The following is a 57109-nucleotide window of genomic DNA, read 5'->3' as shown; positions in this document are numbered from 1 at the left end:
CGGCGGCGCAGGCCTGCACCCGCCTGGTCTATCTCGGCGCCGGCGATCAGGTGATCACCGCGCGCTCGATGGACTGGGCGCGCGACATCGGCACCAATCTGTGGATCTTCCCGCGCGGCATCAAGCGCTCCGGCGAGGCCGGGCCGAATTCGGCGCAATGGACCGCGCGCTACGGCAGCGTGATCGCCTCGGCCTACGACATCGCGACCTCCGACGGCGTCAACGAGGCCGGCCTCGTGGCCAACGTGCTGTGGCTTGCGGAATCGACCTATCCGAAGCTCGACGGCGGCAGACCCGGCCTCGCGCTGTCGCTGTGGCCGCAATACGTGCTCGACAATTTCGCGACCGTGCAGGAGGCCGTCGCGGCGCTGGCGAAGGAGCCGTTCACCGTCGTCACCGCGCAACTCCCCGACGAGAACCGGCTGGCGACCGTGCACCTGTCGCTGTCGGACAAAAGCGGCGACAGCGCCATCATCGAATATATCGACGGCAAGCAGGTGATTCATCACGGCCGGCAGTATCAGGTGATGACCAATTCGCCGACCTTCGATCAGCAGCTCGCGCTCAACGCCTATTGGAAGCAGATCGGCGGAACCGTGATGCTGCCCGGCACCAACCGCGCCGCCGACCGCTTCGCCCGCGCCTCGTTCTATGTCGATGCGATCCCGAAAGCGGAGAATCCGGTCGAAGCCATCGCCAGCGTGTTCGGCGTGATCCGCAACGCCTCGGTGCCCTACGGCATCACCACGCCCGACCAGCCCAACATCTCCTCGACGCGCTGGCGCACCGTGGTCGACCACAAACGCAAATTGTACTTCTTCGAATCCGCGCTGACCCCGAACGTGTTCTGGGTCGACCTGACCAAAATCGATTTTTCCGCCGACAAGGGCGCGGTGCAAAAGCTCGACCTCGGCCCCGGCCAGAGCAACACCTTCTCGGGCGAAGTCCACGACCGCTTCAAACCGAGCGAGCCGTTCAAGTTTCTCGGGCTGTGAGGCGGGCGGGACGGTCATTGCAGCGGCGGCGCTCGCATCGCCGCGAATCGTCGCCGCGAACTAAGCCCCGGCCGGTTCGATAGGCTCGGCGACCAGCTTGACGCCGAGCGATCCCATCACCTTGCGCACTGTTTCGAACTCCGGCTTCGCCGTATCCTTGAATGTCCTGTAGAGGCTCTCGCGCGACAGGCCGGTGGCCTTGGCGATGCTGCCGATCCCTTTGGCGCGGGCAGCCGTGTCGAGCGCCGAGCAGATATAGGCCGCATCGTCGGTCTCGAATGCTTCCGTCAGATAAGCGGCGATGGCTTCCGGCGTCTTCAGATAGTCAGCCGCATCGAATTTGGAGACTTTCACCAGTTGGTTCCTTTCCTGCGAGCGGATACTCCATTGAAAGCTACTTGATCTTGTTGATCCGCCGCAGGTCCGCGTCGATGCGCGATTGCCAGCCGTCGCCGCCGGCCTTGTATTTGTCGATCACTTCGCGCGACAGCCGCAGCGACACCAGCTTCTTGGTCGGCGCCTTGTTCGGCCCGCGCCCGCGCCTGATCGAGGCCGCGAGGTCGGGCAGGACTTCGGCGAACGGACGCAACGCCGCAATCTGCTCGTCGGTCAGTTCGGGACTGTCGGCGTCGTCCCAATCCTGCTTGGTGTAACCCCGGCCAGGCTGGAAGGTTTTCAACGTCTTCTTAGCCATCGATCCCTCTCCTTTCCTTCCGGCTTGCGGGGCGCATGCTGATCACACTGACGGCTTCGGTGCCGAGCTCGACGAAAACGACGACGATGACGCCGCTTCGCAACCGTCCCACCGCAATCAATCTCCCCAGCTTCGCCGGAGCGATCGCCGATCGCTCGAAGAAAGTTTCATCCAGATCCGCGAAGTCCATCCCATGACGCTCGAGATTGACGACGCGCTTGTGCTCGTCCCACAGGATTTTCATGGCAATATATCGTATCTACAAAATAATCGCGAGAGGAAACGGCCGACAGCTCAGCATGGCCCGACCCGGTGCGGCCGCCAACATCAGCCCGGCACCTTTCCGCTCGCGCCTTTTCCGGCACGACCGATCCACGATGGCAAAGCGCTTGGTGAAGGCCCACGGCCGACCGGATGGGCGCGCGTGCGCGCGGATCGGTCGAGGCCAGACGGCGCCATGGGCTGACGCGCGTCATAATCAAAAATAAAAAGGCCCGGTCGCCGATCGGCGCCCGGGCCAAGTCTAGGGAGGAAACGCCCCAAGGAAGGGGACCGCGACGCAGCGCGCCGCGGATGCATTGTTTGTCTCACAATCCGCGCGGGTGTTCTATTTGGGATAGTCCCGAGCCGTAGTTTTACGGAGGCGAGTCCCCGACGAGCGCCGCGCCGGAGCCGATATGCGATCCCCCTGCCCGACGACCGTGCGCCACATCACAGTAGCGCAGTTCCAGCGCTGCGTCGGCGCGTGGTTCCGCGTCGCAGCTCGCGTCGTCCCGTTGGATCGGCCGCGGCGGCGCCCGACGTCATGGCGCGTCTTCGCCTTGAACGAGGCGATCGTCGGTCGCCGCTTGCGCGGCGCGTGGACCTGATTGTCGTTGCCCCCCGCGACAGGGTCGTCGACCGGACCGTACTAACAACCTCGATGTCGCGCAGCGCCGCTGCGGCGGCCGGAAAGCGAGCGCCGTCTGTTCTTGACGCGAACGTCGTCGATAGCGACGACGCGGCGCGTTCTTCACGGGTCGCGACCGTACGTCCAGATGCGGCCTCCTGGCACGTCCCAACCGAGGATGCAGGCCTTGACGCGTGGAGCGACAGCGGCGAACCTCGCCGACGAACCGCCACGAACACCCGCGTCACCTGGAAGCCAGCGCATCATGCAAGACGTCGTTCGATTAGTGACGAGAGCCGCCCTGCTAACAGCCGCGTTCGCCATCGCCTGTGTTCCGGGATCGGCAGCCGCGCAATCGGGCAGCGCCGGCGGCAGCATCGGCAACACCGAGAAGTCGCTGTCCGGAACGCGCGCGACGCCGCGGACCGTCGAGCCGGCCAAGCCGGCACGGCGCAGCAAGCCCGCCGCCGAGACGACACGCCCCGCCACACGCAAGAGCAGCGGCAGCGCCGGCGCGGGCGCCGGCGGCAGTTTCGACGGCGCATGGTCGGTGTCGAGCGTCGGCACGCCTTGCGGCGGCGCCACCGAGGCGATCGTCATCACCAGCGGCAGGATCATCGGGCAGTACACGTCCGGACGAGTCTCGCCGAACGGCTCGACCACCGGCGCCGGCTCGGCCAATGGCATCAGTTGGACCAGCTCCGGCCGTTTCTCGGCCCGCAGCGGCTCCGGCTCGTTCCGGCGCTCCGACGGATGCGTCGGCCGCTGGACCGCGTCGAAGCAGTAGCGACAGCCGCGCCGCCGGCGTCAGCGGCGTCAGCGGCCGGAGCCGTCGGCGCACACCGCGCCGATCACGCGGCACGGCTTGCCGGACTTGCCGCAGGCGCTGAGCGCGGCATCTTTCGCCGCCTGGACGCTGTCGCGGTCGACCAGCGACCACGACATCGCCGACACCGCGAAGGCGCCGCAGCGCTTGCCGTAGAAGCTGAGTTCGACCTTGCACGGCGCACCGCCGCATTTCCCGCTTGCATCCGACACCGCGGCTTTGCGCGACGCGTGGTTCCAGGAGATGCCCCACTTCTCGTTGTCGGGGTCGTACACGATCGATCCCCAGGGCCGCAGCTCGTCGCTCTGCCGCAGCCGCGCCAGCACGCCCTCGGTCGCCTCCCCGGTCTGCGGCATCGCCGCCTTCTCCTGGAACTTGGCGATCGCCGTGCGCAGGCCGGCCTTGCCGTCCGGCTCCTCCGGATCGAAATTGCGTTCGTACAGCCGGTCGCGGAGTTCGCGAAGTTCGTCGGCGTCGGTCAGCGGCGCGCGGCCATCGCTGCGGCGCGGGGTCTCGCTCAGTCGCGCCTCCTGCGTCGCAGGTGGCGGCGCGGACGGCAATGCGGGCGCGACGAAATAGAACGTGCCGTCGATCGGCGACGACGACACCCAGGGCTGTTGCGCGCCCGCGGTCGCGCGCATCACCGCGAGGCCGACCTGATTGAAGGTCTGGAACAGATCGAGCCCGGCGCGCTTCACGGTCGCGGCCAGCGCGCGCGTATATGGGCTGTGGCCGTCGCCGCCGTCGAGCGCGACGCTGCCGGGCTGCGTGGCGTAGGAGATCAGCGTGCCGTCGGGCGCGCGCATCTGCGCCAGCCCGCCCTCCGAGGTTCGCAGTCCTCGCGTGCCGAAAGGGTTGTTGCGGCAGGCGTCGAGGATGACGATCTTCAGCCGCGTTCCCGCCCCCTGCATCTGGCGCAGCACGACGTTGACGTCGACCATCTGGAAGTCGACGTCGGCCTCGCGGGTCGGATTGGCATTGACCGGAACCAGATAGTTGGCGCCGCTGATCTGCACGCCGTGGCCGGCATAATAGAACAGCGCGACGTCGGCGCCCTGGATCTGCCGGCCGAAATTCTGCACGGCGGCATCGAGCGACGGCTTGTCGAGATCGAGCTGGGCGCGGCCGCCGACCAGCTTGAAGCCGATGGCACTGAGCGTCCCGGCCATCAGCACCGCGTCGTTCTGCGGATTGTCGAGCCGCGACACGTTCTGATAGCCGGAATTGCCGATCACCAGCGCGACGCGCTTTTCGGCGCGCGCCGGCGACAGCCAGAGCGCGGCCACCACCGCCAGCGCAATTCCGATTGCCCAACGCCCCATGCCGTTTCCACTCAGACTCCCGTGCCGGGAGCCGCAGCTTACCCCGATTTGGTCGGCGCGAGAACAGTGCGTTTTCCAAGCGGCGGAATGCAACGGGGTCGGCGAACCGTCTCCGCTCCCGGCGCACTTCCAAAGTTCTGCGCCTGCGGCGGACCGCCATGCGCCAGCGGCACCTACAGGTCGCCCTTTCGTTTGAACGATTCAAAGACACCCGTCGCACCGGCACGCTCTCGTCTCAGTTCCGGCACGTCAGCAATACCAACACGATAGACGCCACACCGAAATGCACCGATGCCTGCGGCGCGGCTTTCGTTCGAGCAATTCCAAACTACATTCCCGCAGAAGCTTTGTGTTCACATTGATACACGTTGTTCCATTCGATTAGTTCGTCTCTCGCAACTGGGGGCGAATGATGAAAACCGTTAATGCCGGCGCGAATGCCGGTCGTAGACCTGTGCTCAACGCACTATGGCTGAGCAGCGCGTTGATCGTGCCGATCGTTTGGCTTCCGTCTTCCGCGGCCGCACAGGGGGCCAAGCCGGCGGCGACCGAGCTGCCCGCTGTCGAAATCACCGCGCCGCAGGCGGGCCGGCGGCAGGCGCAAGCGCCGCGTGAACGAAGCCGCTCCGCCACCGGGCGCTCGCGCAGGTCCGCGCAGCGTGCGGCGCCAGCGCCGCTGCCTGTGCAGCCGACGCAGCGCGCCGTGTTCGAGCGCGGCACCGATCCGGTGCCCGGCTTCGTGCCGAGCGTCAGCGCCAGCGGCACCAAGACCGACACCAGGCTGATCGAGACGCCGCAATCGATCTCCGTGATCAGCCGCGACAATCTCGATGCGCGCGGCATCGACACCGTCGCGCAGGCGCTGCAATACACCGCCGGCGTCGCGGTGCAGACGTTCGGCGGCGATCCCCGCTACGATCAGGCCCGCATTCGCGGCTTCGAAACCAACGGCTTCTCCAATTTCCGCGACGGCCTGCGCGACACCGCCAACGGCTCGGCCTATTTCTCGGTGTTCCGCAACGAGCCCTACGGCGTGCAGCGCATCGACGTCGTCAAGGGCCCGAGCTCGGTGATGTACGGCCAGAGCCCGCCCGGCGGTCTGATCGATCTGATCAGCAAGCGCCCGACCGACCAGGCGTTCGGCGAGGTGGTCGGCCTGGTCGGCAGCGCCGACCGGCTGCAGGGAGCGTTCGATGTCGGCGGCCCGGTCGACAAGGACAAGACCCTGCTCTATCGGCTGACCGGCGTGCTGCGGGATTCCGACGCGCAGGTCGCGAAGTTCTCCGACAAGATCAAGGACGACCGCGCCTATATCGCGCCGGCGGTGACCTGGCGGCCGACCAACGACACCACCCTGACGATCCTCAGCGACTATCAGCACGACGTCACCGGCATCGCCAGCCCGCTGTCGGTCGCAACCGTCCGCGGCGGCAAGGTCGTCGACATGCGCGCGCTGCCGCTGTTTGTCGGCGATCCATCTTACAACACCTTCGACCAGACCCAGTACCGGATCGGCTATCAGTTCGAGCACCGCTTCAGCGACGATCTGATCGTGCGCTCGCGGGCGCGCTACGGCCACGTCGATATGGAGTATCGTTCCATCACCCTGGCCGGCACCCCGCTCGACACCCAGACGGTGTTTCCACGCAACGCGCGCCGGGTGCTCGAGAACAGCGACAGCTTCGGCACCGACAACCACGTCATCGCCAAGACCTGGACCGGCCCGCTGCAGCACACCGTGCTGATCGGGACCGACTATCAGGCGTTCAAGCTCGAAGGCGAATCGTTCGGCGGCCTGGCGCCGTCGCTCGACGTGCTCAATCCGGTCTACGGCCAGACGGTGGCGATGCCGACGTTCCGGCTGCAGAGCTACAAGCAGAACCTGAACCAGGCCGGCGTCTATCTGCAGGACCAGATCAAGCTGCAGAACTGGATCCTGACGCTCGGCGGCCGCTACGACGCCGCCCAGCAGACCATCCTCAACCGCCTCACCGGCGTGCCGCAGCCCAACGACGACACCGCCTTCACCAAGCGCGCCGGCCTGACCTATCTGTTCGACAACGGCCTCGCGCCGTATGTCAGCTATTCCGAATCGTTCCTGCCGACAGGAGGCGTCGATTTCAACTCCAACGCCTTCAAGCCCACCAAGGGCAAGCAATACGAAGGCGGCATCAAGTTCCAGCCGAACCGCGATCTGCTGTTCACCGCGGCGGTGTTCGACCTCACCCAGGACAACGTGCTGACCGCCGATCCGAACCACCTGAACTACAACATCCAGACCGGCCAGGTGAATTCGCGCGGCCTGGAGCTGGAGATGCTGGCCAGGCCGGTGCCGGGCCTCAATCTTCTGGCGAGCTACACGCTGCAGAACCTGAAGAATACCCAGAGCAACAACGGCGACGTCGGCAAGATGCCGGTGCTGATCCCCCGCAACATGGCCTCGGCCTTCGCCGACTACACGCTGCAGAGCGGACCGCTGGCCGGCTGGGGCTTCGGCGCCGGCTTCCGCTATATCGGCGAGTCCTACATGGACATCCTCAACACGATCACCAACGACGCCTATACGGTGGTCGACGCCGGGCTGCATTATCGCCAGCCGAAGGGCATCAATCTGGCGCTCAACGTCAAGAACATCGCCGACAAGGACAACGCGATGTGCACCGCCACCGGCGGCTGCCAGTACATCGCCCCGCGGGTCATCACCGCGACCGCAAGCTATCGCTGGTGAGGGGAACGCGGGGTCTCGACATCTGGAGCGAGGTCCACACCTGGACCTCGCTCGTCTGCATGCTGTTCACGATGTCGCCGACGCCCAGGCCGATGCGCTGGCGGTGGTGTTATTGGCGCGTCGGCGCAAGGCGATCGGCGCGCGAGGACGGCCGGGTCGGGCCGGCCGCGAATTCCTGACCGCCCCGGAATCCGCTCAGAACTGCCGCCAGAACAGTCCCACCGTCAGCGCCACGCCCAGCACCACGACGCCGATCCGCAGCCATTTCTCGTTGACGCGGCGCAGCACCCAGACGCCGAGCAGATAGCCGACGGTGGACGACGCCGCCAGCACCGCGACCTCCAGCCATTTCACCTCGCTCGACAGCGCGAACAGCGCCACCGCGGAGGCGTTCATCGCGGCCGCGAGCGCGTTCTTGGTGGCGCCGGCGTTGCGCGCGCTCTGGCCCGCGATCGACAAGGCGGCCATCATCAGAAAGCCGATGCCGCCGCCGAAATAGCCGCCATAGACCGCGATCAGGAACTGCGCGGCGACCAGCAGCGGCAGGCTGATCTGCCGCCCCTCCGCGACCGGCTTGCGCAGGAAACTGCCCCAGGCGAACACCAGCGTCGCGAACAGCACCAGCCACGGCATCATCCGCGCGAACATCGTCGGCGGCGTGATCAGCAGCAGCACCGCGCCGAACATGCCGCCGATCAGGCTGATGGTCACCAGCCAGGGGAACGACAGCCGGCCGACGCCGCGCACCATGCTGCGGCCGGCGTAGCCCGAGGCCATCTGCCCGGGAAACAGCGCCACCGTCGAGGTGATGTTGGCCGACAGCGGCGTGAGCCCGGCAAGCAGCAACGCCGGCAGCGTGACGAACGACCCGCCCCCGGCGAGCGTGTTCTGCATGCCGGCCCACAGGCCGGCGAAAGCGAGGATGATCAGTGCGGTGGTCATGCTTTGTCTTCTGGAGGGGAGTCGAGCCGCGCAGGGCGGCCACCCGGCGCGACGCCGCGTCTCACGCCGGCCGCTTCTTCAGCCTGGCGCGCTTCGGCAGCAGCGCCGGCCAGGACACGATGTGATCCTCGAGGTCCTCGACCGAAACCTCGGTCTCCATCGCCTCGACCCGCCCGCGCACCGACACCCCGGCGTCGTGCACGCTGTTCGGATCGCCGGAGATCAAGGGATGCCACCAGTACAGATCGCGCCCCTCGGCGACCAGCCGATAGCCGCAGCTCGGCGGCAGCCAGCTCAGGTTGCGGACGTTCTCCGGCGTCAGCCGGACGCAGTCCGGCACCCGGTCCGAGCGATTCGCATAGTCCCGGCACGCGCAGGCGTCGCCGTCGAGCAGCCGGCAGCCGACATGGGTGAAATAGATCCGCCCCGAATCCTCGTCCTCGAGCTTCTCCAGGCAGCAGCGCGCGCAGCCGTCGCACAGACTCTCCCATTCGGCCCCGGACATCTCTTCCAAGGTTTTGGTTTTCCAGAAGAAACCGTCCTGGGGGGAAGCCTTCTTGGGAGCTGCGATCATGCCTTGGTCATGCGGTGGGCGCCGCGTCGATGCGGGCGGAAGCGCCGTTCTAGGAGGAGTTATGCCGCCGGCGCAAGCGGTTAGCCGCAGCGGCAGCCATTCGGGGCCGAAGCGGCGCCCCCGCGCGCTGGAAAATCCCTGCGCGGCCATTGGTTTATGGCCGATCCTCGGCTACAAGAATGGAGATTCCCGAAGCATCGCGCGAGGCTCGCCACGCGCGCCTTGGGTTTGCCGTAACGCTGCAGCAAGACGGATTGAGGCGCCCTGCCCGGCGCCGTTGACGCGATTGGTCGAAGCCGGTGCCGAAGATTTTCCCAGACAATTGGATGCAGCGGGTTCGGAACTGGTTTCTGGACCTCGACGCGCGGCTCGATTCGACGCTGTTCTCGTCGGCCGCCGGCATCCGCGAATTGTGGGAGCGCTTCTCCACCTTCATGGACCGCTTCTATGTCGGACACTGGAAGCGCTGGGTGTTCGTCGAGCCGCTGTCGGAGGCCGCCACGATGGGCGCCGGCGGCCTGCTGGTGCTGCTGGCGCTGGCGCAGCCGGCGTTTCGCGAGACCGGTGACGAGGACTGGCTGAAGAAATCCGACCTCGCCGTCAGCTTTCTGGATCGCTACGGCAATCCGATCGGCAATCGCGGCATCAAGCACAACGACTCGATTCCGCTGGAAGACTTCCCCGACAATCTGATCAAGGCGACGCTCGCCACCGAGGACCGCCGCTTCTACGATCATTTCGGCATCGACGTCGCCGGCACCGCGCGCGCGCTGGTGACCAATGCGCAGGCCGGCGGCGTGCGCCAGGGCGGCTCGTCGATCACCCAGCAGCTCGCCAAGAACCTGTTCCTGTCGAACGAGCGCACGCTGGAGCGCAAGGTCAACGAGGCGTTTCTGGCGATCTGGCTGGAGACGCGGCTGACCAAGAACGAGATCCTCAAGCTCTATCTCGACCGCGCCTATATGGGCGGCGGCACCTTCGGCGCCGACGGCGCGGCGCATTTCTACTTCAACAAATCGGTGCGCGACGTGAACCTCGCCGAGGCCGCGATGCTGGCCGGGCTGTTCAAGGCGCCGACCAAATTCGCCCCGCACATCAACCTGCCGGCGGCGCGCGCTCGCGCCAACGTCGTGCTCGACAATCTGGTCGACGCCGGCTTCATGACCGAGGGCCAGGTGTTCGGTGCGCGGCGCAATCCGGCCTCGGTGGTCGACCGCCGCGACGAGAATTCGCCGAACTACTATCTCGACTGGGCGTTCGAGGAAGTCCGCAAGATCGTCGAGACGTTCCCGAAATCCTACACCGAGCGCGTCTTCGTGGTGCGCACCACGATCGACATGAACGTGCAGCGCGCCGCCGAGGCGGCGGTCGAGAACCAGCTCCGCCAGTTCGGCCGCGACTATCATGCGACGCAGGCCGCCGCCGTGCTGTCGGATCTCGACGGCGGCGTCCGCGCCATGGTCGGCGGCCGCGACTACGGCGCCAGCCAGTTCAACCGCGCGGTCGACGCCTATCGCCAGCCCGGCTCGTCGTTCAAGCCCTATGTCTATACGACCGCGCTGCTCAACGGCTTCAAGCCGACCTCGATCGTGGTCGACGGCCCGGTCTGCATCGGCAATTGGTGCCCGCAGAATTACGGCCACTCCTACTCGGGTTCGGTGACGCTGACGCAGGCGATCACCCGCTCGATCAACGTCGTCCCGGTGAAGCTGTCGATCACGCTCGGCGGCAAGGCCGGGCCGAAGGCCGGCCGCGCCAAGATCGTCGAGGTCGCGCGCCGCTTCGGCATCAAGGCGCCGCTGATCGACACCCCGTCGCTGCCGATCGGCTCGACCGAAGTCACCGTGCTCGAACACGCGGTGGCCTATGCCACCTTCCCGAACAAGGGCAAGGCGCCGACGCCGCACGCGGTGCTCGAAGTGCGCACCGGCGCCGGCGATCTGGTGTGGCGGTTCGATCGCGACGGCCCGAAGCAGAAGCAGGCGATCCCCGCCTCGGTCGCCGCCGACATGGCCGGGATGATGAGCCACGTCGTCTCTGAGGGCACCGCGCGCCGCGCAGCGCTCGACGGCATTCCGACCGCGGGCAAGACCGGCACCACCAACGCCTATCGCGACGCCTGGTTCGTCGGCTACACCGGCAATTTCAGTTGCGCGGTGTGGTACGGCAACGACGACTACTCGCCGACCAACCGCATGACCGGCGGCTCGCTGCCGGCGCAGACCTGGCGCGACATCATGATCGCGGCGCATCAGGGCGTCGAGATCAAGGAGCTCGCCGGCGTCGGCATGGGCACAAGGCTGCCGGTGTCGCAGGCGCAGGCCGCGGCGCGCGCCGCCGACGACGACGGCAAGCCGGCGCCGCCGCCGGTGCTGACGCGGCGCGGCGCGGATATTCTGGTGCGCGTCGAAAAGATGCTGGACGACGCCGCCAAGGCCATGGACAAGGCGATGGACAAGACCCCGCCGGCCAAGCCGGTGTCGTCGACCGGCTTCGGATTCCCGGACAGCTTTGCCGCGGCGACGCCGAACGGGCCGCCGGCAACGGCGCCGCGCAAAAACTGACGGCGGCTTGTAGCGCAAGGACGGTTGCAACGTGCGCCTGATCTTCTTCACTTTGCTGGCGCTGATCATCGCCGCGGGCGTCGGCGTCGGCGCGACCTGGATGACGGCGACGCGCGGCACCGATTTCGGCACGCTGACGATCGGCGCCTGGACCGCGCGACCGCGCGCCGGCACCGCCGAGATCGACCCCTATGCCCGCGCCTCGATCGCGCGCAGCGGCGAACTGCCGATCGGCGCCGGCGACGGTATCGCCTTCATCGCCACCGCCGATGACAATAAGCGCCCGCTCGACGGCCGCTGCGACATCGAAGTCAGCGGCGTCACCCCGCCGGCGCGGTTCTGGACGCTGACGCTGTACGATCCGCGCGGCTATCTGGTCGCCAACAATCTCGAGCGCTACGGCTTCACCAGCCAGGAAATTCTGCGCGCCGCCGACGGCGCGTTCAGGATCCGCGTCGCGGCGCGGTCGCGCGCCGGCAACTGGCTGCCGACCGGCGGCGTCGAGCGCTACATGCTGGTGCTGCGGCTGTACGATACGCCGGTCGGCGTCGCCACCCGCACCCAGCGCGACGCGCCGATGCCGTCGATCGCCACCATGGGCTGCCCATGATCCGCTTCATCACCACCGTCATCGCCGGCATCGTGCTCGGCGGCATCGTGCATCTGGTCAGCGTGCTGGCGCTGCCGCAGATCGCCAGCCAGGACGCCTATGCGCGGCTGGCGCCGCTGACCAAGGTCAACGAGGTCTCGCAACTGCCGCAGGCCCTGCCCGACCAGGCGCCGCTGCCGTTCCTCGATCCGGCCTTCGCGGTCGCGATCTGCCGCTACGATCTGTCGAAGGGCCCGCTTAAGCTCACCGTGCCGGTCAGCCAGGCCTACACCGCGGTGTCGTTCTACACCCGCAACGAGGTCGCCTACTACGCGATCAACGACCGCTCCGCCGGCCGCAAGGTGATCGAACTCGATCTGATGACCGCCGAGCAGCACGGCGAACTGCCCGAAGACGAAGACGTCACCGCCGCCGACCGCCTGATCATCGACTCGCCCAGCACCACCGGCCTGATCGTGATGAAGGCGCTGGCGTCGGAGCCCGGCATGATGCCGCAAGCGAGAGCCGCGCTGGGCTCGGCGAGTTGCAAGCCGGAGCCGGGGGCGAAGTCGTAGTCGTTGCCGCCGTCTCCGTAGGGTGAGCAAAGCGCAACGTGCCCACCGACCACGTGGGCCTTCCGGGATGCCAGCCACAGGCACGACCTCATGGTGAGGAGGCGCGAAGCGCCGTCTCGAACCATGCGCCGTGGGCACTGCGTCGCCCCCATCCTTCGAGACGCCCGGCTTCGCCGGGCTCCTCAGGATGACGACTCTGCACTTGAGAGGGCCGCATGGCTTCAATCAGTTAATGAAGCGCTCCACGCTTGTTTGAACTGACAACGTGCTCATGCTTCGTCATGGCCGGGATCGTCCCGGCCATCCACGTTGCTCGCGCGTTGGAAGCAGCAAGACGTGGATGCCCGGCACGAGGCCGGGCATGACGGGTTGATAAATCATGACGATTGTCCGGACATCTCGCCAAGCGGAGTGGGCCTGCGTTCATCGAGCGCTCAGGCATGCGTCAGACCGACGACACCGCGTCGACCGCGCCCTCACCCCTTCGTCACCACCACATGCCCCTTCGCCGGCCCCGCCGGGATCGACAGATTGGCGGCCTGGACTTCGAGTTCGGCGATCAGGCGGTCGGCGTCGGCGGCGAGGGTGTCGGGGGCCATGATCACCAGCCGCTCCAGCGCCCAGCGATAGGAAGAGACGCGGCGGTTCAGGCACTGCTGCACCCACTGCACGATCAGCGCGTTCTCCTCCATCCGGCCGATCGCGTCGGCGCGCTCGCGCGGCGACAGGTCGGAGATGTATTTCAGCGCCGCGTTGCGCTTGCGGTCGAGTTCGATCACCCGCATCGCGGTGAATTTGAACGGCTCGAACCGGGTCAGGTCGTTGCGGACGTCTTCGCTGAGCGCGGAGTAGCGCGAGGTGTGCGAGCGATGCGGCTCGTCGACCAGCATCTTGCCATAGGCGGTGCGGTCGAACGGCGGCGCCTGCCGCCAGGGTGCGGCGACCGGCTGATAGTCGCCGAACACGGTCTTCCACGCCGGCCGCTGCCGTGGCGGCTCGATCAGCGGATAGGCCATGTCGCGCAGCGTGCGTTCTTCGTCGGTGAGCTGGAAGTCGGACGGCCGGGCGCCGACGCTGCCGGTGGCCTCGATGCCGATCCAGCGATGCATGTCGTCGTTGACGAAGTCGCCGCGGGTCCGGCCGAAATCGCCGCCGGCGCAGCCGCCCAGCGTCAGGCCGAGCAGCGCCAGGAACAGGAGCGTAAACCGGACGCGATCGCCCCGGATCAGGGCCGGAGAGCTGATCGCATGCATGGCAATGGCCGGTTTCAGGATCGAACGCGGCGACGGCGGCGGCGACGCGGGGCGTCGCCCTGCTCCGGGCCGTCGCCGTCACGCGTTTCGGCGTGGCGCTCGATCCGGATCGCCGGCAGGATCACGACCGTGGCTGGATGGTCCGGCGGCAGGACCATGGTTGAGCCCGACCTCCGCGACGCCGCGTCCGTCGGAAATTCAATGATGGTGCCCATTCTCGACCTCTCGGAGCCCTTCCTGATTTGGTATGATGCGGTGGTGATTAAGTCGGGTTATGGTTAACGCACTGTTAATGGCGCGGCGATCAGCGGTTGCAACCCTCGCTGGCGAAGTGCTATTTCATCCTTGTGGGTGGGGAACTTCACACGGACGCGAGGCTTGATCGTCCATGACCGTGATTCCTCCGTCGGACTTCCGATCGCGCGCGATGGCGACGATCGGCGCGCAGCCGATCGCGTTCGCGGCGGCGGCCCTGGTGCTGATCGTCTCCGGCATCGGCGCTATCTTCCTTTGGCGGGTGGCGACCGGCATGACGCCCGAAACCGAACGCGCCGCCGTGGTCGGCCGTCAGGTCCAGGCCCGGGTGGTGCAGACCTCCGAACAGATCATGGAGAAGACCAAGGGCCTGGCGATGTCGCAGCAGGAGTCGATCGACCAGCTCCAGGCAGTCCAGGATCAGTTGCACGCACTGCAGCAGATGGTCGCCGCGCAACGCACCGAAACCAGGAAACTGTCCGAGCAGGTCGGCGAGATCGGCAGCAATCTCGACGGGCTGCGCCAGTCGTTCGCCTCGGCCCGCACACCCGACGCTTCCGAGCGGCCGGCGGTGCGGCAGAAACCGGCGGTCCGCTCGCCGCGCGCCAAGGCGAAGAAGCCACTCCGCAAGCGGACGAAATCGCGACGCTAGAGCGTTTTCGAGCGAAGTGGAAACCGGTTCGCGTGAAGAAAACGCGTCAGAACTAGAATCTAGAGCTCCGGTTCTGATTCTATCAGAACCGGAATTGCTCTAGTCCGCGGCACGAACCCCGGCTTAACCATTTTCCGAGCAAGTTGATCGCGGTTGGCGGTGATCGGGTTCGGGAGTTGCGTGATGCGTAGAGTTGCAATGTTGACGGCCGGGTGCAGTGCCCTGGCGGTTCTGGTCGGCCTCGGCGCCGGGCGCGCCTATTTCTCCGCTCCGACCGCACCGACGGCCGCGGCCTCCTCCGAACTCACCACCGGCGCGATCGCGTCGCGCTGGCCGACGCCGACCGCCGAGACCTCGAAAGCTCCGGCGCCGACGGTCCAGCCCGTCGTCGCCCGCGAGCCCGCGGCGATGCCCGCGCCGGCTCCCGCGCCCGCCCCGGCTCCGATGCAGCAGGCCTGCAGCCAGCCGAACGCGCTCGGCGTCTCGCGCACCGTCGAGATCGACACCACCGGCGGCCCGGGGCTCGGGATGTCGCAATATCGCGACTATGATTTCCTGCAGCCGGGCGAAGTCGCGCTGACCTTCGACGACGGCCCGTGGCCGGTGAACACGCCCGCCGTGCTCAACGCCCTGGCGGCGGAGTGCGTCAAGGCGGTGTTCTTCCCGGTCGGCAAGCATGCGAGCTGGCATCCGGCGATCCTCAAGCAGGTCATCGCCGCCGGCCACACCGTCGGCTCGCACACCTGGTCGCACGTCAATCTCGCCAGCAAGCCCTTCGCCGACGCCAGGACCGAGATCGAAAAAGGCATCAGCGGCGTGACGCTCGCCGCCGGTCAGCCGATCTCGCCGTTCTTCCGCTTCCCGCAACTGCGGCAGACGGCCGAGCTCAAGGCCTATCTCGGCGAGCGCAACGTCGCGGCGTTCTCGATCGACGTCGACAGCGAGGATTTCCGCATCCACAAGGCGGATCAGTTGGTCACCGCGGTGATGACCAAGCTGAAGAAGACCGGCAAGGGCATCCTGTTGATGCACGACTTCCAGAAGAGCACCGCCGAAGCGCTCCCGGAGCTGCTGTCGCAGCTCAAGGCCGGCGGCTACAAGATCGTGTTCATCACCGCCAAGGACAAGCTCGCGACACTGCCGGAATACGACGCGCAGGTCGCTCCCGCGCAGCCGACCGCCGGCAGCAATGCGCGGCCGATCGCCAGCGTGATCCGCACCGTCAAGTAATCGCGCGCCCGACGAGGCCGAGCGTAGCGGGCGTCGCACCGCTGCGCTCTTTCATTTGTCCCGCGTCATCCGTCTTAACGAAGCCTTTTACTTAACGCGCCATTAAACCCGGCGCGCTAGTTTCGGCGGAGTTGTCCAGCTTCGCGACGCCATGACCCAACAAGCACCCTTTCCCGGTTTCGACGGCCTGATGGCGCTCTCGCATCGCGAGGGCGTCGACATTCGTCCGACGCTGCTGCGGGTGCTGACGGATCTGTATGTGCAGAGCGCCTCGCACACCCGCGAGGAGGAGCAGCAATTCGTCGAGCTGACGTCGCGGCTGATCGACGAGGTCGACGACGCGACCCGCGCGGCGGTGCGGGCGCGGCTGTCGATCTATCCGCATACGCCGCCGGCGATCGCGATGCGGCTGGGGCTGCGCAATTCGACCGAGCAGCGCGTGCCGAAGGCCGCGGAGATCGAGACCGCCCTGCCCGCTTCCCGGCCGTCGCGGCCGCCGACCGAGGCCGAGCAGCGCGCGTCGAGCCTGCCGATGCAGCCCGACGACGCCGCCAAGCTCGACCAGATGTTCTTCGCCGCCACGACGCGCGAGCGTGCGCTGATCCTGCACAATCTCGCCGACGCGCCGCTGCGCCCGGCAGCGCGCGTGTCGCCGCCGCGGGCCGCGCGGGCGATCGCGACGCTGCACATGGCGGCCTACGCCTCCGACGCCGAGAACTTCACCCGCGAGCTCGGCGACGCGCTGATCCTGTCGACCGGCGCCGCCGAGCGCGTGGTGTCGGACCAGGGCGGCGAAGCGCTGGCCTGCGCGATGAAGGCGGTGGGGATGCCCGGGCCGGTGTTCGAGCAGGTGCTGATGTTTCTCGATCCCGAGCTCGGCGCGTCGGTCGACCGGGTCTATCGCCTGTCGCGGCTGTACGATCGGCTCGAGGAGCGCACCGCGCTGATCATGCTGGCGGCCTGGCGCGGCGCCACGGTGGCGTCGGCGCGCGCCAAATATCGCGCGGTGCTGTACGACGACGAGCGCCACCGCGCCCGCGCCGCCACGCCGCAGAGCGGCCGCCCGACAGTGCAGCCCGGCTCGGCGCTGCCGTCCCGCACCGGCACGGATCGCTAGCGCGCTACATCGATTGGCTGAAGCGATACGGCCCTGGCCGAATGCACCGACTCCTCATCCTGAGGAGCCCGGCGAAGCCGGGCGTCTCGAAGGATGCGGCGACGCTGTGCCCACGGCGCATGGTTCGAGACGGCGCTGCGCGCCTCCTCACCATGAGGTTGTGCCTGTGGTGAGGGTCCCGGAACGCCAGTGCTGATTCCATCGGAACAGAACTGCTGGTCCGATCAGTTACGTTTGCTTGACGAGATCGAGGAAGTGCCGCCCGGCGCGGTCTTCGGTCTCGATGATCCAGACGTCGGGGTCGAACCGGATTTCCCTGGCGAGGCGCTCGTCCACCGCGGCTTCGGGCTGCGGCTCCGCCGACACCGGCGCGAACACCCGTTCGAACGGCCGGCTGTCGTCATAGGCGGTCTGCGGCGCCGGCGCGTACAGCATCGCGGTGCGGTCGGGCAGCACGACCTTGACGAACACCGCGCCCGCCTCCTCGGCGCCGCGCCGGCTCACCGCGCCGAACACGCCCTCGGACTGGCAGCGGCGCAGATAGGCCGACACCCAGATTGCACTCTTGAGTCTCATGGCGTGAGGTGTAGGCCGACGGCCGCCGCAAAGCCAGAACAAGCTACTCGATCGGGCGGCCCGTCACCACGGCGAGTTCGCGGATCAGCCGTTCCGAGATCTGCCCCGTCACCGGCAGGCGGCGGGCGCGTTCGAAGCGCTGGATCGCGGCCTGGGTGTCCGAGCCGACGGTACCGGTCGGCTTGAGCTGGCCGTAGCCGTATTCGGTCAGCGCGCGCTGCACCGAGGCGACGCGCCGCGACGAGGTGATCATGTCGCCCAGCGGATCGCGCGACGCGGTCGGGATTCCCGCCGGCGGACGCGGCACGCCGGGCGCGGCGGAGGACGTCGCAGCCATCGCCGGTGCCGTGCGGGACGGCGCGGTGGTGCGGACAAGACTGCCGAGCGGATCGTTCGGATCGGCATCGGCGACGCGAGCGCGCGGATGCGGCTCGGCGCGCCGGGTCTCCGTGGGGCGAGTCTCCGTGGGGCGCGTCTCCGTCGACCGCGTCTCCGTCGGCCTGATCTCGATGTGTTTCGGCTCCGCCGCTTTGGGCTCCGCCGCTTTCGGCTCGGCGGCCTTCAGGCCGGTGGCGGTCGGCTCCAGCAGCGCCGCGTCGAACGCCTTGCTCTCGGCGCGCGTATCGACCGGGCGCGGGCGCGGCAGCGTCACCACCGACACCGACGACGATGCGGCGACGCTGCGCCCGAACATCGGCGACGGGTGATGGCCGGCCTGCATGAACATCGCATTGGAGACGATGGCGATCACCGCGGCGGTCGCGAACATCGCGGCGATCACGTCCTTCGGGCTGCGCGTCAACAGGCGCATCGCAAAGGTCCGCTCGTCGCTGTCCGCGACGACGGCCGCTGCGGCGCCACGGCGTCGCCGCGGCGCGTCGTCGTCCTTCCGGGTCTTAGGCACTCTTCTTCACCTGATAGTCTGGCAGTTTCGGCTCGGGCGGCTGCGGCGGCGCCAGCGGCGTGACGTTGCTCGGCGCCGGCTGCGCCAGCGGCAGCGATACCGTGACGGTCGTGCCGAGATCAACCTCGCTCTTCACCTCGATGTCGCCGCCGTGCAATCCGACCAGGCTCTTGACGATCGACAGGCCGAGGCCGGTGCCTTCGTGACGGCGCTGATAGGTCTTGCCGGCCTGAAAGAACGGATCACCGATCCGCTTGAGATCCTCCGCGGCGATTCCGACGCCGGTGTCGCTGACGCGCAGCACCAGCCGCGCGCCTTCCACCGCGGCGTCGACCGACACGGTGCCGCCGCGCTCGGTGAACTTGATCGCGTTCGACACCAGGTTGAGCAGGATCTGCTTGAACGCGCGCGGATCGCCGACGATCTCCGGCAGATTTTCCGGCGCGCGCGTCACCAGGTCGATGCCGTTCTCGCGCGCCTTCAGCGCCAGCAGGTTGCAGCAATTCAGCAGCGCCGGCCGCGGCGCGAACGGCTCCGGCGCGATCTCGAAATGGCCGGACTCGATCTTCGACATGTCGAGGATGCCGTTGACGACCGACAGCAGATGCTGCCCGGAATCGTTGATGAGCTGCGCGTATTCCTTGCGCCGCTCGGGCGCGAGCATCAGCTCGTCCTCGTGCAGGATCATGTCGGAGAAGCCGATCACCGCATTGAGCGGCGTGCGCAGCTCGTGGCTCATGGTGGCGAGGAAGCGGCTCTTGGTGGCGTCGGCGCGGCTCGCCTCGGCGCGCGCCTCCTCCAGCGCCTGTTCCTGCTGCTTGCGGTCGGTGACGTCGCGCATCACCGCGACCACGTCGGCCTCGCCCGCCGCGTTTACGACCCCCGCCTCGAACGGGCGGCACCGCATCTCCAGCCAGATGAATTCCGGCGCGCTCGGCCGGCCGCGATCGTCGCGCGCCACCTCGCGGCGGACGCGGAACTCGACGCTGCGCGCTTCGCCGCCGCGGCCCGCGTCCGACAGCGCCTTCAGATAGGCCGGACGATCGGCGACATGGACGCGGTCGAACAGCCGGTGCCCGGACAGAGCCGACGCCGGCACGCCGATCAGCGCTTCCACCGCCGGCGAAATGAACTGCACATCGCCGTTGCGGCCGTGGCGCGAGATCACGTCGCTCATGTGGCGGGCGAGCAGCCGGTAGCGCTCTTCCTCGACGCTCAGCAGCGTGTCGCTGGTGCGCGTCAGGGATTCGGATCCGAATGCGAGGCCGGCCGCATACAGCGTCGCCGATGCGACGCTGACCGCCATCAGCGCGCCATGCGACACGTCTCCGGCGGGCGCCGCGGGCAGCCAGCCGAACTGGCCGATCGCGATCAGCACGGCGGCGGCGCCGAGCGCCAGCATCGTGGCGAAGGCGACGACGCGGCGCGACGCCGACAATGCGGCCTCGAGCGGCACCAGGATCAGCCAGATCGCGGCGAAGGACGAGATGCCGCCGGTGAGCGTGGCGATCACCAGGATCAGGCTCGTCAGCGACAGCGACGACAGCACATGCGCGCTTTGGTAGCGGCCGGTGCGCGACAGGAACCACGACAGCAGAATCGGCGCGATCAGCCAGGCGAAGGCCAGCGCCTCCAGCCCCGTCGGCGCGCCGCGCATCGCGAGGTAAATCGGAAACGCCGCGAATGCGGCGAGGCTGCCGAGCAGGCGCGGCGCGATGAAGGCGCGATGCCGCGCGCTCGCCAGCGCGTCGAATCGCGCCGACGGATGCAGCAGGGCGTCGAGACTTTCGCTGATGATCTTGGATACTGCCACGCTGGCCGCGCTCGCTATCGCCTCATGGCGGGAGGTAGTTCCCCCGCTTCTGGTTGGCCCAACGTGTCAGAGCGACCTTAAACGAACGCTAAGGCGAACCGACACGCCGCGGCGCCGCCGGATTTGCGCCGCGTTCGTCGGCGCATTCGGCACGGATGGTGAATGCATCGTTTCGAAATCGGCGGCGATATGGTTTCGAATTGGTGGACGCGCGAACCGCACGATCCCGAAACCCGAGTTCCATCAATCGAATATTTACGGCGAATCGCTTCGCCGTTTGGTTTTCGCGGATTTTCGTCGAATTGTAAGTAACCGAAACACTCCGAATTCATCGGCGAAAGCTAGGGAAGGATTCGATTGCGAGGACAATCGCAACGGGAATTGGACGACGGGGTCGCGAGATGTTTTTTCTGCTTCGATTGACGTTCTGGCTCGGGCTTGTTCTGGTGCTACTCCCGCGGGAGAAGACGCCGGAGTCCGAAAATCTGCCGCAGGTCGGCGCGTCGGAAGCGGTGTCGGCGGCGAGCGCGGCGGTGTCGGATTTCAGCCAGTTCTGTAAGCGCCAGCCGGCCGCCTGCGAGGTCGGCGAACACGCCGCCAGCGTCATCGGCCATCGCGCGCAGGAAGGCGCGCGCAAGATCTACCGGATCATCATCGACAAGCGCTCGAGCGACGAGACCGGATCGATCGGCGAAGACGGCCTCGCCGAATCCGCCGTCGGCATCGCGCCGCGCGACACGCTGACCGCCGGAGACCTGCAGGTCGAATGGCGCCCGCCCGGCGAGGACGCCACCACGAATTGACGCCGGACTCCGACTTTCAGACGGCCGCCTTTCAGACGGCCGCCGCCGATATCGCTTTCGAGCGATCGCAATTCCATATATCTGTAGGACGAGGTTCCGCCGCGGGCCGCGACGAACAGATACGGATGACGATGACGATCGACGAGATCAGAGACAATTTCGCGCTGCTGGACGATTGGGACGATCGTTATCGCTACGTGATCGAACTCGGCCGCATGCTCGATCCGATGCCCGAGGACGAGCACTCCACCGCCAACAAGGTCAATGGCTGCGCCAGCCAGGTCTGGCTGTCGCGCAAGCTGACGCACAACGCCGACAACGAGCCGGTGCTCAACTATCTCGGCGACAGCGATGCCCATATCGTGCGCGGGCTGATCGCGATCCTGCTGTCGATGGTGTCGGGCCGCACGCCGAAGCAGATTCTCGCGGCCGAGCCGATCGCGGTGTTCGACGAGCTCGGCTTCCGCGAGCACCTGACGCCGCAGCGCTCCAACGGCCTGCGCTCGATGATCGAACGCATCAAGGCCGACGCGCACGCGACCCTGGCCGCGTCGAGCTGATCGGTATCGCCGTTTTCCGCACCTCGTTGCGCGCCTCGGGTCTGAAAATCGGTTTTTTTGCTCGGGCCCCGTCGCTCGATTCTTGCTGATATGATGAACTCCGCTGATCGGGCGGATTTCATTATGGCGATTCGAGAACACCCCATTCCTGGGACAATTTTGGTCTGCAATTTCGACGGCACGTTCAGAGAACCAGAAATGGTGAAGCCGCGATGCGTCGTTGTACTGAGTCCAAAGATTGCGGCTCGTCCAGGACTTTGTACGGTGGTGTGTCTCAGCACGACGACGCCCCATCCGGTTATGCCTTATCACTGTCAGATCGATATTCGACCGCGTCTGCCCGGAACTTGGCGGAGCGATGGAGTATGGGTGAAGGGCGACATGATCTACGCGATGGGGTTCCATCGTCTGGATTTGATTCGAACGGGGAAAACGCGAGAAGGCAAAAGAACTTATCGTTTCGATGTTCTGGCTCCGGACCAGATGAAGATGATAAAATCATGCGTTCTCAAAGGCTTAGGGATGTCGCCCTTGACAAAACACCTCTGATGTGTACATTCCCCTTTGTGAGAGGCTCTGGCTTGCGCCATCCTCGTCTAAGACCCCGCCAGGGGCCGTCATATGGTTGGGCGATAACAAGCTCTCATATGACGTAGAATTCGAAGCCCCGTCCGCGAGGATGGGGCTTTTCTTTTGCCAGCAAACAACTGCGCTATCTTGTCTATCTCCCCCGTCTATTCAAAGCGCGCTACCCCACCACGAACTCCGCCCCCTCGGCGAGCCAGCTCCGCAGCTTCGGCCGCGCCATCCCGGACGGCGGCGCGAGGCCGTAGTGCCGCGCCAGCCGGTCGAGCGCGAGTTGCAGCACCACCTTGGCGGAGCGCGCCGGCCAGCCGCGTTCGCGCTCGACGTCCTCGAGCCCGCGCAGGAAACAGCAGACGTCGAGCAGGATGCCGGAGAACTCCGGCCCGCAGGCCTCGACCGCGTGCTGCACACGCTGGCGCGACGCCACCACCAGATCGGTCATCTCCCCTGCCCCGCCGCCGCGCCCGGTCGGCGTGGACCAGCTCGACGTCACCCGCGGCGTCAGGTTGCCGCGGGTGAAATCGGCGCGCAGCCGCTCGCCGGCGACGAACTGGTGATTGCTGATCAGGCTGCGGCCGTCGCGGCCCTTGCGCCGCGCCAGCCACGCCAGCGGGCTTTCGCCGTCGTCGATGGTGACGCTGGCGAGGCCGCCCTCGGTCATGATCTGACGCTCCGCCAGCGACAGATGCTGGGCGCGGAACGCGTCGATCTCGGCCTTGCCGGTGTCGCGCTTGCTCGCAGTGCGGCCGCGGCGATTCATCGTGCGGCTCCCGCGGTTCGAAAGGTCGCCGGAGCGCCGGCGCACAGACCAGAGATGGAGGCGGACCTCCGCGAAGGAACTGCAATCAACATGGCGCCGACCTCTTATGAGAACATCCACTAAAGGAATATATTCTCATATGATCGGAGTCGCAATCCCCTCGAAACGAACTATCGGACTTTTTTCCTCACTGAGCAAGCCCACGCTTCTTTTACCCTCCCCTGGAGGGGGAGGGTCGACGAACATCGCGCAGCGATGTTTGGCGGGGTGGGGTGAGCCGCGGGCACGGCGGATGAACTCTTCGCCACCCCACCCCGCTCGCTAAGCGAGCGACCCTCCCCCTCCAGGGGAGGGTGGGCAGGGCCCCTCGCCGGCTTACTTGCTGCGCCGCCGGCGCTGCTGGCCGAGGCCCATCTTCTTGGCGAGTTGCGAGCGTTCGACCGCGTAGTTCGGCGCGACCATCGGGTAGTCCGCCGGCAGGCCCCATTTCTCGCGGTATTGCTCGGGGGTCATCTTGTACTGCGTGCGCAGATGCCGCTTCAGCGATTTGAAGCGTTTTCCGTCCTCGAGACAGATCAGATATTCCGGCGTCATCGACTTCTTCAGCGGCACCGCCGGCTTGGCCGGTTCCGGCGCCGGCGCGTCGGCGCGGCCGCTCGACAGCCGCTGCATCGCGGCGTGAACCTGCCCGATCAGCGAGGGAATGTCGCCCGCCGGCGTCGGATTGTTACTGACATAGGCCGACACGATGGTCGCGGTCAGTTCGATCAGGCTCTTGCCCGCGGCGTCGCTCATGAAGGGTCGTCCAATCGGCTCAGGGCCGGCGGCGGAGGCTCCGCGCGCTACGGCCGTCGAATCTCGTGGGTTGCTCGGCGATGATCGGCAGGTTGCGCCGGAAACGCAACGATGACTTGCCTGGACACGATTCTATTTCGCGCGGTTCAGTCGACGCAAGGTAGACCAATAGATTAAGCGCGCTGATCGAGATGCTCGCGCAGTTCGTCGATCGATGCGAACCGCATCATGCCTTCGGGCATCTGCGCCTCGATCGAGCCGTCGGAATACAGCGAATAGGCCATCCCGTCGACCACGCCCGACTTGAGCACCGTCACCTCGGTCATCTCCTCGCTGCGCGGCGGCGGCGACCGCTCCGGCAAGGCTAGGCGCTCCGGCGCGCCGACCGGGTCCCGCTCCTCATTATCGCCGGCCGGCGGCCGGCTCCGGCGCACACCGGCGTCGCTGCGCGGCCGCTCGGATTCCGGCCAGGCCTCCTCGAAGGTCCGCGGCGGGAAAGCCGGTGGCGCGGCGGCGGTCTCGGCCGCGGCGCCGGCAGCCTCCGCTGCGCCGCCAGACTTGGCGGCGGCGCGCTCGCGTTCTTTCCGCGAGCTGGAGAACAGCAGGTTCCGCTTCTTCGGCGTCGATTCGTCCTCGGGCGGCGGCGGCGGCGCGACGGGCTCGCGCAGGCGCGGGCGGAGCCGGTCCCGCGTGGACGCTTCGTCCTGCCACGGCATCGGGGCGAGCGGGCCCGCGTCCGGCGGATGGGCCGCAGGCGTCTCGCGTTCGGGCTCGGAACGATCGCCGGGAAACAGCGGCCCGTCCTGGCCGTCGGCCGGACCGGATTGCGCCGGCGGCGGGAACACCGGCCGCGGCTTCGCCGGCGCGCGCTCGCCCGCAACCCGCTCCGACGCAACCTCGTCCACAGCCCCCAGCGCCCGGATCTCGCGCAGCACGGCATACAGCCCGAGCAGGATCGCGCCGGTGCAGCCCCCGATGACGCCCGACATGATCAGGGTATTGCCGAAGCTGAATTCCTTCACCGGAACGCCGAACACGATCGACACCAGCCCGGCCAAAAGGAAGCCAATTCCGGCCACCAGCAGAAAAATCATCCCAAACTCCCGTCCGCCGCTGCTCGCGCGGCGGCCGCCTGCGGCACGATAACGTCATATGATCCGCAACGGCAATCGCCGTTCCGCCTTGCAAACAACTTGTTGGGCGTGGTTTCGGACGATTTCGCGAACGCGAGCGGGCCGAGGGCCGTGCCGCCCTCGCCCGGCCGCGCCCGCCGACGCCAAATCATGACTGCTGCGCGTGACGCGACTTGCTGCAAAGCATTCGCACGACTAACTTCGTCGACAATAAGATCATCGAGCAACCAGAGGGAACGCCATGTCGCCAGCGGAAGCACGCCTGAGAGAAGTCCCGTCGGATATGACGGAGGCCGAATGGGAGCAGCGGGTCAATCTCGCCGCCTGCTATCGCCTGGTCGCCTATTACGGCTGGGACGATCTGGTCGACACCCACATTTCGGCGCGTGTGCCCGGCCCGGAGCATCACTTCCTGATCAATCCCTACGGCCTGATGTTCGACGAGATCACCGCGTCGAGCCTGGTCAAGGTCGACCTCGACGGCAACCAGCTCACCCAGAGCCAGTACAAGATCAACCCGGCCGGCTTCACCATCCATTCGGCGGTCCATGAAGTGCGCGAGGACGCCGGCTGCGTCATGCATCTGCACACCGCGGACGGCACCGCGGTGGCGAGCTGCATGGAGGGCCTGCTGCCCTTGAACCAGACCGCGCATTTCGTCACCGGCGACCTCGCCTATCACGACTACGAAGGCGTCGCGCTCGACCACGACGAGCGCCCGCGGCTGCAGCGCGACCTCGGCAACAAGAACCACATGCTGTTGCGCAATCACGGCACCCTCACCGTCGGCCGCTCGGTCGCCTCCGCCTTCGAGCGGATGTACCACCTCGAGCGCGCCTGCACGATGCAGGTCCGCACGAGGATGCTGGGCCCGACCGCCTATCCGGTCGAGAACGTGGTGATCGACAAGAACCACACGCTGATCGCCAATCAGGACGCGATGGAGCTGCGCTCGACCAAGCTGGTCTGGCCGCCGCTGCTGCGCAAGCTCGACCGCATGGACCCGAGCTACCGCAATTGAAGTCGCGGCGCATCTGATGTAGATTCGGACCATACCCCTCTACACTACCGGAATTCAAACGCCGCCCAATTCCGGGCGGCGTTTTTGCGTTGGATCAAATTCAGCGCGCAATCACCTCGGAATCATACCGAGAATACGCGATTTCCAACTAACAGTTAACCGGGCCGGTCTCACTGTGCCGTCGATTCGGCGCGCATCATTTGTGAGGCTTCCATGTCCATTTTGTCGTCCGCAAGCAAGGCCCTTCGCGGCAGCAGCGAGGCGTCGGTCGGCGATTCGGCGCTGATGAAAGAGCTCGTCGACAAGCGCGCCCGCGACGAGGCGATTGCCGCCTGTCTCCACCGTATCGCCGAAGGTCACTACGACGTCGCGGTGCCCGCCGGCGACGATGCGCTGACACGTGCGATCGACACGCTGTTGCAGCGGCTCTCGGCCAGCGCATCGCGCGATCTCGACCGCATGGTCGACCTCAGCATTCAGGGTAGCGAGACCGCGATGTCGTCCGCCTATTTGCTGTCGTCGACCCGCAAGATCGACCAGCGCACCCAGGCGCTGGCGAGCGCCAGCGAGGAAATGGTGGCGTCGATCGGACAGATCCGCGCCACCGCCGAAGCGGCCGCCGCGCAGGCGTCGGAAATGCGCGTCAGCGCCGACCGCGGCATGACGACCGCGAGTTCCGCCTCCTCCGCGATGGGACGCGTCAGCGCCACGGCCGAACTGGCCTCGGAGAAGATCACCGCGCTCAGCGAAGCCTCCGAGGCGATCGGCAGCATCGTCGGCTCGATCGACGCCATCGCCCGCCAGACCAATCTCTTGGCGCTGAACGCCACCATCGAGGCGGCGCGCGCCGGCGAGGCCGGCCGCGGCTTCGCGGTGGTCGCCACCGAGGTCAAGAGCCTGTCGCAGCAGACCTCGAACGCGACCGTCGACATTCGCAGCCGGATCGAGCGGCTGCGCGAGGACATCGCGACCATCGTCGCGGCGATGGCGGATTGCACCAACGCGGCGGTCGAGAGCCGCGGCGTGGTGAACACGCTCGGCGAGGCGATGTCCGGCGTCTCGGACCGCGTCGCCGGCGTCACCAACGGCATGTCGGAGATCGCCGGGATTCTGAATCAGCAATCCGAGGCCTCGCGCGAGATCGCGACCGGGATCTCGGCGATCGCCGAGATGACCAAGAAGAGCGTCGGCCAGGTCGGCGACATCTCCAACCAGCTCGATCGGGTGCAGGCGACGGCCGACCAGGAACTCGTCGAGCTGTCGCAGATGTCCTTCGACCACCAGATCCAGCGGCTCGCCAAGGCGGATCATATCGGCTGGAAGAAGCGGCTGTGCGACATGGCGGTGGGCCGCGCCAAGCTGAACGCCGACGAACTCACCGACCACCATTCCTGCCGGCTCGGCAAATGGTACTACGGCGACGGCTCGCTGGAGTCGCGCAACCATCCGGCCTTCCGGGCGCTGGAGAAGCCGCACGCGCTGGTGCACGACCACGGCAAGAAGGCGGCGCGGCTGTTCCAGTCCGGCGACCTCGCCGGCGCGATCGCCGAGATCGAATGCGTCGGCGACGCATCCAAGGACGTGCTGCGGCTGCTCGACGACCTCGTCAAGTAACAGCGTCCGCCTGGAAGCGGTGTTGCGGCTAATGGCGCCGCGCCGTCCGCCCCGCCATCCGCACGCGCGCGATCAGCGCGCAATACACCACGCCCGCGGCCAGCGTCGTATGGCCGCTGAACATCACCAGGCCGAGCCCCCAGCCGTGCCACGCCACGAGGACGCCGAGCGCGATCAGCAGCGCAATGGCACCGACGATGCGGAGGGCGCGCACCGGGCCGCGCGGCAGCGAGCGGCCGATCACCTCGTGCTGCTGGCGGCGCGTGGCGAGCGCCAGCGCGACGAAGCCCGCGAGGCACAGCGCGAAGGCGAGCGCGTGCATCATTCCGCCGCCTCGCCGGACGCCACCGCGATCGCCGCGCGCCGGCCGGCCTTGCGCCCCGATTGAACGCCGAGCCGATGATGCCGCGCCGCGCGGATCGCCAGCACGGCGTGCAACGCCGCCAGCGCGCAGCACATCAGCTCGGTGCCGGCGAACACCCAGTCGCCGTCGGCCAGGCTGTGCCACAGCGGCCTCGGCGTCGTCAGCGCGTTGAGCACGGGGACCAACGCCAGCAGCGCCGCCGCCGTCCAGAGCTGCTCGCGCCACGCCGCCTTGGCCGGCCGCAGCAGCGCGTGCAGCAGTGTCAGTCCCCAGACGATGAAGAAGACATGGATTTCCCAGAACGGCCGCTCCGCCATCGCGACCGGCAGCAGCCGGTTGGCCCACAGGAACGCCGTCATCGCGATCGACAGCCCGGCGATGCTGGCGATGTTGAGCCGCTCGACCACGCGAAATCCGAAATAAGGCCGCTCCGGATCGGGCAGCTTCGCCCGCCGCTTGACGATCCACATCACCAGCCCGGTGCCGACCATCGCGGTGCCCATCAGGCTGGCGAGGAAATACAGCCAGCGCGTCTCCAGATCGCTGAAGCGGCCGAGATGCAGCGCATACATCACGCCGCGCGTTTCCGCCGCCGCGCCGACATGATCGTGCACGGCGAGCAGCTTGCCGGTGACGCCGTCGAATTCGATGTAGTCCGGGCTCATCGACACGCGCCTGGCATCGCCGCGGGTGACCGCGATGCGGGCGGTCGCGTCGCCCGGATTGGTGGCGTTGACGCGCCCCGCATCGGTCGTCCCCCAGCGCTGCTGCGCCTGCCGGACCATCGCCTCGATCGACGCCAGCGGCACGGTCGCGCCGCTCGGCTTGCCGGCCTGGACGAAGGCATTGAGTTCGGCGCTGAGCTGCTGGCGCTCGGCCGGCGTCTTGATGGCGGCACGCTCGCCCCACGGCACGTACAGCGCCATCAGCGTCACCAGCCCGGTGTAGGTGATCATCACATGGAACGGCAGCCCGAACACCGACAGCGCGTTGTGCGCGTCGAGCCAGGAGCGCTGGCCCTTGCCCCAGCGGAAGGTGAAGAAATCGGTGAAGATCTTCTTGTGGGTGATCACGCCGGCGACGATCGCCACCAGCATGGACATCGCCGCGAGACCGGCGAGCAGCCGCCCCCAGAACGGCGACATGTAGTAGAACTGGAAATGAAAGCGATAGAAGAAGTCGCCGCCCAGCGTGAGGCGCGCCGCGACGCGATGGCCGGTCTCGGGATCGAACAGGTCCTGTCCGAATCCCCGCGCGCCCTGTCCGCCGCCGGGAAGCCGCCAGAACGCGTAGACGGTGTTGCTGCGTCCGTCGGGAAGCTTGATGCTCCACTGCGTCGCGCCCGGCGCGATCCGGCCGATCTCGTCGGCGACGCGCTGCGCCACCACCGCCGGATCGAGCGGCTGGGTCAGACGCGGCTGCTCCGGCCGCATCCATTGCGACAGCTCCTCCTTGAAGAACGACACCGTGCCGGTGAGGAACATCGCATACAACACCCAGCCGAGCAGCAGCCCGGCCCAGGTGTGCAGGCCCGACATGCTCTGCCGGATGCCCCGTCCCGCCACGCGCTGATCATTCTGCGGCTTCACGGGCGCGCCCTTCGTCAGGAGACAGACCACGCCAGCGGCGCCAGCGCCGCAGCGACGATCAGGAGGCCGATCCAGGCTTTCAGCGCGCTGCGCACCGCGAACACCCAGATCACCGCGCCGGCGTAGATCGCGAAGCTCGCGAGCTGGCCGGTCAGCACCGCCTGCGGCTTGCTGATCGGCAGCGCCAGCACGGCGACGCTGAACAGCGCCGCCAGCGCATAGCCGCCGAGCAACGCCGCGACGATGCGCGAGACCAGCGGGCCGGTGGTCCGCGCCCGCCGCAGCAGCGTCGTCATTTCGGCGCGGCAGGCGTCGCGGCCGGGCCCGCGGGAATCGGCGGCAGGCCGTCGGACTTCACATAGGTCAGCGTGGTGGCGTAGCTGACGGCGTCATACTTCTCGCCGGCGCGTTCGCCGGCGGTGCGATCGTTGACGCTGACTTCGGCGACGTAAACGCCCTGCCACGGCATCTCGAAGCTGACCAGGCCCTGCGCGTCGGTGTGCGCCTCCTTGGCCCAGCCGGACTGCGTGGTCAGCGTCACCTTGGCCTTCGGCTTCGGCTGATCCTTGAACACCAGCTTGAACTCGCCCGCCTTGCCGGTCGGCACCAGATCCAGCGTCAGCTTCGGCTCGAGCCCGGCGAAGCCGGTGATCAGCCGCGCGGCCGGATGGAACCAGTTGCGGACCTCCTTGTCGGGCTGCTTCCAGGTGTAGAGCGGGTAGTTCGCGTCCTGCGCGACGATGCTGTCGCCCGCCTTGGCGGCGAATGGCAGCGTGAAGCCGGTCGCGGTCTTGGCGGCGTCGACGGTCTGCTCGCCCTTGGCGGAGACCAGCGTCGCGGTCGGCTTGCTGAACTTGTCGAGCAGACCCGGCGAGGCTTCGCGCAGATTCTCGCCGAACTCGCCGAACCGAACCACCGCGTTCTGCCCGTCGGCCTGCTCGATCCAGATCTGATGCGCCTGCGCGGAATTCATCGCGCCGAGCAGGACCACCATCGCGACGGAGAGCTTCTTCATGTCAGATACCTTGTTGGTACGCGGTTAAAATCAGATCGACTCTCTCGCTCGTCATGGCCGGGCTTGTCCCGGCCATCCACGTCTTTCTTGCGGCTTCCGCTGCAGACGTGGATGCCCGGCACAAGGCCGGGCATGACGAATTGATAGCGAGCGATCAAAAATCGAACGCCGCGGAGAGCAAGTAGGTGCGCGGCGCGCCGACGGTCACGTAGGTGCCGGTGGTGAGCCAGTAGTTCTCGCCGGTGACGTTCTCGATATTGGCGCGGAACGTGACGGGCTTGCCGGTGAGCGCGGTCGTGGTGTAGCGCGCGCCGATATCGAGCCGGGTCCACTCCGGGAATTTCACCGTGTTCGCGGTGGTGAGATAGGAGCCCGAGGTGTAGATCACCCGGCCATTGAGCGCGAGACCCCGCACCCACGGCGTATCCCAGTCGAGACCGGCCGAGAACGTCTTGTCCGGCACGCCGGCGGCGTCGTTGCCGCGTTGCGTCGGATCGCTCGGATTGGTCAGTTCGGGCTTGATGAAGGTCGCGCTGACCATACCGCGCAGGCTCGGCAGGATCAGGCCGTAGGCGTTCAGCTCGACGCCGCGGTTGCGCTGCTCGCCGTCATAGGCCAGCGAGCCCAGTGTGCCGCCCGCCGTCCGGATCTGGCTCGGTCGCGCAATCTGGAACACCGCCGCGGTGGTGGTGATCAGGCCCCAATCGACCTTGACGCCGGCTTCCTGCTGCTTCGACTTGTAGGGCGCGAGCACGTCCCCGACATTGTCGTAGCCGGCGCCGACGATGGTGCCGCGGGTCAGGCCTTCGGCGTAGTTCGCGTACAGCGACACGTTGTGCCACGGCTTGACGACGATGCCGGCCAGCGGCGTCGTCGCGCTGGCGTCGTAGCCATTGGTGAACGCGCCGGTGATCGTGCTGAAGCTGTCCACCTTCACGTTCTGCCGGCGGACGCCGAGCGTGAGCAGCACCGACTCGTTCAGGACCGACATCGTGTCGGCGATCGCTACGCTGGTCAGCGTCGATTCGGACGCAAGCCGCGGGTCTGTCCGTGGCAGCGTGATGCTCGGCAGCGGCGACGGATTGTAGATGTTCGACGCCGCCCTGTTGCCTTGAATGTAGGCGTTGCCGGCCTCCTGATAGAAGCCGGTATAGGCGACGTTCACCTTGTGGTTGATGAAGCCGGTGTCGAACTGCGACCGGAATCCGGCATTGCCGCTGACGGTCTTGGTGTAGGAGTCGTAGTAGTTGTTCTGCACCGTGAAGTTGCCGAGCGCATTGACGGCGACGGCCGACGACGGGAAGGTCTGATCGTTGGTGCCATCGCGATAGCCGATGCCCGCATAGGCGGTGAGCCAGTCGGTCAGGTCGTATTCGGCCGCGGTGGCGATGGTGTTGTCCCTCTGCCGCAACTTCGTGCCGGGGTACCAATTGCTGCGCGCATCCGGCGCCGCCGGAATCGACGTCAGGGTCGACAGCAGGCTGATCTGCGGCCTGAAATTGTCGGTGTCGTCGTTCTGCGAGATCGCATCCAGCGTCCAGCGGAAGCGCTCGCCGCGATAGTCGATCGCCAGCGCGCCGAGGCCGCTGCGGAAATTGCCGTCGTCGATCGAGGCTTCGCCGTTGCGGCCGACGCCGTTGAAGCGGACGCCCCATTCCTTGTTGGCGCCGAAGCGCCGGCTGGTCTCCAGATGCAGGCCGTAGCTGGCCGCGCTCATGAAGAACGGCGTCAGCCGCGAGAAATCAGTCTCGGTGGCGCGCTTGGTGACGATGTTGATGGCGCCGCCGACGGTGCCGCCGGGCGCGATGCCGTTGATCAGTGCGCCGGGGCCCTTGAGCAGTTCGATCCGCTCGATGATCTGCGCCGGAATACGCTGCGACGACGACAGCCCGTACAGGCCGTTGAGGCCGACGTCGGTGGCATTCACGGGGAAGCCGCGAATGACGAAGGTGTCATCGAAACCGTTGCTGCCTGTGCTGGTCCGCACCGACGCATCGTTGATCAGCGTGTCGGCCGCGGTGCGCGCCTGCTGGTTCTCGATCAGCTCCGAGGTGTAGTTCACGGTCGAGAACGGCGTGTTCATCACGCTGGTCGCGCCGAGCAGGCCGAGCGTGCCGCCCTGCGCCACCTGCCCGCCCGCATAGGCCGGCGCCGGCGCGCCGATCGTGCGCGTCGATCCCATCGTCGGCGGCGCCACCGGGGCCGGCGGCCGCTCGGCGGTCTGCCGCGGCGTCACCCGCGCGGTGCGCGGCGCTGTTGCGCGCGGCGGCGCGACGCGGGTCGTGCGTGCGCGCTGTTGCGGCGCATCGACCGACACCGGCGGCAGCACGCGCGGTTCCGCGCTCTGCGCGCGGCCTTCCGAGATCCCCGCACCAGTCAGGCACAACGACAGGACGCTCGTCGCCACGCCGACGCACCAACGATTCTTGTTGTTCTTGAAGTAACTCACCTGACGCCCCCAGTTCACGTAGTCGAGCCGTGACTAGGGGAATGAGGATGGCGAGACAACCGATGCGATTTAGAATGACTTTACACTTGCGCGCTGTTCAGGCCGACGTTCGGCGCGGCCCGCAAGCTTAGAACGAATCCAGTCGCGATGCCGGCGATCCGCGGTCGCCACTCCGGCGACACGTAGCATGCACAATTTGTTAGGAAACATATGATCGGGCGACGCCTCGTCGCCGCCCGCGCACGCCGCGGCGCGCGCGGGAACTCGCCGCGCTGGACTTAGAAGATTTCCAGCATTGCGCGCTCGCCGACACGCGGCGGGCGGTAACTCGCGTAAAGCGAGGTGACGTTGTGTCGCGGGAGGGGTTTTACTTCGGCGCCTCGGCGAGCGCGCCGAGTATCCGCACCCATGAGCGGATGCCCTTCTGGAAGCTGTTGAGGTCGTACTTCTCGTTGGGCGAATGGATGTTGTCGTCGTCGAGTCCGAAGCCGACCAGCAGCGTGTCGACGCCGAGCGTGCGCTTGAAATCCGCCACGATGGGAATCGAGGCGCCGGAGCCGATCAGCAGCGCCTCCTTGCCCCATTCCTCGGTCAGCGCCTGCTTGGCTGCCGCGAGCGGCTTCATCGTCCAGGGCAGCGCGATCGCCGGCGCGTTGGAGTGATCGAGGAACTCGGCGCTGCAATCGCCCGGCAGCCGCGCGGTGACATAGGCGCGGAACGCGTCGCGGATCTTCGCCGGGTCCTGCCCTTCGACGATCCGGAACGAGACCTTCGCCGAGGCCTCCGCCGCGATCACCGTCTTGGAGCCCTCGCCGGTGTAGCCGCCGACGATGCCGTTGATGTCGCAGGTCGGCCGCGACGAAATCTGTTCGATCAAGAGGCGATCGTCCTCGCCGGCCGGCAGCGACAGCCCGATCGGCTTCAGGAAGGTCTCGGCCGTGAGCCCCAGCCCCTTCCACTGATCGAGGATCTCCGGCGGCAGATCCTTCACGCCGTCGTAGAAGCCCGGAATGGTGATGCGGCCGTGGTCGTCGTGCAGCCCGCCGAGGATCCGCGTCAGCACCCGGATCGGATTCTGCGCGCCGCCGCCATAGATGCCGGAATGCAGGTCGCGATTGGCGGCCTTGATCTTCACTTCCTCATAGACCAGGCCGCGCAGCGCGGTGGTGATCGCCGGCGTGGTCGGGTCCCACATCCCGGTGTCGCAGACCAGCGCGAAGTCGGCGGCGAGATCGGTCTTGTTCGCTTCGAGGAACGCCACGAAATTCTTCGAGCCGACTTCCTCTTCACCCTCGATCAGGATGGTGAGGTCGATCGGCAGTTCGCCGGTGGCGCTCTTCCAGGCGCGGCAGGCCTCGACGAAGGTCGAGAGCTGGCCCTTGTCGTCCTGCGCGCCGCGCGCGACGATGATCTTGCGGCCGTCGGCGTGGTCGGCGACCACCGGCTCGAACGGCGGCCGGTGCCACAGCGACAACGGATCGACCGGCTGCACGTCGTAATGGCCGTAGAACAGCGCGTGCGGCCGCGCGCCGGTGTTGCCATTGGGCTTATCTTGAACGGCTTTGGCGACGATCGCCGGATGCCCCGCGGTCTCGCGCACTTCGGCGTCGAAGCCGAGCGAGGCGATGTCGGCGCACAGATGCGCCGCCGCCGCCCGGCAGTCCGCCGCGTAGGCCGGATCGGCCGAGATCGACTTGATCCGCAGCAGCGCGAACAGCCGCGCCAGCGCGGCGTCGAAATCGGCATCGGCGCGATCGAGCGCGGCGGAGACGGGCGAAGGGACGGACATGGTGGCGTTTCCTTGCGTGTCTCGCGCGACAGGCGAGCGACATCGGGCACGTGGTATCAACTCGTCATGGCCGGGCTCGTCCCGGCCATCCACGTCCTGTCTCGCGTCCTTCGCCGCAAGACGTGGATGCCCGGGACGAGCCCGGGCATGACGGATCATAGGGCAATTGCCCGGCTTATGAAGCCGTCTGACTGCAGCACACGCCTGCAGTCAAGCAGGTGGCCTCACCGCCGCAGCATACCGCCGAGCGTGCCGCGGACGATCGAGCGGCCGACCGAGCTGCCGAGCGAGCCGCCGACCTTCTTGCCGAGCTGGGCGGCGATGCCGCCGACCACGGTGGTGGCGACGGTGCGGGCGACGTTGCGCGCCACCACCTGCCCGGTGGTGAGCTTGCCGCGCGGCGTGTTGGTGCCGAACACGGTGGAGACCAGGCTGCCGAGCTGGCCGAACAATCCGCCTTCCGCCGGCGCGGCGTCGGTGCCGGCCGCCGTGCCGTTCAACCTGTCGCGCAGCTTCTCGTAAGCAGACTCGGAATCGATCGCGGTGTCGTAGCGGCCCTTCATCGGGCTCGCCTTGATGATCGCGGCGCGTTCCTCCGGCGTGATCGTGCCGATCCGCGCCGATGGCGGGCGGATCATCACCCGCTCGACCATCGCCGGCGTGCCGTTGCCTTCGAGGAACGACACCAGCGCCTCGCCCTTGCCGAGCTCGGTGATCGCCTTGGTGGTGTCGAGCTTCGGATTGGGCCGGAACGTCTCCGCCGCCGCCGCCACCGCCTTCTGGTCGCGCGGCGTGAAGGCGCGCAGCGCGTGCTGCACGCGATTGCCGAGCTGCGCCAGCACGCGATCCGGCACGTCGATCGGATTCTGCGTCACGAAGTACACGCCGACGCCTTTAGAGCGGATCAATCGCACGACCTGTTCAATTTTATCCATCAGCGGCTTCGGCGCGTCGTTAAATAAGAGATGCGCCTCGTCGAAGAAGAACACCAGCTTCGGCTTGTCGGGATCGCCGAGTTCGGGCAGTTCCTCGAACAATTCGGACAGCATCCACAGCAGGAAGGTCGCGTACAGCCGCGGATTGCTCATGAGCTTGTCGGCGGTCAGGATGTTGACCACGCCGCGGCCCTGGCTGTCGGTGCGTATGAAGTCCTTCAATTGCAGCGCGGGTTCGCCGAAGAAACTTTCGCCGCCCTGGTTCTCCAGCACCAGCAATTGCCGCTGGATGGTGCCGACGGTCTGCTTGGTGACGTTGCCGAGCGACGCCGCGGCCTGGCGGATGTCGGCATTGACGTCGCCGTTTTCCGCGACCTTGGCGGCGATCGGCGCGATCGCGTCGAGCATCGCGCGCAGATCCTTCATGTCGACCAGCGGCAGGCCCATGTCGTCGGCGACGCGGAACGCGACGTTGAGCACGCCCTCCTGCACGTCGTTGAGATCGAGCATCCGCGACAGCAACAGCGGCCCCATCTCCGACACGGTGGCGCGGACCGGATGACCCTGCTCGCCGAACACGTCCCAGAACACCGTGCTGAACTGGTCGGGCTGGAACGCGAGACCCATCGCCTTGGCGCGCTTCAGGATAAAGTCCTTGGCCTCGCCCACTTCGGCGATGCCGGAGAGATCGCCCTTGATGTCGGCGGCGAACACCGGCACGCCGGCGCGCGCAAAACCCTCGGCCATCACCTGCAGCGTCACCGTCTTGCCGGTGCCGGTGGCGCCGGTGACGAGGCCGTGGCGGTTGCCGAGGCCGAGCGTCAGCCACGCCGGCTGCTCGCCTTTGCCGATGAAAATCCTGCCGTCGGTATCGTCGTTACCGGTTTCGCTCGCCGTCATCGTGCCGTTTCCCCGCGCGCAGAACAAGAGAGCCTTCGGCGGCTCGTTGCGCTGCATATCCTGCATATCGATGCGGACTGTTCAACGATCATTCGGCGCCCGGCCGCGTCCGCAGCAATCTCGCGTCACCGCGGCGCAAAATCCGCCGTCTTAATCTCTTGGTAGAGCCGGCCGGGCAACAAGCTCTTGCAATGATGCAACACTCGCGAATCGAATCCCGCGGAACAGCGGCTTCTCCCGCGGGCGTTGCTTGTGTTTCGGAACGTGGAAGATCAGGATGACAGACAAGTACAATCCGGCGGACAACCGGCGGCGGGGGCGTAATGGACGAGTTGATTGAACGGCTGGCCGACAAGGCCGGCCTCGAGAAAGCTGTTGCCGGAAAGAGCGTCGGCATCATCCTCGGTTTTCTCCGCAGCGAGGGTCCGCAAGAACCCGTCCAGGCTTTGATCGACACCATCCCCGGCGCCGAAGCCGCGATCGAATCCGCAAACGAATCGCGCGGCGGCCTCGGCCGGCTGATGGGCTCGGGCGCGAGTCTGATGGGCGGCGGCGTGATGGCGATGGGCGCGCGGCTGATGGGCCTCGGCCTCGGCATCGCCGACATCAAGAAGCTCGCGCACGAGCTGTTTCACATCGGCCGCGAGAAGATCGGCCCCGATCGGATGCAGGCGATCATCGCCGAGACCCCGGGCCTTCGCCAATTCACCTGACGCTTCAGTTTCGAGTCCAATGACATACCCCATCGCACAGATCGACGGCATCACCGTCGCCGCAGCCGGCAAGCTGAAAGCCGCCGGCATCCGCACCACCGAAGCGCTGCTCGAAGCCGCCCGCACCATGCGCGGCCGCAAGGCGCTGGCCGCGAAAACAGGAATCACCGAACAGCAATTGCTGGAATGGGCCAACATCGCCGACTGCATGCGCATCCCCGGCATGGGCAAGGCCAAAGCCGAACTCTTGCGCGCCGCCGGCGTCTCGACCTTACGCGAATTCACCCACCGCAACCCCGCGCGGCTGGCGCAGAACATGAAAGAAGCCAACCTCAAGCGTAAACTGGTCCGCGCCCTGCCGTCGGAGAAAGAGGTCGGGCAGCTGATTGAAGAGGCACGGAAGTTGCCGCTGAAGATTAGTTATTGAGGGGAAAGCATCCGGCGGCTCGATACGTGCACCACTTCGTACCCGACGATCGCTGACCAGAGATTTCTATTGTCCGCCTTGGTGCAGATCGCTATCTGTCCGCCGACGTAGCCACGGTGCGCTCACGCGCGTGGCGCGCCCATCCGGTGCTATCTCGCCTTCTTTTGTGCACCGCGATCTATTGTTTAACGGAACTATTTAAATGGCGTAGCATGAGCGAAAACGCTGAAGACAAAACACTTGAGGCAGATGCGCCCCTCATGCGGTTTGCTGTATCGGAACAGCAGAGCCCTGATCCAACTACTTTAGCGTTCATTACGATTTCCAGGAGCGGCGTCGGGGCCTATTCGCTCACCATTCAGGCCCAAACGGAACACGCCACCAACAGGCTCGTACCACTCCTCCAATCATTTCGTTTTCAGAGAACACCAGAAATCGCGCCTGATGATCCGCCCAACGGGCAGGAACTGATCGATATGCTGGCAACGCACGGTCTTCGCACTGAAGAAATTCCGCTCAGCGATGCGCAAATCAGGATTGAATTCGATATGCGATCGGGGCTCGTGGTCGGCACACATAAGGCCATGCACGCCTTTGCCGATCCCAAGGAAGGGATCAGCCAAGCGGTCTTCGATGCCGTAACATCCTCAATCACGAAAGCCTGCGACGATCTTGCCGATCGCATCACAGCGGCGCTCGATAACGGCGATATCGATGCAGCCTCGCGTGCCCTCGAGGCCGGAATGCATGCGGTAGCTCTCGCAGGAACGCCGCGCTTGCTGGCGGCCCTGGAGTGCATGGACGCTTCCGGTCTGCCCAAAGACGAGCAAAGGCGCCTTCTCGATTGCCGCCTAACCGTCAGCCAACGGCTCAAGCGGTACGACATTGCCGCGAAAGATGCAGAATGGATTCTGCGCGAGGAACGGGCCTCCCTTACGGAGGAGCAACAGTCGATACTAAACACCGTCATCGCGCTTGGATCGATTCATCGCGGGAACCGTGAGACAGGGATAGCGCAGCTTCGGCACGTTCTGGCCGATCCATCGCGACTCTCCGCCGAACAACGTGGATGGGTTTGGCGCAATCTGTCGATCGCTCTAGAGCAGGACAGCCCCGAAGCCATGAAGGCGGCGCGGCTTTCGTCCGATGCTTTTTTAGAAGCGGGCCAGAAGGCGGAAGCGGGCCGCAGCACAAAAGGCCTTGTCGATGCTCTGATGCATCAGAACCCAGAGGACGCGATTGCCTCCCTTACGAGAAGCATTGAGCTTCTGGACAAGGACGGTGTCAGCAACCGTGCAATTTATGCAGCCGCGCTTCAAGTGCGAGCGAAACGTCTCATCATGCTGGAGCGTTTTTTGGAAGCCTACGAGGATGCCAAAGCAGGCGTCGATGCCCTTCGTGGCCTCATGGGCGTCGAAGAGCAATTTGTCAGTTCGCTCCATCTCTTAGCGCTGGCCGCTCGCCACGCAGGCAAGGAGGATCAGGCCGAACGCTTTGAGGCCGAGGCCACATTGGTAACGGACAAGCACGGCCTGTCGCATTTTCAACTGGCCGCTCGCCTGGGCGAATTGCATGACCATTTCGATGAGGCGAAAGCCGTTGCGCTGATCGAAGACGCCAAGGCGACTGGCAACATCGACGTTGTTGCATCTGTTCGTCTCTTTCAGGCGCACGAGACGCCGGGTCTCGATCCGCCCCAGCGCATGGCGCTTCTCGAAGATGTGCTCCGCGAGTTTCACGGCGAAGCATGTCCTGAGATAGTCAACCTGATCAAGGCTTCGATCGGCATTCAACTACGAAACATGCAAGTCTATGACCGCGCCGCGACTTGGTTTCAGGAGGTGGTGGATGCCGAGCCGCTGAATGCCAGAGTACGCAACGACCTCATCGATTGCTTGTGGAAGTCGGAGCAGTGGCCCAAGGCGGCGGCGGTTCTTCGCAGGGCGATGGACCTACGCGGTGAGTTTCCGGGTCTCCTATATGCTTATGCAAAGTCGCTATTGGAATCCGGCAATATCGATGACGCGCTAACGGCGGCCCAGCGCGCAATCAAGCTTGTGGAGAATGAGCAAGCCGACCTTCGCAAAGCAGCGACAGAGTTGCGCGATAGTGCAATCGAGATGGGCGGCAAGATGGAGAGACTCGCTCCGAAGCCACAAATGGCCGAGGTGACATGCGAGGAGTTTGAGAGCGCTCTACTTGAATTCAGCCGGTTCATCGCTGGCAGAAAGCGCATGACGTTCTGGAAGAAAGGCGAATGGACGCCGAGTCCAGAACGACATGCGCAGAACCTGCTGCACACCTACATTCAGGCAAAATTCGGCGACCGCGCCGACATCTTCGAGGAGTTGGATACGGGCGCCGGCCGCCTTGATCTCTACATCAAGCTCAAGGGCGGCCTGTCGGCTGTGCTTGAACTGAAAATGTGCGGCGGACGCTACTCAAGTAACTACGCCGCAGCAGGAGAAACCCAGATCCAACACTATATGAAAAACCGGGAAACCAATATCGGCTATTTGATAATGTTCGATGCCCGCGCGACAATGTACGCGAAGCCGCTCCTGTCGCTGGCACCGCGGCATACAATTGTTGAAGTTTTTGTTGATGTCCGCCCCAATGTGTCGTGATCGTGCTTCCGGCAGCGTCGCTCAATTCAACGACGCGGCTTGTCCTCATACCGAGGGGCATTATGATGTCACGCCCCAAAAAGCCGCCTTGGGAGTACCTCATGCCGCTAAGCAATGCTGAGATCGATGCTTTGCTGTCTGTGCTCTGGCATACTCACGCAATCCGTTCTTATTACGAGGATCGCGCACTATTCGACGACGAACGAATGTGGAAAAGGAACGGAGGAGTATTTCCGAGCTTTTCTCGATATCACTCTGAGAGATGGAGAGTGATGATGGGACCGGATGATCCAACTGTTCGAGGCCGGAGGATTTCCAGTGCATCAATGTCTCGGGCACGCGCCGATTTTGAACGAAGCTATCGAGAGCCGGTCACGTTCGCGCTGGAGTTGGCCGAAAGAATTATTGCAGTGGTAGCCAAGGCAATTGATAGGAGCGGCCCCTCACAGGATGGCCAGCACGAAGACGAGATAGGAGCGAAAGCATGGGAGAAGCTTGCATCGGACCCTGTCGTTAGAGAAAGACTTATGAAGATAGCGAGGGATTGGTGCAACGTGGACGCCTCTTCATTTCGACCGTAGGCTTGGCCGCAAATTGGGGCAACATTGCCGTGCCAAGTTCTTGCTTAGCGACATTCTCAACCATGCGAAGCGGCCGGCCGACACATCTCTCCCCCACCCCGCTTGACTCCCCGCCGCTTCCCGCGCAAAGCGCTGGCCATGAGCGTAGCGCCGCAAACCCCAGCGCCTCCCACCGCGACCGGCGCCGCCGCGTTGCGCGAACTGCTCGCGCGCCCCGTGCCTGTGGTGATGGGCATCCTCAACGTCACGCCGGATTCCTTCTCCGACGGCGGCGACTTCGCCAGCCCGGAGCGCGCCCGCGCGCATGCCGCGGCGATGATCGACCAGGGCGCCGACATCATCGACATCGGCGCCGAGAGCACCCGGCCCTACGGGTCGACGCCGGTCTCGGCCGACGAGGAGCGGCGGCGGCTGGCGCCGGTGCTGGCGGCGGTCGCAGCGCTCGGCGCGCCGGTGTCGATCGACAGCATGAAGGCCGAGGTGGTGGCCTGGGCGCTCGACCATGGCGCCGCGATCGCCAACGACGTCTGGGGCCTGCAGCGCGATCCGGCGATGGCGGAGGTCGTCGCCGCGCGCGGCGCGCCGGTGATCGTGATGCACAATCGCGACGCCGCTGATCCCGCGATCGACATCGTCGCTGATATCAACGCGTTCTTCGCGCGCTCGCTGGCGATCGCCGCCCGCGCCGGCATCGCCGAGCACAACATCGTGCTCGATCCCGGCATCGGCTTCGGCAAGACGCCGCAGCAGAGCATGATCACGCTGGCGCGGCTGTCCGCGTTCGCGCATTTCGGCCTGCCCGTGCTGGTCGGCGCCTCGCGCAAACGTTTCATCAGCACGGTGTCGCCGTCGGAACCGAAGCAGCGGCTCGGCGGTTCGATCGCCGCGCATCTCATCGCGATTGAGAACGGCGCGCGCATCATCCGCGCCCACGACGTCGCCGACACCGCGCAGGCGCTCAAAGTCGCGCACGCGATCAGGACCAGCAGCGAGGACAGACGATGACCGACACCATCTTCATCACCGGCCTGGTGCTGCACGCGCGGCACGGCGTGATGGATCACGAGACCGAAGTCGGCCAGCGCTTCGTGATCGATCTCGAACTCGCCGCCGACCTCACCGAGTCCTCGCGCACCGATCGCCTGTCCGACACCGTGTCCTATTCCAACGTGGTGGCCTGCGCCACCGCCGCCTTCAAGGACGCCAACTACAAACTACTCGAACGCGCCGCCGGCGCGGTCGCCGACGCGATCCTGTCGGCGTTCGACAAGATCGGTTCGGTGAAGATCACCGTGCACAAGCCGCACGCGCCGATCGCGGCGATCTTCGACGACGTCGGCGTGATCATCACCCGCGCGCGGCAGCCCTCGCATGGCTGAGGCGCTGATCGCGCTCGGCGGCAATGTCGGCGACGTCCGCGCGACGTTCGACAAGGCCATCGCCAATATCTGCGGCATGACGCAGGGCGAACTCATCGCGCGCTCGTCGGACTACGCGACGCCGCCCTGGGGCGACGAGCAGCAGGAGCGCTTCGTCAATGCCTGCGTGGCGATCGACACCGCGCTCGATCCGCACGCGTTGTTATTTACGCTGCACAAGATCGAGAAGCGCTTCGGCCGCGACCGCGCCAACGAGCGACGCTGGGGTCCGCGCACGCTCGACCTCGATCTGCTGAGTTACGACGATGCGGTGATCAATCAGTCCGGCCTGACGCTGCCGCATCCGCGATTGTTCGAGCGCGCCTTCGTGCTGTTGCCGCTGGTCGAGATCCGGCCGGACGGATTAGTCGGCGGCCGATCGCTGAAAGACGCCCTCGCCGGCCTCTCCACCGCCGGGATCGAGCGGCTGCCGGACCGCGTCTGAGCGGTTTTGCGCTGCCGCAGGTTTGCCACCGGTTTGCCGCAAGCGTTGTCTCGTTCCTTTGGCCCGAAACAACCGTTTGGCAGGACGGTCCGCACGTGGCATTTTCCGGCCAAATCAAATGTCGTACCGGGAGCCCGATTTCAAAAATGTCGTCCACAACCAAGGACTTGCCGCTCGCCGCCGAATTCGCTCCGGCCGGCTATGACGACTGGCGCAAGCTCGCCCTCGGCGTGCTGAAGGGCGCGCCGTTCGAAAAACTGCTCGGCAAGACCCCGGACGGCCTCCCGATCGAACCGATTTATCCACGTGCGATCAATGCCTTACCGGTCGCCGGCCGGCCCCTCGGGGCGCCCTGGCAGATCGTCCAGCGGGTCGACCATCCCGACGCCACCGAAGCCAACAAGCAGGCGCTGCACGATCTCGAAAACGGCGCCACCGGCCTCGCGCTCGTCTTCGCCGGCAGCGTCGGCGGGCGCGGCTTCGGCCTGCCGCCGACCCAGGAGGCGATCGAAAAAGCCCTGCAGGACGTGCATTTGGACGCCGGTATCGGCATCGAACTGCAGTTCGCCCCGGAATCCTGCGACGTCGTTCGCCACCTCGCCGCGCTGATCAAGAGCCGCGGCACCGACCCCGCCGCCTGCGACATCCGCTTCGGCATCGACCCGATCGGCGCCCGCGCCGTCCGCGGATCGAGCCCCTCCGACTGGAGCGAGATCGCGCGCGGCGTCGCCGAAGTTGCGAAAAACCTCTGTGCCGCAGGCTTCAAAGGCCCGTTCGTCGTCGCCGACGGCCGCGTCGTGCACGACGCCGGCGGCTCCGAAGCGCAGGAACTCGCCTACGTCCTCGCCTCCGCCATCACGTATCTGCGCGCGCTGGAAGCCGCCGACATCCCGCTCGATCAGGCGCGCAGCATGATCTACACGCGGCTGAGCGCCGACGCCGACCAGTTCCTGACGCTGGCGAAATTCCGCGCGCTGCGGCTGTTGTGGGCGCGCATCGAACAGAGCTGCGGCCTCGCGCCGAAGCCTTTGTTCGTCGCCGCCGAGACCGCCTGGCGGATGCTGACGCAGCGCGATCCGTCGGTGAACATGCTGCGCGCCACGGTCGCGACCTTCTCGGCCGCGCTCGGCGGCGCCAATGCGCTCGCGGTGCTGCCGCACACGCTGGCGATCGGCCTGCCCGATGCGCTGGCGCGCCGCATCGCCCGCAACACCCAACTGGTGCTGCTCGAAGAATCGAACCTCGAAAAAGTCGCCGACCCCGCCGCAGGATCGGGCGGCATCGAGGCGCTGACCCGCGAACTGTGCGACGCCGCCTGGACGCAGTTTCAGGCGATCGAACAGGCCGGCGGCGTGTTCGCCGCGCTCGCCGCCAACACGATCCAGCCCAAGGTCGCCACGACCCGCGCCGCGCGCGACAAGGCCATCGCCAAGCGCCGCGACGTGCTGACCGGCGCCAGCGAATTCCCGAACCTGCACGAGGCGCGCGCCGCCGTGCTCGACGCCGCGCCGATCGCGGCCCCGGCTTACGAAGCCAAAATCAGCTTCGAGCCGCTCGCACCGATCCGGATCGCGACGCCGTTCGAGACCCTGCGCGACAAGTCCGACGCCGTGCTGGCGCGCAAGGCGGCGCGGCCGAAGGTGTTCCTCGCCAACCTCGGCAGCGCGGCGGATTTCACCGCGCGCGCGACGTTTGCCAAGAGCTTCTTCGAAACCGGCGGCATCGAGGCGATCGACACCGAAGGCTTCACCGATGCCGCGGCGCTGGCGTCGGCGTTCAAGGCCTCGGGCGCGGCGTTCGCCTGCCTGTGCTCGTCGGACAAAGCCTATGCGGCTCATGCCGCCGCGGCCGCACAGGCGCTGCGCGAGGCCGGCGGCGCGCGGATCTATCTCGCCGGCCGGCCGGGCGAGCTGGAAGTGAGCCTGCGCGAGTCCGGCGTGCAGGAGTTCATCTTCGCCGGCAGCGACGCGCTGGCGCTGCTGAACGAAGCCTGGCAACGCATCGAGGCGGCATGACCACGACCGGCAAAGCGGTGCTCACCGGCGGCTGCCAGTGCGGCGCGATCCGCTATGCGCTGTCGGCGCCGCCGCTACGCACGGCTTTGTGCCACTGTCGGATGTGCCAGAAGGCAACCGGCGGTCCGTTCGCCTCGATGGCCGAGATCGCCAAGGACAGCTTTGCCTGGACGCGTGGCAAGCCCGCGTCGTTCCGCTCCTCCTCGGTCGCCGAGCGCGACTTCTGCAAGGACTGCGGCACGCCGCTGGGCTATCGGCTGCTCGCGTGCGACAGCATCGAGATCATGACCGGAACCTTCGACCGGCCCGATCGGGTGGTGCCGACCATGCAATACGGCGCCGAAGCCCGGCTCGGCTGGACCGGCACCATCGCGAACATGCCGAGCAAGACCACGTTGCAGAACTACGGATCCGACAGGCTGGCACAGGTGTTCAGCTATCAGCAGCCGGATCACGACTGAGGCCGACAAATGACGCGTATGGCCGGCCGTGCTATAGAAGACACGTCAGCGGCCGGTCGAATTGAATAGATTGCGATCTACCCGAGGTCATCATGATAGGCGTGCTCTGGGAGCTGATCACATGGTGGTTTTGGGACAAGTGGACTGCAAGTCTGTCGAAGGATCATCGAGACGATCCCACCTACAAGAAGAATGTTCGGGACTTGATCGAACGACATCGAGAATTTGAGAAGACAAAATGAGCAAGATTCCGAACTTCACCGAGATCGCGTATCAGACCGCCGCCGCGCCGACGCCTGCCGGCGAGGCCTCGCCGTGGCTGACGCCCGAAGGCATCCTGGTCAAGCCGGGCTACACCGAGGCCGATCTCGACGGCATCGATTTCCTCGATACTTATCCCGGCATCGCGCCGTTCCTGCGCGGCCCCTACCCGACCATGTACGTCAACCAGCCCTGGACGATCCGGCAATATGCCGGCTTCTCGACGGCGGAAGATTCCAACGCGTTCTATCGCCGCAACCTCGCCGCGGGGCAAAAGGGCCTGTCGGTGGCGTTCGACCTCGCCACCCATCGCGGCTACGACTCTGATCATCCGCGCGTCGCCGGCGACGTCGGCATGGCGGGCGTGGCGATCGATAGTATCTATGACATGCGCACGCTGTTCGCCGGCATCCCGCTCGACCAGATGAGCGTGTCGATGACCATGAACGGCGCGGTGCTGCCGATCCTGGCTTTGTTCGTCGCCGCGGCGGAAGAACAGGGCGTGCCGCCGGAGAAGCTGTCGGGCACCATTCAGAACGACATTCTGAAAGAATTCATGGTGCGCAACACCTACATCTATCCGCCGACGCCGTCGATGCGGGTGATCTCCGACATCTTCGCCTACACCTCGCAGAAGATGCCGAAGTACAACTCGATCTCGATCTCCGGCTATCACATGCAGGAAGCCGGCGCGACGCAGGATCTCGAGCTCGCCTATACGCTGGCCGACGGCGTCGAATATCTGCGCGCTGGCATCGCCGCAGGCCTCGATGTCGATCGCTTCGCGCCGCGGCTGTCGTTCTTCTGGGCGATCGGCATGAATTTCTTCATGGAAGTCGCCAAGATGCGCGCGGCGCGGCTGCTGTGGGCCAAGCTGCTGACGCAGTTCAATCCGAAGGACCCGAAGTCGCTGTCGCTGCGCACGCATTGCCAGACTTCCGGCTGGTCGCTGACCGCGCAGGACGTCTACAACAACGTGATGCGCACCACGATCGAGGCGATGGCGGCGACGCAGGGCCACACGCAGTCGCTGCATACCAACGCGCTCGACGAAGCGCTGGCGCTGCCGACCGACTTCTCGGCGCGGATCGCGCGCAACACGCAATTGTTCCTGCAGCAGGAGAGCGGCACCAATCGGATCATCGATCCGTGGGGCGGCTCGTATTACGTCGAGCGGCTGACGCACGATCTCGCCGTCAAGGCCTGGGGCCATATCCAGGAAGTCGAGGCGCTCGGCGGCATGGCCAAGGCGATCGAAGCCGGCGTGCCGAAGCTGCGCATCGAGGAGGCTTCGGCCAAGACTCAGGCGCGGATCGACACCGGCCGCCAGTCAGTGATCGGCGTCAACAAGTACAAGCCGACCGACGAAGCACCGATCGACGTGCTCAAGGTCGAGAATTCGACGGTGCGGCGGCTGCAGATCGACAAGCTGAAGCGGCTGCGCAGCGATCGCAGTCAAGCCGATGTCGACGCAGCACTCGCGGCGCTGACCCGCTCGGCTTCGGACGGCAACGGCAATCTGTTGGCGCTGGCGATCGACGCGGCGCGGGCCAAGGCCACCGTCGGCGAGATCTCCGACGCGCTGGAGAAGGTCTACGGCCGGCATCGCGCCGAGATCCGGTCGATCACCGGCGTCTACAAGCGGGAGGTCGCGAGCATGGCGAACCGGATGGAGAAGGTGCAGGCGCTGATCGATGCGTTCGAGGACGCCGAAGGGCGCCGGCCGCGCATCCTGGTCGCCAAGATCGGCCAGGACGGCCACGACCGCGGCCAGAAGGTGATCGCCTCGGCGTTCGCCGACATCGGCTTCGACGTCGACATCGGGCCGCTGTTCGCCACCGCCGAGGAAGCCGCGCGGCAGGCGGTCGAAAACGACGTCCACATTCTCGGCGTGTCGTCGCTCGCCGCAGCCCACCTCACCGCGGTGCCGGAACTGAAGGCGGCGTTGAAGAAGCAGGGCCGCGAGGACATCATGATCATCATCGGCGGCGTGGTGCCGCCGCAGGACTACGACGCGCTGATCAAATCCGGCGCCGAGGCGATCTTCCCGCCCGGCACCGTGATCGCCGACGCCGCCGAAGAACTGATCCACAAGCTCAACGCAAGGCTCGGTCACGCGAGCCAGGCGGCGGAGTAGCTGCGGCGCGGGCCGCGATGTGCTAGGATGGCGGCATGACCACCGTCGTCGACATGCCACTGGACACGATCCTCGCGAAGCTGCGCGAGCACTCCGATGCGCTGAGGCGCGAAGGCGTCGCGAAGTTGTTCGTGTTCGGCTCGCGCGCCCGCGGCGACGCCCGGCCGGACAGCGACCTCGACGTGCTGGTGGAGGTGTCGCCAGATGCTCGCCTCTCGCTGCTTGATTTGATTGGCGTCGGGCACATCATCGAAGACGCCACCGGACTCAAGGTGCAGGCCACGATGCGGCGATCTATCCCGCCAGCTTTCGCTGAGCGAATCGGCGATAATCTCGTCGAGGTCTTTTGACGTGCCTCCAAGCCTCGGAGATAGACTAACTCACATCGCGACAGCGATTCAGAACATCCGGGACGCGTTGTCCGACCGCAACTTCTCCGATCTGCAGTCCAATCCTGTGTTGCTTGCAGCGGTAGAGCGATTCCTCGAAAGGATCAGCGAAGCATCGCGGCACATTCCCGAGGACTTCAAACGCGGCGAACCGACCATCAACTGGCGGCGTCTTGCCGATCTCGGCAATTGGCTTCGCCACGGCTATCACGCAACCGACGCTGGCTTGTTGTGGGAGATGGTCCAGCGCGACCTCGAGCCGCTGCAGCAGTTCATTACACGCGTCAGCAAGGAAATCGACCGTTGAACATGATCAACCTTTGGCGACATGCACTGGCTTGTCTGTTGGCCCTGCTCCTCCTCTCCCCCGCTTTCGCCGAGCCCGCGAAGCTCAAACCCGACTTCGCGGTCAAGACCAAGGCAATCGACGGCAAGGTGCTGCTCGACGCCGGGATCAAGGCCGATCCGAAGCTCGCGGAGAACTGCCTCGCCGAAGGCCAGAAATGGATCGGCGAGCAGCGTGCGGAAGCCGAACCGGAATTCAAGAGCGACCCGGAACTGTTCCGCAACGGGCCGTGGACCTACGAGCGCAGCTACACGGTGGATTCGCTGGTGACGGACCGTTATGTCAGCGTGCTGCGCACGGACTACAGCTACACCGGCGGCGCGCATCCCAATTCGGACATCAACACCATCCTGTGGGACAAGCAGCAGGGCAAGCGCATCAGCATCCGGCCGTTCTTCACCGATCTCGCCGACGACGGTCCGGCGATGCAGGCGATGGTCAAAGGCGTCCTTGCCTCGCTGAAGGCCGAGAAGAAAGCGCGCGGCACCGAGGACGATGGCGAAGACTACGTCAAGAGCATCGCGCCGAAGCTGCTGAAGATCGGCCCGGTGACACTCGCCCGTTCGACCGAAGCCGGCAAGAGCGCTGGCTTGATGTTCCACTACGCGCCCTACGCAGTCGGCGCCTATGCAGAAGGCAGCTACGACGCCTTCGTGCCGTGGCAGAGCCTGAAGCCGTATCTGTCGGCGGAGGGCACAGCGATCTTCGGCGGCGATCGGCCGAAAGGCGACGATGACCGCGCCAAGTAAGAAGCCGATCGACCTGCCGTCGTTGGCGACCGACGTCCGCGCCGGCAATCGCGCGGCGCTGGCGCGCGCGATCACGCTGGTCGAAAGCCGCCGCGCCGATCATCAGGCGTCCGCCCGCGCCCTGGTGCAGGAGCTGCTGCCGCAGACCGGCCGCGCGATCCGGGTCGGCATCACCGGCTCGCCCGGCGTCGGCAAGTCGACCACGATCGACGAACTCGGCATGTATCTGATCGCGCAGGGCCACAAGGTCGCGGTGCTCGCCGTCGATCCATCGTCGGCGCGCACCGGCGGTTCGATCCTCGGCGACAAGACGCGGATGGCGCGGCTCTCGGCCGAGCCCAACGCCTTCATCCGCCCCTCGCCATCCTCCGGCACGCTCGGCGGCGTCGCGGCGAAGACACGCGAGGCAATGCTGCTGTGCGAGGCCGCGGGTTTCGACGTGGTGCTGGTCGAGACCGTCGGCATCGGCCAGTCCGAGACCGCCGTCTGCGACATGACCGACTTCTTCCTGGCGCTGATGCTGCCCGGTGCCGGCGACGAGTTGCAGGGCATCAAGAAGGGTCTGGTCGAACTCGCCGACATGATCGCGATCAATAAGGCCGACGGCGACAACATCGCCCGCGCCAATCTCGCCGCCGGCGAGTATCGCGCCGCGCTGCACATCCTCACCCCGCGCTCCGTGCATTGGCAGCCGCCGGTGGTGACCTATTCGGCGATCACCGGCACCGGCATCGCCGAGCTGTGGCAGAGCGTGCTGGACCATCGCACGGCCACGACTGCGCCCGGCGAATTCGATGCGCGACGGCGCGAGCAGCAGGTGAAGTGGATGTGGACGATGCTCGAGGATCGCTGGAAGGCCCGGCTCAAGAGCGATCCCACGATCCGCGCCAAGGTGAAGTCCACCGAAGCCGCCGTCGCCGAAGGCCGCGTCACCCCGGCGATCGGCGCCGACCAGATCGCGGAGTTGCTGGCGTGAGCAAGCTGCGCATCCTGATCACCGGCTTCGGCCCGTTTCCCGGCGCGCCATACAATCCGACGCCGGCGCTGGTCGAGCGCCTCGTCAGATTGCGCCGCCCCGCCTTCGACGGCATCGAGCGCATCGGTCACGTGTTTCCGGTGAGTTATCGCGCGGTGGATCGCGAGTTGCCGGAGCTCATCGCGACGTACCGCCCCGACGCGCTGCTGATGTTCGGGCTCGCTGCGCGCAGCCGGCATCTGCGGATCGAGAGCCGCGCCCGCAATGCGGTCACCACGCTGTGGCCCGATGCCGATCGGATCAAGCTGCGTACCGCCTCGATCGCGCCCGGCGCAGACGCGCGGTCGTTCGGGCCGCATTGCGAAAGGCTTCTCCACGCCGCGCGCGCAACCGGGATCGACGCACGGGCGTCGCGCGACGCCGGCCGCTATCTCTGCAACTATCTCGGCTGGCGCGCGATCGAGGCCACGACGGCGCCGCATGGGCCCCGCCTCGCCGCTTTCGTCCACGTGCCGCTGACGGCGCGCGACGGGCGCGCCTGGCCCGGCAGCGCGATCACCGCCGAGCATCTGGTCGATGCCGGCGAGGCGATGCTGTTCGAATTGGTGAGAGTGGCGCGGCAGACCGAGCCGCGTTCGGCCTGATCCGGGTTAACCCTACCGCCAAACATCGTCGCCCTTCGACATCACCGCGGGCGCTGCTGCGGCGAATTCTGCGTTACTTCAAACAGCGAATTCGCTCAGCGAGGGATGCGCCCATGACTCTCGACCGGCGTCGTTTGATCGGACTCACAGCCGGCGCGCTGGCGCTGTCGGCGGTGCCACTCGCCGCGCAGCCGCTCACCTCGAAACGGGGCCGCGACGCGACGCAATCCGGAGTCCGCCCAGACAGTTCCGACGATCAGACAGAGGCGCTGCAGCGCGCGATCGATAGCGCCGCCCGCGCCCGCGTGCCGCTGGCGCTGCCGCCGGGCAATTATCGCACCGGGCCACTTCGGTTGCCGTCCGGCGCGCAGCTGAGCGGCGTGCGCGGCGCGACGCGACTGATCTTCACCGGCGGCCCCTCGCTGTTCGACAGCGCCGGCGCCGAGACGCCGACGCTCAGCGGACTCGTGCTGGACGGCGGCGCGATCCCGCTGCCGGCGCGGCGCGGCCTGGTGCATTGCGTCGGCGCCCGCGACCTGCGCATCACCGATTGCGAGATCACGGCCAGCGGCGGCTGCGGCATCTGGCTGGAAACCACCTCCGGAATGATCAGGGACAACACGCTGACCGCAATCGCGGTCACCGGCGTGGTGTCGTTCGACGCCAAGGGCCTGAACGTCTCGCGCAACACCATCATCGGCGCAAATTCCAACGGCGTCGAGATCCTGCGCACGTCGATCGGCGACGACGGCACGCTGGTCACCGGCAACCGGATCGAGAACATCACGGCCGGCCCCGGCGGCTCGGGACAATACGGCAACGCCATCAACGCGTTCCGCGCCGGCAACGTCATCGTCAGCGGCAACCGGATCAGGAACTGCGATTACTCCGCGGTGCGCGGCAATTCGGCGTCGAACATCCACATCACCGACAACAGCGTCAGCGATGTCCGCGAGGTCGCGCTGTATTCGGAGTTCGCATTCGAGGGCGCGATCATCTCCGGCAACACCGTCGATGGCGCCGCGCTCGGCGTCTCGGTGTGCAATTTCAACGAAGGCGGACGGCTCTCGGTCGTGCAGGGCAACATCATCCGCAATCTCAAGCCGAAACGGCCGATCGGCACCGCGCCGGACGACGATGCCGGCATCGGCATCTATGTCGAAGCCGACACCGCGGTGACCGGCAATGTGATCGAGAACGCGCCGGCGTTCGGCATCGTCGCCGGCTGGGGTCGCTATCTGCGCGACGTCGCCATCACCGGCAATGTCGTGCGCAAGGCCTTCATCGGCATCGGCGTGTCGGTGATGGACGGCGCCGGCACCGCCGCGATCAACGGCAACGTCATCGCCGAAGCGCCGCGCGGTGCGGTGGTCGGGCTCGACCACGCCCGCCCGGTGACGCCGGATCTCACCGCGCCGGGCGCGGCCAAATTCGCGCAGATCGCGCTCGGCAGCAACTCAGTGCGGTGAACTACGTGGCCCCGCCCGATCGTTTGGCCAACGCCACGACTTCGCCGGGGGTCGGCGGATTGGCCGGATGATAGCTCAGGCAGATCGGCGTCCGCACCTTGCCAGGTTTGCCTGAGCCTTCGGTGGCGAAATAGAATTCACCCGCTTTCAGCTTGCCGATGTCGTCGGCCCGCCCGCCGCTGGCGGAGATGATGTCCTGGGCTGCGGCGATGGTCGCCGGCGCGCTCTGCTTGCCTATGAACTGCGTCGTGCAGTTCGACACGACCTGATTGTGCACGCCGCGCGGCACCTGCGTCGCCACGATCATGCCGAGCCCGTATTTGCGCGCCTGGGCGACCAGCTTGATCCCGCTGCCGAGACTGAGCGCCGGCTTCTGCGCCGGCAGGAAAGTCTGCGCCTCGTCGATGACGTAGAGCAGACCGGTCTTCGACGGATGGCGCTTGATCCAGCTGAACAGCGTCATCTGCAACCGGTTGACGAAATCCTCCCGCGACGCCTCCGTCGCCAGGCCCGACAGATTGATCACCGACAGCCGCACGCGGGCCGGATCCGGGCCGAAGAACAGCAGCCTCGGATCGAGCACCGGCCCGTCGGCGCGCAGCAGCGGATTGGTCGCGACGGCGGCATGGAGCTGGTCGGCCATTCCGGCCGCGAGCTTGGCGGCGTTGCCGATCGGACTGAGACCATCGGGTAGCTCCGTGAGTAATTCGATGAACCGTTTCAGATCGCCGCCTCCGCCGGCCGCGAAGTGGCGCAGCGTCTCGACGAGGACACCTCTTTGCAGGGCGGTTTTCGCGCCGGCGAGAGGACCGAGCGTTTCGGCCGCCATCTCGGTCGCTTGCTGGCGCTCGTCCTTGTCGTCGCCGAGCCCAGCGAAATCCGGCATCACCGGCAGGAACAGCGGATTGCCGCCGTGCACGCCCGGCGTCCACACCACCACCTCCACTTTGCTAGCATAGAGGCTGGCCTTGTCGTCGTCCGCGCCGGTGAACGTCTCCGGCCGGACCGGCCACTGATCGCCGAGCCGGGACAGATCGTTGTTCGGATCGATCACGATCGCCGGAATCCCGGCAAGCGCCGCCTCCTCCACGATCCGCCGCAACAGCACGGTCTTGCCCGAGCCCGAGCCGGCGATGATCGCGGTGTGGCGCGGCAGCAGCCGGAGCGGCAGGCTAATGGGTTCATCGCCGACTCCGATGCGCCGACCGACCGGGATGGACTGCTGGATCTCCGCAACCGGCGCTGCGGTTCGAGGCGCCGGTGATGGCGGGGCGACGAGCGGTGGCGCCGGCTCTGGAGCGGGCGGCGGTGGCGCGTCCGACCGAACGTCCAAACTGCCAGGTCCGGTCTCCGGCGATTGCGCACCATCCGACCGCGTCGGCGCGGCAGGCGGCGGGCTGAGGCCGGCACGCTTGAAGAACTGCGTCGCAAACAGCGGCTTGTCGGTACGTAGCCAAGACTCGAATTCGGCGGCCCTGCCGCCGGCGGCGGCCTGTTTGTTCATCTGCCGCAGCGCGACGAACACGCGCAAATCCGCCTCCAGCGGATCGACGACGATGCCGCCTGCCCTCTCGAACAATTCGAACAGTTGCCGTGTCTTGGCGCCGCCCGGAACCGGACTACGCCGCACCAGGATGAGATGCCGGTCGGCGATCCTGGCGTTGATCCCCGATGCGGTCAGCGCCGCCCGCAGCCGGGCCTGGAACGAGATCGCATGGGTATGTTCGAGCGCGCGAAAGCAGAAATGCCGTTCGCGGTCGTTCTCAGCATGGTAAGTGAACGTCAGCCGGCCATGCAGCGGCGGTGTTTTCTGCGCCGGGTCGCCGCGGCTCTCCAGATCGACGGCTTCATCGGCGGCGAATTCGCGGGCGTAGAGATCGAACACCTCGCGAAGCAGCGCGGCGAGTTCGCCGTCGTCGTCCGGGACGAGGAGGCCGCCGACCTCGGCCGTCGCGCTCAACTGCTGAAACGCTTGCGCAAAACCATTGCGCGCGAGCGGCGTTTCGGGCGTAGTGACGGCCTCGGTCAGCCGATCGCATTCGGTGACCTCGCCCGCCTCGATGCAGCGGCGACGAAAGGCATCGCAGCGCATCAGGATGGTGCGCGGGGTGGTGACCACACCGGCGGCACCGGCGATCGCATCGTCGCTGAACGGCCAGCTTTCGTAAGGCGGGTCGAAGTTCACCGACTGGTAGGCCGGCGCAAGCCGGCTGACGATCAAGCTCCGAATATCGGCGGAGTCTTTCATCTCGCGAAGGTTCAACGGCTCGCGAAAGCGCTGGCTGAAAGGGATCAAGCCCCGCTTCTGAAGGGCCTGCCAGGAGTTGAACAGACAAGTAACGACCGTCATGCTGCGATGGCCGACGTCGTAGAGCTCGAGCAGTCCGGCCGCCAGGGCTTCGCCCAGGCCCTGGTTCGGCGCATCGTCGTTGATATGCGCGCTGACGATGCTCGGATTGACGACGCCGTCGATCTGATCGATCGCGACCATCGTCGGCCCGGCGAGGCTCATGATCCAGGACATCCCCCTCACCAGATCGACGGGCGGCGGCGGCGGCTTGAGAAAGCCGAGCGCGGCACGCGCCTGTTCGTCGGCGTCGTAGCCCTGCAGCCAGGCATGGGCGAGGCCGGCGCTGTTGATGTCGTTGGATCGCAGCAGACACATCGCGCGGAACACGTCCTGATGCCGGAGCGTGTTCTGCATGTCGTGGCGCATCAGCCCCTTGACCAGCACGTCCACGATCTTGCGTGCCTCGATGTTCGGGATGTTGAAGGCGGTCTCCACCTCCTTCTCGACCTTGAAGCGCCGGGCGACGCCGGCCAGCACGGCTTCGAGCTGGCGGCGTCCATCGGACATCGGCTGCAGCAAGGAGGTGATGTAGCTCAAGGCGGCGTTGCGCCAGAAATCGGTCAGACCCATCACTTCGAGCAGCACGAACCAGCCGCCATCCTCCCAGACCTGCCGACGTAGCTGGCTGACGAAGTGAGTCTTGCCGATGCCTGCGTGCCCGGTCAGCGCGATGCCTGGTGCACGCGATACGGGCCCCAGCGTTTCCCGGAGGAATTCCTGCGAGACGTGAGCGACAATGTCCGCGTTCGGCCCGGCGCTCTTGGCCGCGCTTTCATCGAACCAAATGCTGTCCAATGAACGAACCCAATTGAAATCGACGACGCGAAGCGCCTGCAGAGCCCGACTCATGATTGAAACCAGATGAAATGATAAGGATCGCCGCCGGTGCTGAAGGCAGCTTCGGACTCTTCGGCCGAGATGTCTTTGGGATCGTCGTTACGTCCGAACCCGGCCTTGATTTCGTTCTTATGGATCCGCCGCAGCCCGCCATCCACCGTCGCCCGATCGAGGTCGGACAGTTGCGCGCGGAGTTTGCTCAAGGCGACAGGCTCGCCTTTTCGTCCGTTGGTAATCGCCAGATAGGCTTGCTCGATACGTGCGCGCAGTTGCTCCGGCGACGGCGGCGTCGATTCCGGGTTGCGATCGTCCGGTTCGACCTTCTTTCCTTTCTTCTTCGGTCCGGCTGGCGCTTTCCTGGGCTTCGGTTTCGGCTCTTTCGCGGTCGAGGCCGGCGGCCATTCGGGGGCCGGACCGATGAAATCGGCCAGCGTCTCGCCGCTCCTCTCGAGATGCCGCTGCAACATCGCCAGCCATTGCTGCAGCACCTGATAGTTCTTCGGCAATTCGTCGCCGAGATGCTGGCCGGCCCAGTTCCACCCCTTGTCCTCCAGCTCGATTCCAATCGCGCGGCCGATCTTGGCGCTCGAGATCAGCCCGTCGGCAACCAACGCCTCACGGTCCTTCTTCTCGACTTTCGGGACGATCTCGCCCTGCATCGCCTGGCCCTTGCGGCCGAGCAGGCACCACATGATCAAGGTCTGTTTCGGAGTCATGGTCGTTACCGCATGCTAGTCGTTGATTGTCGGAAGCGGACCACCGCACGGATCTTCTCCACGGCGGCCTGCAGGTCGGTCGTGACCTGATGGTTGGTGATACGCAGCACCAGATAGCCGGCCATCAAGAGCTCGTAGTCGCGGTGACGGTCGTTGGCGAAATTCGGGTCGCCCTGGTGCTCGGGACCGTCGAGTTCGACGACCACACGCCCTTCGCGCCACAGCAGATCGACACGCGGGTTGCCATAGCCGTCGATTGCGACCGTTTGGTTACAGGCGAACAGCGTCGCCAGTTCGCGGTCGCGGCGCAATGCCGCCTCGACACGCTGCTCGACGAGGCTTGCGTGATGTGCGCGGCCGCTCGGGGCGATGAAGCGCAGTTGCAGCGGCTCGACTGCCGGGACGACCTCGACGGCGCCATACAACAATCGCTCGAATGGGGCGACAGGGGCCGGCCTGCTCGGGAACAGCGCCACCACGGAAGCGCCCTGTCCCGCGCACCATTCCAGAACCTGAATGACCGGCGCGGCACGGCGTGCGTCGATTGGATCGACAGCCGCGAGCAACACCAGGTCGGGCGGACCAATCGCCTGCATCAATTGAGTAAACTCGATCGATCTCGCTGTCCGCCGGAATCGCGGCCGGTAGCCGGCCGCGGCGCGCCTGGAAGCTGCACGAAACCACGGCGCAGAGACGCCCGGCTGGTCGAGGGGCAAGACGTGCAGCCCGTCCGCCGTT

Annotated in this window: 53 protein-coding genes (2 of these 53 running past the window's edge); 29 read left to right on the top strand and 24 right to left on the bottom strand. The window is 66.3% G+C overall.

Going from position 1 to position 57109, the window contains the following annotated elements:
* Positions 1–995 carry the 3' portion of a linear amide C-N hydrolase gene (locus SR870_RS02270; protein WP_322516431.1) on the top strand. It extends 73 nt beyond the left edge of the window, so 995 of the gene's 1068 nt are visible here — the last part of the coding sequence; its start codon lies beyond the left edge, outside the window; its stop codon occupies positions 993–995.
* Positions 996–1055: 60 nt separating this feature from the next.
* On the opposite strand, the gene SR870_RS02265 is transcribed toward SR870_RS02270, so the two are convergent.
* The 3 genes from SR870_RS02265 to SR870_RS02255 are packed head-to-tail and all read right to left on the bottom strand — an operon-like array spanning position 1056 to position 1933.
* Complete coding sequence (locus tag SR870_RS02265; RefSeq protein ID WP_322518386.1) at positions 1056–1352, bottom strand: addiction module antidote protein; 297 nt, start codon at positions 1350–1352, stop codon at positions 1056–1058.
* Positions 1353–1389: 37 nt separating this feature from the next.
* The gene (locus SR870_RS02260) at positions 1390–1689 is read right to left on the bottom strand and encodes a BrnA antitoxin family protein (protein ID WP_322516430.1); all 300 of its coding nucleotides are present in this window, start codon (positions 1687–1689) and stop codon (positions 1390–1392) included.
* Complete coding sequence (locus SR870_RS02255) at positions 1682–1933, bottom strand: BrnT family toxin (RefSeq protein ID WP_322516429.1); 252 nt, start codon at positions 1931–1933, stop codon at positions 1682–1684. Before SR870_RS02255 ends, SR870_RS02260 begins: the two co-directional genes overlap by 8 nt.
* A 910-nt stretch (positions 1934–2843) precedes the next feature.
* Here SR870_RS02255 and SR870_RS02250 point away from each other — a divergent pair.
* Complete coding sequence (locus tag SR870_RS02250; RefSeq protein ID WP_322516428.1) at positions 2844–3365, top strand: hypothetical protein; 522 nt, start codon at positions 2844–2846, stop codon at positions 3363–3365.
* Between the two features lie 29 nt (positions 3366–3394).
* Here SR870_RS02250 and SR870_RS02245 read toward each other — a convergent pair whose 3' ends face one another.
* Positions 3395–4726, bottom strand: a complete 1332-nt coding sequence (locus SR870_RS02245; RefSeq protein WP_322516427.1) for a caspase family protein — start codon at positions 4724–4726, stop codon at positions 3395–3397.
* A gap of 412 nt (positions 4727–5138) precedes the next feature.
* On the opposite strand from SR870_RS02245, the gene SR870_RS02240 reads away from it, so the two are divergent.
* On the top strand, positions 5139–7454 hold the full coding sequence (locus SR870_RS02240; protein WP_322516426.1) for a TonB-dependent siderophore receptor: 2316 nt from the start codon (positions 5139–5141) through the stop codon (positions 7452–7454).
* Between the two features lie 195 nt (positions 7455–7649).
* On the opposite strand, the gene SR870_RS02235 is transcribed toward SR870_RS02240, so the two are convergent.
* Together SR870_RS02235 and SR870_RS02230 are read right to left on the bottom strand one after the other, a co-directional pair.
* The gene (locus SR870_RS02235) at positions 7650–8396 is read right to left on the bottom strand and encodes a sulfite exporter TauE/SafE family protein (protein WP_322516425.1); all 747 of its coding nucleotides are present in this window, start codon (positions 8394–8396) and stop codon (positions 7650–7652) included.
* A gap of 61 nt (positions 8397–8457) precedes the next feature.
* Positions 8458–8970, bottom strand: coding sequence for a YcgN family cysteine cluster protein (locus SR870_RS02230; protein WP_322516424.1), 513 nt, complete (start codon positions 8968–8970; stop codon positions 8458–8460).
* 299 nt (positions 8971–9269) lie between these two features.
* On the opposite strand from SR870_RS02230, the gene SR870_RS02225 reads away from it, so the two are divergent.
* The 3 genes from SR870_RS02225 to SR870_RS02215 are packed head-to-tail and all read left to right on the top strand — an operon-like array spanning position 9270 to position 12698.
* A complete protein-coding gene (locus SR870_RS02225) occupies positions 9270–11534 on the top strand; it encodes a PBP1A family penicillin-binding protein (RefSeq protein WP_322516423.1) in 2265 nt (754 codons plus the stop codon).
* A gap of 31 nt (positions 11535–11565) precedes the next feature.
* A complete protein-coding gene (locus tag SR870_RS02220) occupies positions 11566–12144 on the top strand; it encodes a DUF1214 domain-containing protein (protein WP_322516422.1) in 579 nt (192 codons plus the stop codon).
* The gene (locus tag SR870_RS02215; RefSeq protein WP_322516421.1) at positions 12141–12698 is read left to right on the top strand and encodes a DUF1254 domain-containing protein; all 558 of its coding nucleotides are present in this window, start codon (positions 12141–12143) and stop codon (positions 12696–12698) included. Before SR870_RS02220 ends, SR870_RS02215 begins: the two co-directional genes overlap by 4 nt.
* 476 nt (positions 12699–13174) lie before the next feature.
* Here the strand turns inward: SR870_RS02215 and SR870_RS02210 are convergent, their stop codons facing one another.
* Entirely contained in the window at positions 13175–13951 is a 777-nt protein-coding gene (locus SR870_RS02210; RefSeq protein ID WP_322516420.1) for a hypothetical protein, read from the bottom strand.
* 14 nt (positions 13952–13965) lie between these two features.
* Positions 13966–14109, bottom strand: coding sequence for a hypothetical protein (locus SR870_RS02205; protein WP_416221118.1), 144 nt, complete (start codon positions 14107–14109; stop codon positions 13966–13968).
* A 230-nt stretch (positions 14110–14339) separates the two neighbouring features.
* Between SR870_RS02205 and SR870_RS02200 the strand changes: the two genes are divergently transcribed.
* The 3 genes from SR870_RS02200 (at position 14340) to SR870_RS02190 (ending at position 17205) form a co-directional block, all read left to right on the top strand.
* Entirely contained in the window at positions 14340–14858 is a 519-nt protein-coding gene (locus tag SR870_RS02200; RefSeq protein ID WP_322516418.1) for a hypothetical protein, read from the top strand.
* A gap of 183 nt (positions 14859–15041) precedes the next feature.
* A complete protein-coding gene (locus tag SR870_RS02195; RefSeq protein WP_322516417.1) occupies positions 15042–16088 on the top strand; it encodes a polysaccharide deacetylase family protein in 1047 nt (348 codons plus the stop codon).
* A 151-nt stretch (positions 16089–16239) separates the two neighbouring features.
* The gene (locus tag SR870_RS02190; protein WP_322516416.1) at positions 16240–17205 is read left to right on the top strand and encodes a DUF2336 domain-containing protein; all 966 of its coding nucleotides are present in this window, start codon (positions 16240–16242) and stop codon (positions 17203–17205) included.
* Between the two features lie 228 nt (positions 17206–17433).
* Here the strand turns inward: SR870_RS02190 and SR870_RS02185 are convergent, their stop codons facing one another.
* Genes SR870_RS02185 through SR870_RS02175 form a run of 3 tightly spaced genes read right to left on the bottom strand, consistent with a single transcriptional unit; the run spans position 17434 to position 20498 of the window.
* Positions 17434–17781, bottom strand: a complete 348-nt coding sequence (locus SR870_RS02185) for a DUF1491 family protein (RefSeq protein ID WP_322516415.1) — start codon at positions 17779–17781, stop codon at positions 17434–17436.
* Between the two features lie 43 nt (positions 17782–17824).
* Positions 17825–18685 carry a peptidoglycan-binding domain-containing protein gene (locus SR870_RS02180; protein ID WP_322516414.1) on the bottom strand — a complete coding sequence of 287 codons (861 nt, stop codon included), beginning with the start codon at positions 18683–18685 and terminating at the stop codon, positions 17825–17827.
* Positions 18678–20498 carry a sensor histidine kinase gene (locus tag SR870_RS02175; protein ID WP_322516413.1) on the bottom strand — a complete coding sequence of 607 codons (1821 nt, stop codon included), beginning with the start codon at positions 20496–20498 and terminating at the stop codon, positions 18678–18680. Before SR870_RS02175 ends, SR870_RS02180 begins: the two co-directional genes overlap by 8 nt.
* Before the next feature lie 401 nt (positions 20499–20899).
* Here SR870_RS02175 and SR870_RS02170 point away from each other — a divergent pair, with 401 nt between their 5' ends.
* From SR870_RS02170 to SR870_RS02160, 3 genes are all read left to right on the top strand, one after another.
* Positions 20900–21301, top strand: coding sequence for a DUF5330 domain-containing protein (locus SR870_RS02170; protein WP_322516412.1), 402 nt, complete (start codon positions 20900–20902; stop codon positions 21299–21301).
* Between the two features lie 131 nt (positions 21302–21432).
* Complete coding sequence (locus tag SR870_RS02165; protein WP_322518385.1) at positions 21433–21861, top strand: SufE family protein; 429 nt, start codon at positions 21433–21435, stop codon at positions 21859–21861.
* A gap of 90 nt (positions 21862–21951) precedes the next feature.
* Positions 21952–22410, top strand: coding sequence for a type II toxin-antitoxin system PemK/MazF family toxin (locus SR870_RS02160; RefSeq protein WP_322516411.1), 459 nt, complete (start codon positions 21952–21954; stop codon positions 22408–22410).
* A 199-nt stretch (positions 22411–22609) separates the two neighbouring features.
* Here SR870_RS02160 and SR870_RS02155 read toward each other — a convergent pair whose 3' ends face one another.
* The 3 genes from SR870_RS02155 to SR870_RS02145 all read right to left on the bottom strand — a co-directional run bounded on the left by SR870_RS02155 (position 22610) and on the right by SR870_RS02145 (position 25095).
* Entirely contained in the window at positions 22610–23206 is a 597-nt protein-coding gene (locus SR870_RS02155) for a DUF6456 domain-containing protein (RefSeq protein WP_322516410.1), read from the bottom strand.
* Between the two features lie 375 nt (positions 23207–23581).
* Positions 23582–24001, bottom strand: coding sequence for a MucR family transcriptional regulator (locus tag SR870_RS02150; protein ID WP_322516409.1), 420 nt, complete (start codon positions 23999–24001; stop codon positions 23582–23584).
* A 173-nt stretch (positions 24002–24174) separates the two neighbouring features.
* Positions 24175–25095, bottom strand: coding sequence for a hypothetical protein (locus tag SR870_RS02145; RefSeq protein ID WP_322516408.1), 921 nt, complete (start codon positions 25093–25095; stop codon positions 24175–24177).
* Positions 25096–25375: 280 nt separating this feature from the next.
* Here SR870_RS02145 and SR870_RS02140 point away from each other — a divergent pair, with 280 nt between their 5' ends.
* Positions 25376–26155: a class II aldolase/adducin family protein gene (locus tag SR870_RS02140; RefSeq protein ID WP_322516407.1), complete on the top strand. Its 780-nt coding sequence runs from the start codon at positions 25376–25378 to the stop codon at positions 26153–26155.
* Positions 26156–26368: 213 nt separating this feature from the next.
* Positions 26369–27769: a methyl-accepting chemotaxis protein gene (locus SR870_RS02135; protein ID WP_322516406.1), complete on the top strand. Its 1401-nt coding sequence runs from the start codon at positions 26369–26371 to the stop codon at positions 27767–27769.
* 28 nt (positions 27770–27797) lie between these two features.
* Here SR870_RS02135 and SR870_RS02130 read toward each other — a convergent pair whose 3' ends face one another.
* The 7 genes from SR870_RS02130 to SR870_RS02100 form a co-directional block, all read right to left on the bottom strand.
* The gene (locus SR870_RS02130; RefSeq protein ID WP_322516405.1) at positions 27798–28094 is read right to left on the bottom strand and encodes a DUF3325 domain-containing protein; all 297 of its coding nucleotides are present in this window, start codon (positions 28092–28094) and stop codon (positions 27798–27800) included.
* Positions 28091–29671: a PepSY-associated TM helix domain-containing protein gene (locus tag SR870_RS02125; protein WP_322518384.1), complete on the bottom strand. Its 1581-nt coding sequence runs from the start codon at positions 29669–29671 to the stop codon at positions 28091–28093. Before SR870_RS02125 ends, SR870_RS02130 begins: the two co-directional genes overlap by 4 nt.
* 65 nt (positions 29672–29736) lie before the next feature.
* Complete coding sequence (locus SR870_RS02120; protein WP_322516404.1) at positions 29737–30018, bottom strand: DUF3649 domain-containing protein; 282 nt, start codon at positions 30016–30018, stop codon at positions 29737–29739.
* Positions 30015–30737, bottom strand: coding sequence for a DUF4198 domain-containing protein (locus SR870_RS02115; protein ID WP_322516403.1), 723 nt, complete (start codon positions 30735–30737; stop codon positions 30015–30017). The genes SR870_RS02120 and SR870_RS02115 overlap by 4 nt, the downstream gene beginning before the upstream one ends.
* A gap of 154 nt (positions 30738–30891) precedes the next feature.
* On the bottom strand, positions 30892–33186 hold the full coding sequence (locus SR870_RS02110; protein ID WP_322516402.1) for a TonB-dependent siderophore receptor: 2295 nt from the start codon (positions 33184–33186) through the stop codon (positions 30892–30894).
* Between the two features lie 367 nt (positions 33187–33553).
* Positions 33554–34975 carry a M20/M25/M40 family metallo-hydrolase gene (locus SR870_RS02105; protein WP_322516401.1) on the bottom strand — a complete coding sequence of 474 codons (1422 nt, stop codon included), beginning with the start codon at positions 34973–34975 and terminating at the stop codon, positions 33554–33556.
* A 224-nt stretch (positions 34976–35199) separates the two neighbouring features.
* Positions 35200–36810, bottom strand: coding sequence for a helicase HerA-like domain-containing protein (locus SR870_RS02100; protein WP_322516400.1), 1611 nt, complete (start codon positions 36808–36810; stop codon positions 35200–35202).
* Positions 36811–37133: 323 nt separating this feature from the next.
* On the opposite strand from SR870_RS02100, the gene SR870_RS02095 reads away from it, so the two are divergent.
* From SR870_RS02095 to SR870_RS02025, 15 genes are all read left to right on the top strand, one after another.
* Positions 37134–37523, top strand: coding sequence for a DUF2267 domain-containing protein (locus tag SR870_RS02095; RefSeq protein ID WP_322516399.1), 390 nt, complete (start codon positions 37134–37136; stop codon positions 37521–37523).
* 19 nt (positions 37524–37542) lie between these two features.
* The gene (locus SR870_RS02090) at positions 37543–37950 is read left to right on the top strand and encodes a DUF4332 domain-containing protein (RefSeq protein ID WP_322516398.1); all 408 of its coding nucleotides are present in this window, start codon (positions 37543–37545) and stop codon (positions 37948–37950) included.
* 212 nt (positions 37951–38162) lie between these two features.
* The gene (locus SR870_RS02085) at positions 38163–40577 is read left to right on the top strand and encodes a hypothetical protein (RefSeq protein ID WP_322516397.1); all 2415 of its coding nucleotides are present in this window, start codon (positions 38163–38165) and stop codon (positions 40575–40577) included.
* 719 nt (positions 40578–41296) lie between these two features.
* Positions 41297–42163 (top strand): dihydropteroate synthase, encoded by an 867-nt coding sequence (gene folP, locus SR870_RS02080; RefSeq protein ID WP_322516396.1) that lies wholly within the window; start codon positions 41297–41299, stop codon positions 42161–42163.
* Positions 42160–42537 carry a dihydroneopterin aldolase gene (gene folB / locus SR870_RS02075; protein ID WP_322516395.1) on the top strand — a complete coding sequence of 126 codons (378 nt, stop codon included), beginning with the start codon at positions 42160–42162 and terminating at the stop codon, positions 42535–42537. Before folP ends, folB begins: the two co-directional genes overlap by 4 nt.
* Positions 42530–43021 (top strand): 2-amino-4-hydroxy-6-hydroxymethyldihydropteridine diphosphokinase, encoded by a 492-nt coding sequence (gene folK, locus SR870_RS02070; protein WP_322516394.1) that lies wholly within the window; start codon positions 42530–42532, stop codon positions 43019–43021. The genes folB and folK overlap by 8 nt, the downstream gene beginning before the upstream one ends.
* A gap of 146 nt (positions 43022–43167) precedes the next feature.
* Positions 43168–45036, top strand: coding sequence for a methylmalonyl-CoA mutase subunit beta (locus tag SR870_RS02065; RefSeq protein ID WP_322516393.1), 1869 nt, complete (start codon positions 43168–43170; stop codon positions 45034–45036).
* Positions 45033–45497, top strand: coding sequence for a GFA family protein (locus tag SR870_RS02060; RefSeq protein ID WP_322516392.1), 465 nt, complete (start codon positions 45033–45035; stop codon positions 45495–45497). The genes SR870_RS02065 and SR870_RS02060 overlap by 4 nt, the downstream gene beginning before the upstream one ends.
* A gap of 238 nt (positions 45498–45735) precedes the next feature.
* Positions 45736–47895 carry a methylmalonyl-CoA mutase gene (scpA, locus tag SR870_RS02055; RefSeq protein ID WP_322516391.1) on the top strand — a complete coding sequence of 720 codons (2160 nt, stop codon included), beginning with the start codon at positions 45736–45738 and terminating at the stop codon, positions 47893–47895.
* 35 nt (positions 47896–47930) lie between these two features.
* A complete protein-coding gene (locus SR870_RS02050; RefSeq protein WP_322516390.1) occupies positions 47931–48245 on the top strand; it encodes a nucleotidyltransferase family protein in 315 nt (104 codons plus the stop codon).
* Between the two features lie 67 nt (positions 48246–48312).
* Complete coding sequence (locus SR870_RS02045) at positions 48313–48591, top strand: DUF86 domain-containing protein (protein ID WP_416221117.1); 279 nt, start codon at positions 48313–48315, stop codon at positions 48589–48591.
* Positions 48592–48593: 2 nt separating this feature from the next.
* Positions 48594–49379: a DUF3298 and DUF4163 domain-containing protein gene (locus tag SR870_RS02040; protein WP_322518383.1), complete on the top strand. Its 786-nt coding sequence runs from the start codon at positions 48594–48596 to the stop codon at positions 49377–49379.
* Complete coding sequence (gene meaB / locus SR870_RS02035) at positions 49363–50355, top strand: methylmalonyl Co-A mutase-associated GTPase MeaB (protein WP_322516388.1); 993 nt, start codon at positions 49363–49365, stop codon at positions 50353–50355. Before SR870_RS02040 ends, meaB begins: the two co-directional genes overlap by 17 nt.
* The gene (locus SR870_RS02030) at positions 50352–50999 is read left to right on the top strand and encodes a pyroglutamyl-peptidase I (protein WP_322516387.1); all 648 of its coding nucleotides are present in this window, start codon (positions 50352–50354) and stop codon (positions 50997–50999) included. Before meaB ends, SR870_RS02030 begins: the two co-directional genes overlap by 4 nt.
* 113 nt (positions 51000–51112) lie before the next feature.
* Positions 51113–52468: a TIGR03808 family TAT-translocated repetitive protein gene (locus tag SR870_RS02025; protein ID WP_322516386.1), complete on the top strand. Its 1356-nt coding sequence runs from the start codon at positions 51113–51115 to the stop codon at positions 52466–52468.
* A gap of 1 nt (position 52469) precedes the next feature.
* Here the strand turns inward: SR870_RS02025 and SR870_RS02020 are convergent, their stop codons facing one another.
* The 3 genes in view from SR870_RS02020 to SR870_RS02010 are tightly spaced (at most 50 nt apart) and all read right to left on the bottom strand, a layout consistent with a single transcriptional unit that may run on beyond the window.
* Positions 52470–55613, bottom strand: a complete 3144-nt coding sequence (locus SR870_RS02020) for a helicase HerA domain-containing protein (RefSeq protein WP_322516385.1) — start codon at positions 55611–55613, stop codon at positions 52470–52472.
* A 50-nt stretch (positions 55614–55663) separates the two neighbouring features.
* A complete protein-coding gene (locus SR870_RS02015; protein ID WP_322516384.1) occupies positions 55664–56371 on the bottom strand; it encodes a hypothetical protein in 708 nt (235 codons plus the stop codon).
* A gap of 5 nt (positions 56372–56376) precedes the next feature.
* Positions 56377–57109 carry the 3' portion of an endonuclease domain-containing protein gene (locus SR870_RS02010; protein ID WP_322516383.1) on the bottom strand. 275 nt of this gene lie beyond the right edge of the window, so only the last 733 of its 1008 coding nucleotides appear in the window; the start codon falls outside the window, past its right edge; its stop codon occupies positions 56377–56379.

The sequence above is a fragment of the Rhodopseudomonas palustris genome, from assembly GCF_034479375.1.
Taxonomy (GTDB): domain Bacteria; phylum Pseudomonadota; class Alphaproteobacteria; order Rhizobiales; family Xanthobacteraceae; genus Rhodopseudomonas; species Rhodopseudomonas palustris_M.
Note: the sequence above shows the minus strand (reverse complement) of the source record. Positions and strands in the feature narration are given on the sequence as shown.

What these genes read in the sequence shown, in the direction of transcription:
- SR870_RS02125 (WP_322518384.1), bottom strand. Translation starts at nt 29,671, where the DNA reads ATGTCGGGCCTGCACACCTGGGCCGGGCTGCTGCTCGGCTGGGTGTTG.
- SR870_RS02095 (WP_322516399.1), top strand. Translation starts at nt 37,134, where the DNA reads ATGGACGAGTTGATTGAACGGCTGGCCGACAAGGCCGGCCTCGAGAAA.
- SR870_RS02105 (WP_322516401.1), bottom strand. Translation starts at nt 34,975, where the DNA reads ATGTCCGTCCCTTCGCCCGTCTCCGCCGCGCTCGATCGCGCCGATGCC.
- SR870_RS02210 (WP_322516420.1), bottom strand. Translation starts at nt 13,951, where the DNA reads ATGCATGCGATCAGCTCTCCGGCCCTGATCCGGGGCGATCGCGTCCGG.
- SR870_RS02195 (WP_322516417.1), top strand. Translation starts at nt 15,042, where the DNA reads ATGCGTAGAGTTGCAATGTTGACGGCCGGGTGCAGTGCCCTGGCGGTT.
- SR870_RS02060 (WP_322516392.1), top strand. Translation starts at nt 45,033, where the DNA reads ATGACCACGACCGGCAAAGCGGTGCTCACCGGCGGCTGCCAGTGCGGC.
- SR870_RS02245 (WP_322516427.1), bottom strand. Translation starts at nt 4,726, where the DNA reads ATGGGGCGTTGGGCAATCGGAATTGCGCTGGCGGTGGTGGCCGCGCTC.
- SR870_RS02255 (WP_322516429.1), bottom strand. Translation starts at nt 1,933, where the DNA reads ATGAAAATCCTGTGGGACGAGCACAAGCGCGTCGTCAATCTCGAGCGT.
- SR870_RS02100 (WP_322516400.1), bottom strand. Translation starts at nt 36,810, where the DNA reads ATGACGGCGAGCGAAACCGGTAACGACGATACCGACGGCAGGATTTTC.
- meaB (WP_322516388.1), top strand. Translation starts at nt 49,363, where the DNA reads ATGACCGCGCCAAGTAAGAAGCCGATCGACCTGCCGTCGTTGGCGACC.
- SR870_RS02145 (WP_322516408.1), bottom strand. Translation starts at nt 25,095, where the DNA reads ATGATTTTTCTGCTGGTGGCCGGAATTGGCTTCCTTTTGGCCGGGCTG.
- SR870_RS02050 (WP_322516390.1), top strand. Translation starts at nt 47,931, where the DNA reads ATGACCACCGTCGTCGACATGCCACTGGACACGATCCTCGCGAAGCTG.
- scpA (WP_322516391.1), top strand. Translation starts at nt 45,736, where the DNA reads ATGAGCAAGATTCCGAACTTCACCGAGATCGCGTATCAGACCGCCGCC.
- SR870_RS02090 (WP_322516398.1), top strand. Translation starts at nt 37,543, where the DNA reads ATGACATACCCCATCGCACAGATCGACGGCATCACCGTCGCCGCAGCC.
- SR870_RS02085 (WP_322516397.1), top strand. Translation starts at nt 38,163, where the DNA reads ATGAGCGAAAACGCTGAAGACAAAACACTTGAGGCAGATGCGCCCCTC.
- SR870_RS02250 (WP_322516428.1), top strand. Translation starts at nt 2,844, where the DNA reads ATGCAAGACGTCGTTCGATTAGTGACGAGAGCCGCCCTGCTAACAGCC.
- folB (WP_322516395.1), top strand. Translation starts at nt 42,160, where the DNA reads ATGACCGACACCATCTTCATCACCGGCCTGGTGCTGCACGCGCGGCAC.
- SR870_RS02185 (WP_322516415.1), bottom strand. Translation starts at nt 17,781, where the DNA reads ATGAGACTCAAGAGTGCAATCTGGGTGTCGGCCTATCTGCGCCGCTGC.
- SR870_RS02215 (WP_322516421.1), top strand. Translation starts at nt 12,141, where the DNA reads ATGATCCGCTTCATCACCACCGTCATCGCCGGCATCGTGCTCGGCGGC.
- folP (WP_322516396.1), top strand. Translation starts at nt 41,297, where the DNA reads ATGAGCGTAGCGCCGCAAACCCCAGCGCCTCCCACCGCGACCGGCGCC.
- SR870_RS02130 (WP_322516405.1), bottom strand. Translation starts at nt 28,094, where the DNA reads ATGATGCACGCGCTCGCCTTCGCGCTGTGCCTCGCGGGCTTCGTCGCG.
- SR870_RS02235 (WP_322516425.1), bottom strand. Translation starts at nt 8,396, where the DNA reads ATGACCACCGCACTGATCATCCTCGCTTTCGCCGGCCTGTGGGCCGGC.
- folK (WP_322516394.1), top strand. Translation starts at nt 42,530, where the DNA reads ATGGCTGAGGCGCTGATCGCGCTCGGCGGCAATGTCGGCGACGTCCGC.
- SR870_RS02040 (WP_322518383.1), top strand. Translation starts at nt 48,594, where the DNA reads ATGATCAACCTTTGGCGACATGCACTGGCTTGTCTGTTGGCCCTGCTC.
- SR870_RS02230 (WP_322516424.1), bottom strand. Translation starts at nt 8,970, where the DNA reads ATGATCGCAGCTCCCAAGAAGGCTTCCCCCCAGGACGGTTTCTTCTGG.
- SR870_RS02200 (WP_322516418.1), top strand. Translation starts at nt 14,340, where the DNA reads ATGACCGTGATTCCTCCGTCGGACTTCCGATCGCGCGCGATGGCGACG.
- SR870_RS02115 (WP_322516403.1), bottom strand. Translation starts at nt 30,737, where the DNA reads ATGAAGAAGCTCTCCGTCGCGATGGTGGTCCTGCTCGGCGCGATGAAT.
- SR870_RS02025 (WP_322516386.1), top strand. Translation starts at nt 51,113, where the DNA reads ATGACTCTCGACCGGCGTCGTTTGATCGGACTCACAGCCGGCGCGCTG.
- SR870_RS02170 (WP_322516412.1), top strand. Translation starts at nt 20,900, where the DNA reads ATGTTTTTTCTGCTTCGATTGACGTTCTGGCTCGGGCTTGTTCTGGTG.
- SR870_RS02205 (WP_416221118.1), bottom strand. Translation starts at nt 14,109, where the DNA reads ATGGTCCTGCCGCCGGACCATCCAGCCACGGTCGTGATCCTGCCGGCG.
- SR870_RS02120 (WP_322516404.1), bottom strand. Translation starts at nt 30,018, where the DNA reads ATGACGACGCTGCTGCGGCGGGCGCGGACCACCGGCCCGCTGGTCTCG.
- SR870_RS02140 (WP_322516407.1), top strand. Translation starts at nt 25,376, where the DNA reads ATGTCGCCAGCGGAAGCACGCCTGAGAGAAGTCCCGTCGGATATGACG.
- SR870_RS02135 (WP_322516406.1), top strand. Translation starts at nt 26,369, where the DNA reads ATGTCCATTTTGTCGTCCGCAAGCAAGGCCCTTCGCGGCAGCAGCGAG.
- SR870_RS02065 (WP_322516393.1), top strand. Translation starts at nt 43,168, where the DNA reads ATGTCGTCCACAACCAAGGACTTGCCGCTCGCCGCCGAATTCGCTCCG.
- SR870_RS02240 (WP_322516426.1), top strand. Translation starts at nt 5,139, where the DNA reads ATGAAAACCGTTAATGCCGGCGCGAATGCCGGTCGTAGACCTGTGCTC.
- SR870_RS02155 (WP_322516410.1), bottom strand. Translation starts at nt 23,206, where the DNA reads ATGAATCGCCGCGGCCGCACTGCGAGCAAGCGCGACACCGGCAAGGCC.
- SR870_RS02150 (WP_322516409.1), bottom strand. Translation starts at nt 24,001, where the DNA reads ATGAGCGACGCCGCGGGCAAGAGCCTGATCGAACTGACCGCGACCATC.
- SR870_RS02160 (WP_322516411.1), top strand. Translation starts at nt 21,952, where the DNA reads ATGATGAACTCCGCTGATCGGGCGGATTTCATTATGGCGATTCGAGAA.
- SR870_RS02260 (WP_322516430.1), bottom strand. Translation starts at nt 1,689, where the DNA reads ATGGCTAAGAAGACGTTGAAAACCTTCCAGCCTGGCCGGGGTTACACC.
- SR870_RS02015 (WP_322516384.1), bottom strand. Translation starts at nt 56,371, where the DNA reads ATGACTCCGAAACAGACCTTGATCATGTGGTGCCTGCTCGGCCGCAAG.
- SR870_RS02165 (WP_322518385.1), top strand. Translation starts at nt 21,433, where the DNA reads ATGACGATCGACGAGATCAGAGACAATTTCGCGCTGCTGGACGATTGG.
- SR870_RS02190 (WP_322516416.1), top strand. Translation starts at nt 16,240, where the DNA reads ATGACCCAACAAGCACCCTTTCCCGGTTTCGACGGCCTGATGGCGCTC.